General features: G+C 58.9%; 58 protein-coding genes (2 of these 58 running past the window's edge). 28 read left to right on the top strand and 30 right to left on the bottom strand.

All coding sequences use genetic code 11. The features are described from left to right. The 4 genes from mnmA to ACYZTX_RS20410 form a co-directional block, all read right to left on the bottom strand. Positions 1-735: the 5' portion of a tRNA 2-thiouridine(34) synthase MnmA gene (gene mnmA / locus ACYZTX_RS20425; protein ID WP_462035607.1), read on the bottom strand. It extends 411 nt beyond the left edge of the window; only the first 735 of its 1,146 coding nucleotides appear in the window; it begins with the start codon at positions 733-735; its stop codon lies beyond the left edge, outside the window. A 59-nt stretch (positions 736-794) separates the two neighbouring features. Further along, on the bottom strand, positions 795-1,241 hold the full coding sequence (locus ACYZTX_RS20420; protein WP_462035606.1) for an NUDIX hydrolase: 447 nt from the start codon (positions 1,239-1,241) through the stop codon (positions 795-797). Positions 1,242-1,316: 75 nt separating this feature from the next. After that, complete coding sequence (locus ACYZTX_RS20415; protein WP_462035605.1) at positions 1,317-3,542, bottom strand: NADP-dependent isocitrate dehydrogenase; 2,226 nt, start codon at positions 3,540-3,542, stop codon at positions 1,317-1,319. Between the two features lie 269 nt (positions 3,543-3,811). Beyond that, positions 3,812-4,039 (bottom strand): hypothetical protein, encoded by a 228-nt coding sequence (locus ACYZTX_RS20410; RefSeq protein ID WP_462035604.1) that lies wholly within the window; start codon positions 4,037-4,039, stop codon positions 3,812-3,814. Between ACYZTX_RS20410 and icd the strand changes: the two genes are divergently transcribed. After that, positions 4,038-5,294: an NADP-dependent isocitrate dehydrogenase gene (icd, locus tag ACYZTX_RS20405; protein WP_131062372.1), complete on the top strand. Its 1,257-nt coding sequence runs from the start codon at positions 4,038-4,040 to the stop codon at positions 5,292-5,294. The genes ACYZTX_RS20410 and icd overlap by 2 nt on opposite strands. 80 nt (positions 5,295-5,374) lie before the next feature. Here the strand turns inward: icd and cspD are convergent, their stop codons facing one another. Continuing rightward, positions 5,375-5,641, bottom strand: coding sequence for a cold shock domain-containing protein CspD (cspD, locus tag ACYZTX_RS20400; protein ID WP_462035603.1), 267 nt, complete (start codon positions 5,639-5,641; stop codon positions 5,375-5,377). Between the two features lie 225 nt (positions 5,642-5,866). Between cspD and clpS the strand changes: the two genes are divergently transcribed. Then, on the top strand, positions 5,867-6,250 hold the full coding sequence (gene clpS, locus ACYZTX_RS20395) for an ATP-dependent Clp protease adapter ClpS (RefSeq protein ID WP_034146919.1): 384 nt from the start codon (positions 5,867-5,869) through the stop codon (positions 6,248-6,250). Between the two features lie 30 nt (positions 6,251-6,280). Beyond that, positions 6,281-8,551: an ATP-dependent Clp protease ATP-binding subunit ClpA gene (gene clpA / locus ACYZTX_RS20390; protein ID WP_129436903.1), complete on the top strand. Its 2,271-nt coding sequence runs from the start codon at positions 6,281-6,283 to the stop codon at positions 8,549-8,551. 123 nt (positions 8,552-8,674) lie between these two features. Here the strand turns inward: clpA and ACYZTX_RS20385 are convergent, their stop codons facing one another. The 5 genes from ACYZTX_RS20385 to trxB form a co-directional block, all read right to left on the bottom strand. Then, positions 8,675-9,976, bottom strand: coding sequence for an IS4 family transposase (locus ACYZTX_RS20385; protein ID WP_462036995.1), 1,302 nt, complete (start codon positions 9,974-9,976; stop codon positions 8,675-8,677). Positions 9,977-10,213: 237 nt separating this feature from the next. Beyond that, positions 10,214-10,432 carry a translation initiation factor IF-1 gene (gene infA, locus ACYZTX_RS20380; protein WP_002553999.1) on the bottom strand — a complete coding sequence of 73 codons (219 nt, stop codon included), beginning with the start codon at positions 10,430-10,432 and terminating at the stop codon, positions 10,214-10,216. Positions 10,433-10,531: 99 nt separating this feature from the next. Then, positions 10,532-11,251 (bottom strand): arginyltransferase, encoded by a 720-nt coding sequence (locus ACYZTX_RS20375; RefSeq protein WP_462035602.1) that lies wholly within the window; start codon positions 11,249-11,251, stop codon positions 10,532-10,534. Positions 11,252-11,306: 55 nt separating this feature from the next. Beyond that, positions 11,307-11,987, bottom strand: a complete 681-nt coding sequence (gene aat, locus ACYZTX_RS20370) for a leucyl/phenylalanyl-tRNA--protein transferase (RefSeq protein ID WP_462035601.1) — start codon at positions 11,985-11,987, stop codon at positions 11,307-11,309. Positions 11,988-12,051: 64 nt separating this feature from the next. Continuing rightward, the gene (gene trxB, locus ACYZTX_RS20365) at positions 12,052-13,011 is read right to left on the bottom strand and encodes a thioredoxin-disulfide reductase (protein ID WP_462035600.1); all 960 of its coding nucleotides are present in this window, start codon (positions 13,009-13,011) and stop codon (positions 12,052-12,054) included. Positions 13,012-13,317: 306 nt separating this feature from the next. Between trxB and ACYZTX_RS20360 the strand changes: the two genes are divergently transcribed. The 6 genes from ACYZTX_RS20360 (at position 13,318) to cysG (ending at position 20,951) form a co-directional block, all read left to right on the top strand. Further along, complete coding sequence (locus ACYZTX_RS20360) at positions 13,318-15,720, top strand: DNA translocase FtsK (protein WP_462035599.1); 2,403 nt, start codon at positions 13,318-13,320, stop codon at positions 15,718-15,720. Between the two features lie 80 nt (positions 15,721-15,800). Continuing rightward, positions 15,801-16,424 (top strand): outer membrane lipoprotein chaperone LolA, encoded by a 624-nt coding sequence (gene lolA / locus ACYZTX_RS20355; protein ID WP_462035598.1) that lies wholly within the window; start codon positions 15,801-15,803, stop codon positions 16,422-16,424. Between the two features lie 139 nt (positions 16,425-16,563). Next, complete coding sequence (locus tag ACYZTX_RS20350) at positions 16,564-17,886, top strand: replication-associated recombination protein A (protein ID WP_462035597.1); 1,323 nt, start codon at positions 16,564-16,566, stop codon at positions 17,884-17,886. Beyond that, positions 17,886-18,260, top strand: a complete 375-nt coding sequence (gene crcB / locus ACYZTX_RS20345) for a fluoride efflux transporter CrcB (protein ID WP_462035596.1) — start codon at positions 17,886-17,888, stop codon at positions 18,258-18,260. Before ACYZTX_RS20350 ends, crcB begins: the two co-directional genes overlap by 1 nt. Before the next feature lie 15 nt (positions 18,261-18,275). Next, positions 18,276-19,556 carry a serine--tRNA ligase gene (gene serS / locus ACYZTX_RS20340; RefSeq protein ID WP_462035595.1) on the top strand — a complete coding sequence of 427 codons (1,281 nt, stop codon included), beginning with the start codon at positions 18,276-18,278 and terminating at the stop codon, positions 19,554-19,556. Further along, a complete protein-coding gene (gene cysG, locus ACYZTX_RS20335; RefSeq protein WP_462035594.1) occupies positions 19,557-20,951 on the top strand; it encodes a siroheme synthase CysG in 1,395 nt (464 codons plus the stop codon). Between the two features lie 105 nt (positions 20,952-21,056). On the opposite strand, the gene ACYZTX_RS20330 is transcribed toward cysG, so the two are convergent. From ACYZTX_RS20330 to ACYZTX_RS20290, 9 genes are all read right to left on the bottom strand, one after another. After that, on the bottom strand, positions 21,057-22,058 hold the full coding sequence (locus tag ACYZTX_RS20330; protein ID WP_462035593.1) for a glutathione S-transferase family protein: 1,002 nt from the start codon (positions 22,056-22,058) through the stop codon (positions 21,057-21,059). A gap of 90 nt (positions 22,059-22,148) precedes the next feature. Continuing rightward, positions 22,149-23,150 carry a glycosyl transferase family protein gene (locus ACYZTX_RS20325; protein WP_462035592.1) on the bottom strand — a complete coding sequence of 334 codons (1,002 nt, stop codon included), beginning with the start codon at positions 23,148-23,150 and terminating at the stop codon, positions 22,149-22,151. Further along, a complete protein-coding gene (locus ACYZTX_RS20320) occupies positions 23,147-23,482 on the bottom strand; it encodes a TusE/DsrC/DsvC family sulfur relay protein (RefSeq protein WP_461978753.1) in 336 nt (111 codons plus the stop codon). Before ACYZTX_RS20320 ends, ACYZTX_RS20325 begins: the two co-directional genes overlap by 4 nt. Then, the gene (tusB, locus tag ACYZTX_RS20315) at positions 23,479-23,772 is read right to left on the bottom strand and encodes a sulfurtransferase complex subunit TusB (RefSeq protein ID WP_462035591.1); all 294 of its coding nucleotides are present in this window, start codon (positions 23,770-23,772) and stop codon (positions 23,479-23,481) included. Before tusB ends, ACYZTX_RS20320 begins: the two co-directional genes overlap by 4 nt. After that, the gene (gene tusC / locus ACYZTX_RS20310) at positions 23,772-24,134 is read right to left on the bottom strand and encodes a sulfurtransferase complex subunit TusC (RefSeq protein ID WP_462035590.1); all 363 of its coding nucleotides are present in this window, start codon (positions 24,132-24,134) and stop codon (positions 23,772-23,774) included. Before tusC ends, tusB begins: the two co-directional genes overlap by 1 nt. 1 nt (position 24,135) lies before the next feature. Beyond that, positions 24,136-24,528, bottom strand: a complete 393-nt coding sequence (tusD, locus tag ACYZTX_RS20305; RefSeq protein WP_462035589.1) for a sulfurtransferase complex subunit TusD — start codon at positions 24,526-24,528, stop codon at positions 24,136-24,138. A gap of 212 nt (positions 24,529-24,740) precedes the next feature. Next, positions 24,741-25,445, bottom strand: coding sequence for a YoaK family protein (locus ACYZTX_RS20300; RefSeq protein WP_462035588.1), 705 nt, complete (start codon positions 25,443-25,445; stop codon positions 24,741-24,743). A gap of 35 nt (positions 25,446-25,480) precedes the next feature. Further along, positions 25,481-25,810, bottom strand: a complete 330-nt coding sequence (locus ACYZTX_RS20295; RefSeq protein WP_462035587.1) for a DUF6388 family protein — start codon at positions 25,808-25,810, stop codon at positions 25,481-25,483. 20 nt (positions 25,811-25,830) lie between these two features. Next, positions 25,831-26,079 carry a hypothetical protein gene (locus tag ACYZTX_RS20290; protein WP_008154823.1) on the bottom strand — a complete coding sequence of 83 codons (249 nt, stop codon included), beginning with the start codon at positions 26,077-26,079 and terminating at the stop codon, positions 25,831-25,833. 161 nt (positions 26,080-26,240) lie between these two features. Between ACYZTX_RS20290 and ACYZTX_RS20285 the strand changes: the two genes are divergently transcribed. Further along, on the top strand, positions 26,241-26,591 hold the full coding sequence (locus tag ACYZTX_RS20285; RefSeq protein ID WP_462035586.1) for a hypothetical protein: 351 nt from the start codon (positions 26,241-26,243) through the stop codon (positions 26,589-26,591). 120 nt (positions 26,592-26,711) lie between these two features. Here the strand turns inward: ACYZTX_RS20285 and ACYZTX_RS20280 are convergent, their stop codons facing one another. Further along, entirely contained in the window at positions 26,712-27,140 is a 429-nt protein-coding gene (locus ACYZTX_RS20280) for a GNAT family N-acetyltransferase (RefSeq protein WP_462035585.1), read from the bottom strand. A 151-nt stretch (positions 27,141-27,291) separates the two neighbouring features. Here ACYZTX_RS20280 and ACYZTX_RS20275 point away from each other — a divergent pair, with 151 nt between their 5' ends. Then, a complete protein-coding gene (locus tag ACYZTX_RS20275) occupies positions 27,292-27,729 on the top strand; it encodes a hemerythrin domain-containing protein (RefSeq protein WP_462035584.1) in 438 nt (145 codons plus the stop codon). A gap of 51 nt (positions 27,730-27,780) precedes the next feature. After that, complete coding sequence (locus ACYZTX_RS20270; RefSeq protein ID WP_462035583.1) at positions 27,781-28,374, top strand: NUDIX domain-containing protein; 594 nt, start codon at positions 27,781-27,783, stop codon at positions 28,372-28,374. A 168-nt stretch (positions 28,375-28,542) separates the two neighbouring features. Here the strand turns inward: ACYZTX_RS20270 and ACYZTX_RS20265 are convergent, their stop codons facing one another. Next, a complete protein-coding gene (locus tag ACYZTX_RS20265; protein ID WP_462035582.1) occupies positions 28,543-29,058 on the bottom strand; it encodes a methylated-DNA--[protein]-cysteine S-methyltransferase in 516 nt (171 codons plus the stop codon). Positions 29,059-29,208: 150 nt separating this feature from the next. On the opposite strand from ACYZTX_RS20265, the gene ggt reads away from it, so the two are divergent. Continuing rightward, positions 29,209-30,936: a gamma-glutamyltransferase gene (ggt, locus tag ACYZTX_RS20260; protein WP_462035581.1), complete on the top strand. Its 1,728-nt coding sequence runs from the start codon at positions 29,209-29,211 to the stop codon at positions 30,934-30,936. A gap of 69 nt (positions 30,937-31,005) precedes the next feature. Further along, complete coding sequence (locus ACYZTX_RS20255; RefSeq protein ID WP_462035580.1) at positions 31,006-31,536, top strand: cysteine hydrolase family protein; 531 nt, start codon at positions 31,006-31,008, stop codon at positions 31,534-31,536. Here ACYZTX_RS20255 and ACYZTX_RS20250 read toward each other — a convergent pair. Continuing rightward, a complete protein-coding gene (locus tag ACYZTX_RS20250) occupies positions 31,533-32,432 on the bottom strand; it encodes a LysR family transcriptional regulator (protein WP_462035579.1) in 900 nt (299 codons plus the stop codon). The genes ACYZTX_RS20255 and ACYZTX_RS20250 overlap by 4 nt on opposite strands. Positions 32,433-32,579: 147 nt before the next feature. On the opposite strand from ACYZTX_RS20250, the gene ACYZTX_RS20245 reads away from it, so the two are divergent. Both ACYZTX_RS20245 and ACYZTX_RS20240 read left to right on the top strand, forming a co-directional pair. Next, on the top strand, positions 32,580-34,079 hold the full coding sequence (locus ACYZTX_RS20245) for a purine-cytosine permease family protein (RefSeq protein WP_462035578.1): 1,500 nt from the start codon (positions 32,580-32,582) through the stop codon (positions 34,077-34,079). Next, entirely contained in the window at positions 34,076-34,921 is an 846-nt protein-coding gene (locus tag ACYZTX_RS20240; RefSeq protein WP_462035577.1) for a nitrilase family protein, read from the top strand. The genes ACYZTX_RS20245 and ACYZTX_RS20240 overlap by 4 nt, the downstream gene beginning before the upstream one ends. 55 nt (positions 34,922-34,976) lie before the next feature. Here the strand turns inward: ACYZTX_RS20240 and cls are convergent, their stop codons facing one another. Further along, positions 34,977-36,332 (bottom strand): cardiolipin synthase, encoded by a 1,356-nt coding sequence (gene cls / locus ACYZTX_RS20235; protein WP_462035576.1) that lies wholly within the window; start codon positions 36,330-36,332, stop codon positions 34,977-34,979. A gap of 276 nt (positions 36,333-36,608) precedes the next feature. Between cls and ACYZTX_RS20230 the strand changes: the two genes are divergently transcribed. From ACYZTX_RS20230 to ACYZTX_RS20205, 6 genes are all read left to right on the top strand, one after another. Beyond that, positions 36,609-37,631 (top strand): helix-turn-helix transcriptional regulator, encoded by a 1,023-nt coding sequence (locus tag ACYZTX_RS20230; RefSeq protein WP_462037086.1) that lies wholly within the window; start codon positions 36,609-36,611, stop codon positions 37,629-37,631. Positions 37,632-37,781: 150 nt separating this feature from the next. Next, on the top strand, positions 37,782-39,641 hold the full coding sequence (locus ACYZTX_RS20225) for an amidohydrolase (protein ID WP_462035575.1): 1,860 nt from the start codon (positions 37,782-37,784) through the stop codon (positions 39,639-39,641). Positions 39,642-39,826: 185 nt separating this feature from the next. After that, entirely contained in the window at positions 39,827-41,230 is a 1,404-nt protein-coding gene (locus ACYZTX_RS20220; protein ID WP_462035574.1) for a purine-cytosine permease family protein, read from the top strand. 153 nt (positions 41,231-41,383) lie between these two features. Continuing rightward, positions 41,384-41,842 (top strand): GNAT family N-acetyltransferase, encoded by a 459-nt coding sequence (locus ACYZTX_RS20215; protein ID WP_462035573.1) that lies wholly within the window; start codon positions 41,384-41,386, stop codon positions 41,840-41,842. After that, the gene (locus ACYZTX_RS20210) at positions 41,779-42,087 is read left to right on the top strand and encodes a zinc-binding dehydrogenase (protein ID WP_462037084.1); all 309 of its coding nucleotides are present in this window, start codon (positions 41,779-41,781) and stop codon (positions 42,085-42,087) included. The genes ACYZTX_RS20215 and ACYZTX_RS20210 overlap by 64 nt, the downstream gene beginning before the upstream one ends. A 134-nt stretch (positions 42,088-42,221) precedes the next feature. Further along, a complete protein-coding gene (locus ACYZTX_RS20205; protein WP_074878077.1) occupies positions 42,222-42,557 on the top strand; it encodes a hypothetical protein in 336 nt (111 codons plus the stop codon). A 194-nt stretch (positions 42,558-42,751) separates the two neighbouring features. Here the strand turns inward: ACYZTX_RS20205 and ACYZTX_RS20200 are convergent, their stop codons facing one another. Then, on the bottom strand, positions 42,752-43,114 hold the full coding sequence (locus ACYZTX_RS20200; RefSeq protein ID WP_462035572.1) for a DUF6124 family protein: 363 nt from the start codon (positions 43,112-43,114) through the stop codon (positions 42,752-42,754). Between the two features lie 507 nt (positions 43,115-43,621). Between ACYZTX_RS20200 and ACYZTX_RS20195 the strand changes: the two genes are divergently transcribed. Together ACYZTX_RS20195 and ACYZTX_RS20190 are read left to right on the top strand one after the other, a co-directional pair. Next, entirely contained in the window at positions 43,622-45,163 is a 1,542-nt protein-coding gene (locus ACYZTX_RS20195) for a T6SS phospholipase effector Tle1-like catalytic domain-containing protein (RefSeq protein WP_462035571.1), read from the top strand. Then, positions 45,163-45,819 (top strand): DUF2931 family protein, encoded by a 657-nt coding sequence (locus ACYZTX_RS20190; RefSeq protein WP_462035570.1) that lies wholly within the window; start codon positions 45,163-45,165, stop codon positions 45,817-45,819. The genes ACYZTX_RS20195 and ACYZTX_RS20190 overlap by 1 nt, the downstream gene beginning before the upstream one ends. An 89-nt stretch (positions 45,820-45,908) precedes the next feature. Here the strand turns inward: ACYZTX_RS20190 and ACYZTX_RS20185 are convergent, their stop codons facing one another. Continuing rightward, positions 45,909-46,811 carry a LysR family transcriptional regulator gene (locus tag ACYZTX_RS20185; RefSeq protein WP_462035569.1) on the bottom strand — a complete coding sequence of 301 codons (903 nt, stop codon included), beginning with the start codon at positions 46,809-46,811 and terminating at the stop codon, positions 45,909-45,911. Positions 46,812-46,916: 105 nt separating this feature from the next. Between ACYZTX_RS20185 and ACYZTX_RS20180 the strand changes: the two genes are divergently transcribed. After that, complete coding sequence (locus ACYZTX_RS20180; RefSeq protein ID WP_462035568.1) at positions 46,917-48,290, top strand: MFS transporter; 1,374 nt, start codon at positions 46,917-46,919, stop codon at positions 48,288-48,290. Between the two features lie 20 nt (positions 48,291-48,310). Continuing rightward, positions 48,311-49,585: a glucarate dehydratase family protein gene (locus ACYZTX_RS20175; protein ID WP_462035567.1), complete on the top strand. Its 1,275-nt coding sequence runs from the start codon at positions 48,311-48,313 to the stop codon at positions 49,583-49,585. Here ACYZTX_RS20175 and ACYZTX_RS20170 read toward each other — a convergent pair. After that, on the bottom strand, positions 49,569-49,877 hold the full coding sequence (locus ACYZTX_RS20170) for a DUF7693 family protein (protein WP_462037083.1): 309 nt from the start codon (positions 49,875-49,877) through the stop codon (positions 49,569-49,571). The two genes, ACYZTX_RS20175 and ACYZTX_RS20170, sit on opposite strands and share 17 nt — an antisense overlap. A 113-nt stretch (positions 49,878-49,990) precedes the next feature. Between ACYZTX_RS20170 and ACYZTX_RS20165 the strand changes: the two genes are divergently transcribed. After that, the gene (locus tag ACYZTX_RS20165; RefSeq protein ID WP_462035566.1) at positions 49,991-50,380 is read left to right on the top strand and encodes a c-type cytochrome; all 390 of its coding nucleotides are present in this window, start codon (positions 49,991-49,993) and stop codon (positions 50,378-50,380) included. A gap of 77 nt (positions 50,381-50,457) precedes the next feature. Beyond that, the gene (locus ACYZTX_RS20160) at positions 50,458-51,564 is read left to right on the top strand and encodes a sterol desaturase family protein (RefSeq protein ID WP_462035565.1); all 1,107 of its coding nucleotides are present in this window, start codon (positions 50,458-50,460) and stop codon (positions 51,562-51,564) included. A gap of 784 nt (positions 51,565-52,348) precedes the next feature. Here ACYZTX_RS20160 and phnE (ACYZTX_RS20155) read toward each other — a convergent pair. The 4 genes in view from phnE (ACYZTX_RS20155) to ACYZTX_RS20140 are tightly spaced (each overlapping or abutting the next) and all read right to left on the bottom strand, a layout consistent with a single transcriptional unit that may run on beyond the window. Further along, positions 52,349-53,116: a phosphonate ABC transporter, permease protein PhnE gene (gene phnE / locus ACYZTX_RS20155; protein ID WP_462035564.1), complete on the bottom strand. Its 768-nt coding sequence runs from the start codon at positions 53,114-53,116 to the stop codon at positions 52,349-52,351. Then, positions 53,113-53,940 (bottom strand): phosphonate ABC transporter, permease protein PhnE, encoded by an 828-nt coding sequence (gene phnE, locus ACYZTX_RS20150; protein ID WP_462035563.1) that lies wholly within the window; start codon positions 53,938-53,940, stop codon positions 53,113-53,115. The genes phnE (ACYZTX_RS20155) and phnE (ACYZTX_RS20150) overlap by 4 nt, the downstream gene beginning before the upstream one ends. After that, a complete protein-coding gene (locus tag ACYZTX_RS20145) occupies positions 53,934-54,731 on the bottom strand; it encodes a phosphonate ABC transporter ATP-binding protein (protein ID WP_462035562.1) in 798 nt (265 codons plus the stop codon). The genes phnE (ACYZTX_RS20150) and ACYZTX_RS20145 overlap by 7 nt, the downstream gene beginning before the upstream one ends. Next, positions 54,728-54,810, bottom strand: the 3' portion of a protein-coding gene (locus tag ACYZTX_RS20140) for a putative selenate ABC transporter substrate-binding protein (RefSeq protein ID WP_462035561.1). The gene runs 769 nt beyond the window's last position; only the last 83 of its 852 coding nucleotides appear in the window; its start codon lies beyond the right edge, outside the window; the stop codon is at positions 54,728-54,730. Before ACYZTX_RS20140 ends, ACYZTX_RS20145 begins: the two co-directional genes overlap by 4 nt.

The following is a 54,810-nucleotide window of genomic DNA, read 5'->3' as shown; positions in this document are numbered from 1 at the left end:
GATGGTGTGATACATCAAGCCGTGGTGACGGCCGATGACTTCACCTTCGGTGGTCTTGATCTCGCCTGGCTGGGCTGGCAGGTATTGCTTGAGGAAGTCGCTGAAGCGGCGCTCGCCGATAAAGCAGATCCCGGTGGAATCCTTTTTCTTCGCGGTGGCCAGGTGGTGTTTCTCGGCAATCGCGCGCACTTCGGGCTTTTCCAGTTCGCCGACCGGGAACAGGGTCTTGGCGATCTGTTCACCGCCGACGGCGTGCAGGAAGTAGCTCTGGTCCTTGTTCGGGTCCAGGCCCTTGAGCAGTTCGGTGCGACCCTCGATATCACGGCGGCGCACGTAATGACCGGTGGCGATCAGGTCGGCACCGAGCATCATGGCGTAGTCGAGGAACGCCTTGAACTTGATTTCGCGGTTGCAGAGGATGTCCGGGTTCGGCGTGCGACCGGCCTTGTATTCGGCCAGGAAGTGCTCGAACACGTTGTCCCAGTACTCGGCGGCGAAGTTGGCGGTGTGCAGCTTGATGCCAATCTTGTCGCACACAGCCTGAGCGTCCGCCAGGTCATCCATGGCGGTGCAGTATTGCGTTCCATCGTCTTCTTCCCAGTTCTTCATGAACAGGCCTTCCACCTCATAACCCTGCTCGATCAGCAGGAGAGCGGAAACGGAAGAGTCCACGCCGCCGGACATGCCGACAATGACGCGCTTCTTTTGTGTGTCAGAAGGGGCTGGATCACGCATAGGGATTCAATGAGTGTCTTGAAAAAGGACGCGATTCTAACAGGCCCAAGCCCGCAAGGCTAAAGAGAAGGGCGGATCAGTTCGAGACCGAAGTGCTGACCGACCAGATAATCATCGATACAGCGGATGATCAACTCACTGCGCCAGTTTGCGCGCTGTGCCAGCAGTTCGTCACGCGTCAGCCACTTTGCGCCGACGATGCCGTCGTCCAGTTGATAATCGGGGTGATGTTTAAGGGGTTTTGCGGTGAAGCAGACCCGCTGATACGTCACGCCGTTACTCGGGGCGGTGTAGAGGTAAATACCCACCACGCCCGTCGGCTCGACGTCCCAGCCGGTTTCTTCGAGGGTTTCGCGCACGGCGGCTTCGATCAGGGTTTCGTCCGGGTCGAGGTGGCCGGCGGGCTGGTTGAGCACCGTTCGTCCACCCTTGGATTCTTCGACCATCAGGAAGCGGCCGTTGTCTTCGACGATGGTGGCGACGGTGATGTGGGGTAGCCAATCCATAATTAAAACCTCCTGTTGAGGGGCAGAAACAGAAACCCCGGCACAGGGCCGGGGCTTCTTTGCATCCTTACAACCTTAAACCAGCGCAGCGATCGCGGTGTTGAAAGTGTTGCTTGGGCGCATGGCCTTGCTGATCAGCTCGGCACTGGCGTGGTAGTAACCGCCGATGTCCACTGGCTTGCCCTGAACGGCGTTGAGCTCGGCAACGATGGTTGCTTCGTTCTCGGCCAGGGTCTTGGCCAGCTGACCGAACTGCGCTTGCAGTGCAGCGTCTTCGGTCTGGGCAGCCAGGGCCTGAGCCCAGTACAGCGCCAGGTAGAAGTGGCTGCCGCGGTTGTCGATGTTGCCGACTTTACGCGATGGCGACTTGTTGTTGTCCAGGAACTGGCCGGTGGCCTGATCCAGGGTCTTGGCCAAAACCAGCGCCTTAGGGTTGTTGTACGTCACACCCAGGTGCTCAAGGGACGCGGCCAGGGCCAGGAACTCGCCCAGGGAATCCCAGCGCAGGAAGTTCTCTTCCAGCAGCTGCTGAACGTGCTTCGGTGCCGAACCGCCAGCGCCGGTTTCGAACAGGCCGCCGCCGTTCATCAGTGGAACGATCGACAGCATCTTGGCGCTGGTGCCCAGTTCCATGATCGGGAACAGGTCAGTCAGGTAGTCGCGCAGTACGTTGCCGGTCACCGAAATGGTGTCCTTGCCTTCGCGGGTACGGCCCAGAGTGAAGGCCATCGCGTCGACGGGCGACATGATGCGGATGTCCAGGCCTGCGGTGTCGTGATCCTTCAGGTAAGCCTGAACTTTCTCGATCACTACACCGTCGTGGGCGCGCATTGGGTCCAGCCAGAAAATCGCTGGCGTTGCGCTTGCGCGAGCACGGTTGACGGCCAGTTTGACCCAGTCCTGGATCGGTGCGTCTTTGGTCTGGCACATGCGGAAGATGTCGCCGGCTTCAACCGGTTGCTCCAGCAGCAGGCCGCCTTTGCTGTCGGTAACGCGGACAACGCCGTTGGCCTTGATCTGGAAAGTCTTGTCGTGCGAGCCGTACTCTTCGGCTTTCTTCGCCATCAGGCCAACGTTTGGCACGCTGCCCATGGTGGTTGGGTCGAAGGCGCCGTGCAGCTTGCAGTCTTCGATCACCGCCTGGTAGATGGTGGCGTAGCAGCGATCCGGGATCACAGCCTTGGTGTCGTGCAGTTGACCGTCAGTGCCCCACATTTTGCCGGAGTCACGGATCATCGCTGGCATCGAGGCGTCGACGATAACGTCGCTCGGCACGTGCAGGTTGGTGATGCCTTTGTCGGAGTTGACCATGGCCAACGACGGACGAGCGGCGTAGACCGCCTGGATGTCCGCTTCAATCGCAGCTTGCTGCTCAACTGGCAGGGCTTTGATGCGAGCGTACAGGTCGCCGATGCCGTTGTTCAGGTTAAAGCCGATTTGTGCCAGCACGTCAGCGTGCTTGGCCAGTGCATCTTTATAGAACTCGGCAACGATCTGGCCGAACATGATCGGGTCGGAGACCTTCATCATGGTGGCTTTGAGGTGAACCGACAGCAGCACGCCTTTTTGCTTGGCGTCTTCGATCTCGGCAGCGATGAAGCTGCGCAGAGCGTTTTTGCTCATGACTGCGCAATCGAGGATCTCACCGGCTTGCACGGTGGTTTTTTCTTTCAGGACGGTGGTGGTGCCGTCTTGAGCGATCAGTTCGATTTTGACGGCGTCAGCGGCGTCGATCAGGGCAGCTTTTTCGCTGCCGTAGAAATCGCCGGTGCTCATGTGCGCGACGTGGGACTTGGAGTCCGCAGCCCAGGCGCCCATTTTGTGCGGGTGCTTGCGCGCGTAGTTCTTGACCGACAGCGGTGCACGACGATCGGAGTTGCCTTCGCGCAGAACCGGGTTCACGGCGCTGCCCTTGATCTTGTCGTAACGCGATTTGGCGAGCTTGTCGGCGTCGCTGGTCACGGTTTCGGGGTAGTCAGGCAGTGCGAAGCCCTGGGCTTGCAGTTCCTTGATTGCGGCTTGCAGTTGCGGAACCGAGGCGCTGATGTTCGGCAACTTGATGATGTTGGCTTCAGGCGTAACGGCCAGGTCGCCCAGTTCGGCGAGGTGGTCGGCTACGGCTTTGTCACCCAATTGCTCGGGGAAGCTGGCCAGAATACGTCCTGCAAGAGAGATATCGCGAGTTTCCACGGCGATATCAGCGGAGGCGGTGAAGGCCTCTACGATAGGCAGCAGTGAATAGGTGGCGAGGGCGGGAGCTTCGTCGGTGAAGGTATAGATGATCTTCGAGCGGGTGGGCATATTCGGATTAACTCTCTCTTCTTTGCTAAGCGTGCGCAGAAAAACTCGAGGGGCGCCGGGTAAGCGCGTTCGTTCAAAGTCATCCATGAGCCGAATGTCGAGATTTGTGCGCGGTGATGTTGGGTGCATCAGTCGAGCGTCAAGCGGGTGGACTGCGGTAACAGTCCTGCTTTTTCGGGCCTGGAGTCTCGTAGTAGAGAGGTCGGCCGTCGTGACTCTGTGGTCAGCGGCCGGCATTATACATAGGTAGCTGGCAATCTGCCGATGGTTCATAAGCGACGAATATCGTCCATTGGTCTAAAGGTCGCAGGGGCGAGCGGGGCGTAGAGTCTTGCACCGTGCTTGAGTTTGGCGCTTTTCCCTTTGCTTTCAGGCTTGTAGGCCGCGAACTGTGCAGCTTTGCGGCAGATGAGAGGAACATAGGGTTTGCGTGCCGATTTAACTGGGGTACGCTCGAACGAAGCCAGATGTTCAATCCAAACAATGGAGTTCAGCATGGGATACAAGAAGATTCAGGTTCCAGCAGTCGGCGACAAAATCACCGTCAACGCGGACCATTCTCTCAATGTTCCTAACAACCCGATCATCCCCTTCATCGAAGGCGATGGTATTGGCGTTGATATCAGCCCGGTCATGATCAAGGTTGTCGATGCTGCTGTTAAGAAGGCTTACGGCGGCGAACGCAAAATTTCCTGGATGGAAGTCTATGCCGGGGAGAAAGCGACTCAGGTTTATGATCAGGATACCTGGCTACCTCAGGAAACCCTGGACGCGGTCAAAGATTACGTTGTTTCCATCAAGGGCCCACTGACCACGCCGGTCGGCGGCGGCATTCGTTCCCTGAACGTGGCCCTGCGTCAGCAACTCGACCTGTATGTCTGCCTGCGCCCTGTGCGCTGGTTCGAAGGTGTGCCTAGCCCGGTCAAGAAACCAGGCGACGTCGACATGACGATCTTCCGCGAAAACTCGGAAGACATTTATGCCGGTATCGAGTGGAAAGCCGGTTCGGCGGAAGCGACCAAGGTCATCAAGTTCCTTAAAGATGAAATGGGCGTCACCAAGATCCGTTTCGACGAAAACTGCGGTATCGGCATCAAGCCGGTTTCCCTGCAAGGCACCAAGCGTCTGGCGCGCAAGGCGTTGCAGTATGTGGTCGACAATGACCGCGACTCGCTGACCATCGTGCACAAAGGCAACATCATGAAGTTCACCGAAGGTGCCTTCAAGGAATGGGCCTACGAAGTGGCGGCTGAAGAATTCGGCGCGACCCTGCTCGATGGCGGTCCGTGGATGCAGTTCAAAAACCCGAAAACCGGCAAGAACGTCATCGTCAAAGATGCCATCGCAGACGCCATGCTCCAGCAGATCCTGCTGCGCCCGGCCGAATACGATGTGATCGCGACCCTGAACCTGAACGGCGACTACCTCTCCGACGCCCTGGCGGCGGAAGTGGGTGGTATCGGTATCGCACCGGGTGCCAACCTGTCTGACACCATTGCCATGTTCGAAGCGACCCACGGTACTGCACCGAAGTACGCTGGCAAGGACCAGGTCAATCCGGGTTCCCTGATCCTGTCCGCAGAGATGATGCTGCGTCACATGGGCTGGACCGAAGCGGCTGATCTGATCATCAAAGGCACCAACGGCGCTATTTCGGCCAAGACCGTGACCTATGACTTCCACCGTTTGATGGAAGGCGCCAAACTGCTGTCTTCTTCGGCGTTTGGTGATGCGCTGATTTCGCATATGTAAGCGAATAGGTAATAAAAAACCGCCCGACTCAAGCGATTGAGTCGGGCGGTTTTTTTATGACTGAGAGGGTGGGTGCGAATTCAAACCGTGACGGTATGTTGTTCGGTGGGAGCGACCACACTCTGAGTGTCCTGAGGCTCGCCGATATTGATGGCGTGCAGGCCTTTGGGCCCCTGAATGATCTCAAAGACGACAGGCTGTCCGGCCTTCAGGGTTTTATATCCGTCCATCTGGATGGCCGAGTAGTGGGCGAACAGATCTTCGCTCTTGCCTACCTCATTGATGAAGCCGTAACCCTTGGCATTGTTGAACCATTTGACCTTGCCGCTGACCTTGACGCCTGACATACCCATATCCCTCTGCAACAGACTCCATCACTGGAGTATCATCCAGTACATCCGCAGTCAGTTCTTAGAAATAAGATTGACTCCGCGGACCTTTTTTACCCACTGTGGGCTCTATTGGTTGTAACACCGTTTTGCCGATAGTCAAGGTGACCAGGCAGTCGGAGTTGAAATCGACGATGGTCGCCCCCACCACTGTATTTGCACAACTGACGAACCTTTCTTTCCATGCATGCAATCAGCCAGATTCGACTAACATTCAATCAGGATCGCCCGACTCTCCAAAAAGATCATCCGGAGGAACACGACGACGATTCCGCAGGCATTGCTGTTCAGGAGGCCAAGCCTGCTTTACAGGCGCCGCCGATGTACAAGGTGGTTTTGTTTAATGATGACTACACACCGATGGATTTCGTCGTCGAAGTGCTCGAGGTGTTTTTTAACCTGAATCGCGAGCTGGCGACCAAGGTCATGCTGGCCGTCCACACAGAAGGACGGGCAGTATGTGGAGTGTTTACCCGCGACATCGCCGAGACTAAGGCCATGCAGGTCAACCAGTACGCCAGGGAAAGCCAGCATCCGCTACTCTGTGAAATCGAGAAGGACGGTTAATCGCCGACCACTTGGGTATGAGGTGAAGCTATGTTAAACCGCGAGCTCGAAGTCACCCTCAATCTTGCCTTCAAGGAGGCCCGATCGAAGCGTCATGAATTCATGACCGTCGAACACCTCCTGCTGGCCCTATTGGACAATGAGGCTGCCGCCACCGTATTGCGTGCCTGCGGCGCAAACCTCGACAAACTCAAGCACGATCTGCAGGAGTTCATCGACTCCACCACGCCATTGATCCCCGTACATGACGAGGATCGTGAGACCCAGCCAACCCTGGGCTTTCAGCGTGTTCTGCAACGTGCTGTCTTTCACGTACAGAGCTCGGGCAAACGCGAAGTGACTGGCGCCAACGTACTGGTCGCGATCTTCAGTGAGCAAGAGAGTCAGGCAGTGTTCCTGCTGAAACAGCAGAGCGTTGCGCGGATCGATGTCGTCAACTACATCGCACACGGCATTTCCAAAGTGCCGGGGCATGGCGATCACTCTGAAGGTGAGCAAGATATGCAGGACGACGAGGGCGGTGAGTCTTCTTCTTCAGGCAATCCTCTGGATGCTTATGCCAGCAACCTCAACGAACTCGCGCGCCAGGGTCGTATCGATCCGTTGGTAGGCCGTGAGCTGGAAGTCGAGCGTGTCGCACAGATCCTGGCGCGTCGTCGCAAAAACAATCCGCTGTTGGTGGGCGAGGCAGGCGTGGGTAAAACCGCGATTGCCGAAGGCCTGGCCAAACGCATTGTCGACAACCAGGTGCCGGACTTGCTGGCCAATAGCGTGGTGTATTCCCTCGATCTGGGCGCCTTGCTGGCCGGGACGAAATACCGCGGCGATTTCGAGAAGCGCTTCAAGGCGCTGCTCAATGAGCTGAAAAAACGTCCGCAGGCGATCCTGTTCATCGACGAAATCCACACCATTATCGGTGCGGGTGCCGCGTCGGGTGGCGTCATGGATGCCTCGAACCTGCTCAAGCCGCTGTTGTCGTCAGGTGATATCCGTTGCATCGGTTCGACTACATTCCAGGAGTTTCGCGGGATCTTCGAGAAGGACCGTGCCTTGGCACGACGCTTCCAGAAGGTCGATGTATCGGAGCCTTCGGTAGAAGACACCATCAGCATCCTGCGCGGCCTGAAAGGGCGTTTCGAAACGCACCACGGCATTGAATACAGCGATGAAGCCCTGCGTGCGGCGGCTGAGCTGGCCTCACGCTACATCAATGACCGGCACATGCCGGACAAGGCCATCGACGTCATCGACGAGGCGGGCGCCTACCAGCGCCTGCAACCGATCGAGAAGCGCGTGAAACGCATCGAAGTGCCTCAGGTCGAGGACATCGTTGCAAAAATCGCGCGGATTCCGCCTAAGCACGTCAACAGCTCTGACAGAGAGCTGCTGCGTAACCTTGAGCGGGACCTGAAACTGACAGTGTTTGGCCAGGATGCCGCGATCGACTCGCTGTCGACCGCGATCAAACTGTCCCGTGCCGGCCTCAAGTCGCCTGACAAACCCGTCGGTTCGTTCCTGTTCGCAGGGCCTACCGGTGTCGGTAAAACCGAAGCGGCGCGTCAGCTGGCCAAGGCGCTGGGTATCGAACTGGTTCGCTTCGACATGTCCGAGTACATGGAGCGCCACACCGTATCGCGTCTGATCGGTGCGCCTCCGGGCTATGTCGGGTTCGATCAGGGCGGTCTGCTGACCGAAGCCATCACCAAGCAACCTCACTGTGTGCTGTTGCTCGATGAGATCGAGAAGGCGCATCCGGAAGTCTTTAACCTGCTGCTGCAGGTCATGGACCACGGTACGCTCACCGATAACAACGGGCGCAAAGCGGATTTCCGCAACGTGATCGTCATCATGACGACCAACGCCGGTGCCGAAACGGCAGCTCGCGCTTCGATCGGTTTCACCCATCAGGACCACTCGTCCGATGCGATGGAAGTGATCAAGAAGAGCTTCACGCCGGAATTCCGCAACCGTCTGGACACCATTATTCAGTTTGGTCGCCTCAGTCATGAGGTTATCAAAAGCGTGGTGGACAAGTTCCTTACCGAGCTTCAGGCGCAGTTGGAAGACAAGCGCGTGCAGCTGGAAGTGACGGACGCGGCGCGCAGCTGGTTGGCGGCGGGTGGCTACGACACGGCAATGGGCGCTCGACCAATGGCGCGTTTGATCCAGGACAAGATCAAGCGTCCGCTTGCGGAAGAGATTCTCTTTGGCGAATTGGCCGATCATGGTGGGGTGGTTCACATCGATCTCAAGGATGGCGAGCTGACCTTTGACTTCGAGACCACGGCTGAAATGGCCTGACGGTTGTTGATCTGTTGTAAAGCGAAAGGCGCCTGTTGGCGCCTTTTTGCTGCTTGGGATCTGGGTGTATATCCGTTGCTGCGGTAACGGCTACTTAGGGTTTCGCCCTTACGGCCAGCCCTTTCAAGGTGTTTTCCCTTTATGGGCTTTGAGCACTCGATCGGTCGACACATGAGCATTCGCAGCCTTTCCCTCCAACCACTCCTTGGGCTTGGCGATTTTGGGGCCGCGTATGCTTTTGGCAACCTGTTTGGGCTTGATATTCCTTGCCAGCGCCAACAAGCGCTGTGCCAGCGTTTCTGAGGTCGATTGAAGTGACAGATAATCCGACGGTAACGCGATCTGCATGCCCTCATAACCACTGCGCACTTGCACTGCCAAATGGAAAATCGATGCCTCCCATCCCTCTGGTTGCGTCTGGCGATGAGCCTGTTCAACGCTGCGCTTAAGTACTGACAAAACGTTGTAAGCCAACACGGCCGCGGCAAATCCCAGCAGAGCCGCCTTGGGGTTGCCCAGGCTTTCGATTTCACTGTCCAGCACCGATTCCAGGCGCTGGAACATCCCTTCGATACTCCAGCGACGACGATACAAATCGGCGATTTGCTCAGCGGTGATGGTGTCGGGCAAGTTGCTCCAGAACAACAGCATGGTGTCGCCTGATTCGGTAGCTTTTTGCAGGTTCAGTTCAACACGCCGCCACTGACGTCCGCCTTTCACTTCGATGGTTTGCTCGCGCACGCTTCCCGCCTCGACCGCGACAGGTTCTTGCCAGTCGCTTTCCTGAAGCAGGCGCGGATGCTTACTCGGCTCACGAATAATGAAAGAAGCGCCAGCGTCTTCGCAGGCCTCCATGACCGGGAGCGTGCAATAGAGCCGATCAGCCATCCACAACTGGCCCCTACTGGCGTTTTCCAGCAACGGCAGCACGCCGACGCGCTCACTGGCATAAGCATCTTCACAGGGCTGAAGATCGACGACCTGGTCGAGATCAGGGTCGTAAACCACGACCGAAAAACCAGGCCGGGCGGCGCCTCGTTCACGGCGCAAAGCGCTCAGACGTTTTTCGCTGGAAGGCAGGTGATTGCCGTCAACGACCCGCAGTTGCCAGCCAGGCAAAATGGCCGAACAGCCCAACTCTTCAATCGTCGGTGCCAAACGTTGTGCACTGCCGGCTACCAAGGCGCGCAGCAGCGCAGGCTCTGTGCGGCTGACCTTGTCATAGAGCGCCGCCAAGCTGACAGGAAGATCCATCTGCCGTGCGGCGGCATGTAGCGACGGCCGCAAACCCAGTGAAACAAGGGACATAAGCTCAACGATGGTCGAAAATAAAAGCTCACGCGGGTACTGTCGTTGACGATGCTCTTCGAACACCTGATCGACCCACTCAGCTGTAACAGCCTGCTCCAACACCAATTTGGCCATGACACTGGCCGGTGCTTTTTTCTCGAACCGCGCTAAAACCTCTTCCCACATCGTCTCGTCGCCCTGACTGGAGTTTTGGGAGATTCTAAACGAAGACCTTGAAAGGGCTGGCTGTAAGAGCGAAACCGCCAGAAGCCCTAACCGCAGCAACGGATATACACCAAAAACTAAAGAGCCCCCACCAAACCGCAGACACAAAAACGCCCGGCATAAACCGGGCGTTTTGTATTGACTTGATTAGCGAGCGCGGTAAGTGATGCGCCCTTTGCTCAAGTCATAGGGCGTCAGCTCGACGCGCACTTTGTCACCGGTAAGAATACGAATGTAGTTCTTGCGCATCTTGCCGGAAATATGCGCGGTTACGACGTGCCCATTTTCCAACTCCACACGAAACATGGTGTTGGGCAGGGTGTCGACGACAGTGCCTTCCATTTCGAAGCTGTCTTCTTTCGACATGCAGTAAAGCCCTCGGTGTCCAATGAATGGCCCGGTGCAACTGCGCCAGGCAAAAGCGGCGTGCATTGTGCCCGAAAAATGGGGTTTAAGCCAAGGGGTTTACGGCTTGCTCTGGTTCAGGATGACCCAGCGCTGATTAATCAGCAGTTCGATAGGACGATATTGAGTCTTGTAACTCATCTTTTTGCAGTTTTTGATCCAGTAGCCCAGATAGACAGCTTCCAGCCCCAGACGCTGAGCCTCGGTGATTTGCCAGAGAATCGCATAACGCCCCAGGCTGCGCCGTTCTTCAGCGGGCTCGTAGAAGGTATAGACCGCCGACAGACCGTTCGGCAGCAAGTCGGTGACGGCCACTGCCACCAGGCGTCCTTCGAGGCGAAATTCGTAGAACCGGGAAAACGGCAGGTCGCGTACCAGGAACGTCGCAAACTGATCGCGACTTGGCGGGTACATATCGCCATCGGCGTGTCGCTGTTCGATATAGCGTTGATAAAGGTCGAAATACTCTTCGCTGAACCCTGGCCTGGCGGGACGTATCTGCAAGTCGGCATTGCGCTTGAAGATGCGTTTCTGCTGACGGTTGGGCTCAAATTGCGCGACAGGGATGCGCGCCGGCACGCACGCATTGCAATTCTGGCAATGGGGCCGGTAGAGATGATCGCCGCTGCGACGGAAACCCATTTCAGACAGGTCTGCGTAGACATGCACATCCATGGGCTGACTAGGGTCGAGAAACAGGGTCGTGGCCTGTTCCTCGGGCAGATAACTGCAAGAGTGGGGCTGAGTGGCATAAAACTTCAAGCGCGCCAACTCGGTCATGATCAACCCTCGGGATAGCTTTTGATTAAGTGTAAGCCACGCGCGCAAAAGTCGCTCAGCAAACCCAGGTTGCGCGGCTGGGCTGATCCAGGTGCTGCGCAAGGTAGTCAGCAAACTCGGTACGTGGAATCGCTCGAGCGCCGAGGCTGTGCAGATGATCGGTAGGCATCTGGCAGTCGATCAGCACAAAGCCTGAGTCTTTAAGATGTCGGACCAGTGTGGCAAAGCCATATTTCGAGGCGTTGTCGGCGCGGCTGAACATGGACTCGCCAAAAAAAAGCTGACCCATCGCCAGGCCATAGAGTCCGCCGACCAGTTCATCCTGGTCCCAGACTTCCACCGAATGGGCGTACCCGCGCTTGTGCAGCTCGAGGTAGGCGTTCTGCATCGCTTCTGTGATCCAGGTCCCGTCGGCGTAATCCCGTGGCGCGGCGCAGGCGCGGATGACCGCGGAAAAATCCTGATCAAAGGTCACTTGATAGCGTTGCTGGCGCAACAGTTTGTTCAGACTGCGCGAGACATGCAGTTCGTCGGGAAACAGTACGGTGCGTGGATCCGGCGACCACCAGAGAATCGGCTGGCCTTCCGAGAACCATGGAAAACAGCCGTGGCGATAGGCCTGAATCAGACGATCGGCAGACAGATCGCCGCCCGCGGCCAACAGCCCGTTGGGATCGCGCATGGCTTTTTCCAGGGGCGGGAAGGTCAGGGTATTGCGTTGTAACCAAGTCAGCATGGCATCCGGGCTTGCAGAAGGGGAGGGCAGTGGCGGGCTGATGGGCCCGCCGTAAAGTGTGCCGTCAAATGGTGGGAATGTCGTCGAGATACTTCTCGGCGTCCAGCGCGGCCATGCAGCCGGCCCCGGCGGAGGTCACGGCCTGGCGATAAACATGGTCGGCAACGTCGCCGGCGGCAAACACGCCTTTGATTTCGGTGCTGGTAGCATCGCCTTCGCTGCCGCCCTTGACCAGCAGGTAGCCGTCACGCATTTTCAACTGGCCTTCGAACAGGTCGGTGTTGGGCTTGTGGCCGATGGCGATGAACACGCCGGCCAGCGGCAACTCTCTGGTTTCGCCAGTGTGGCTGTCCCGCAGGCGGGCGCCGGTCACGCCGCTGGCATCGCCCAGCACTTCATCCAGATTCTGATTCCAGTGCAGGCGGATATTGCCGTTGGCGGCTTTTTCGAAGAGCTTGTCCTGGAGGATCTTCTCCGAGCGTAACTTGTCGCGCCGGTGAATCAGGTGAACTTCCTTGGCGATGTTCGACAGGTACAGCGCTTCTTCAACCGCCGTGTTGCCGCCGCCAACGACCGCGACCACCTGATTGCGGTAGAAGAAACCGTCGCACGTCGCGCAGGCCGAAACCCCTCTGCCAGCGAACGACTCTTCCGAGGGCAGCCCCAGGTATTGCGCCGAAGCGCCGGTGGCGATGATCAGTGCATCACAGGTGTAAGTGCCGCCGTCGCCGATGAGTTCGAACGGGCGCTGTTGCAACTTGGCGGTGTGGATGTGGTCGTAAACGATCTCTGTATGAAAGCGCTCGGCGTGTTTTTGCATGCGTTCCATCAGCACCGGGCCCGTGAGGCCTTCGACATCGCCGGGCCAATTGTCGACTTCGACGGTGGTGGTGAGCTGGCCACCTGCCTGTATGCCGGTAATGACAACGGGTTTGAGGTTGGCGCGGGCGGCATAAACGGCTGCGCTGTAACCGGCAGGGCCGGAACCCAGAATGATCAGGCGGGAATGCTTCGCTTCGCTCATAAAAACACCTCATAAGCCTTTGTCACAAAAGAGAATGCATGCTCAAATTGAACCGCGAGTAATGGGTTGTTGGCTATGCTTCACCTTGGGTTTCAAGCATGGCATCGGACGAACAAACCCGTACAATGCCTGCCTGTTACAGTGCTTGTAATAAAATAAGTGCTGCGTGCCGTGTTTATAAAAACCGCAGCGTAGTGTTAAAAGTAGTCCCAGTTACGCCTGTTAACTTTTTTACCTGCCTGGATTGGGCAGTTTTTATAGTCATTCAACAGATGGACGCGCCATGGGCGCAGGAAAAGAAGCGTTTTGAAGAAATCCACCGCAGCACCAAAAACAGTCGTTCCGCTCTGGCGCCAGCAATTGCACTACCGGCTCAAGGAAGGTGCATTGATCGCCATCGGCGGCTTGTGCCTGTTCCTGATGATGGCCTTGTTGACCTACGGCAAAGACGATCCGGGCTGGAGCCATAACAGCAAGATCGACGATGTGCAGAACTTCGGCGGACCGGTCGGCTCCTACAGCGCCGATATCCTGTTCATGGTGTTGGGTTACTTCGCCTACATCTTCCCGCTGTTGCTGGCGATCAAGGCTTTTCAAATCTTCCGCCAACGCCACGAGCAGTGGGAGTGGAGCGGTTGGCTGTTCTCCTGGCGCCTGATCGGCCTGGTGTTCCTGGTGTTGTCGGGCGCCGCCTTGGCCCATATCCATTTCCACGCCGCGACCGGTCTGCCGGCCGGCGCTGGCGGCGCTTTAGGCGAAAGCCTTGGCGATCTGGCCAGGAACGCCCTGAATATTCAGGGCAGTACGCTGTTGCTCATCGCGTTGTTCCTGTTTGGCCTGACGGTGTTCACCGACCTGTCGTGGTTCAAGGTGATGGACCTCACCGGCAAGATCACCCTCGACCTGTTCGAATTGTTCCAGGGTGCGGCCAATCGCTGGTGGGCCGCTCGTACCGAACGCAAGCAACTGGTCGCTCAATTGCGTGAAGTCGACGACCGCGTCCATGACGTGGTGGCGCCGACCGTCACCGACAAGCGCGAGCAGGCCAAGGTCAAGGAGCGCCTGATCGAGCGTGAGCAAGCCCTGAGCAAGCACATGTCCGACCGCGAGAAGCAGGTGCCGCCGGTGATTGCGCCAGCGCCGCCCCAGCCAGCGGCTCCCAGCAAGCGCGTGGAAAAAGAGAAACAGGCGCCGCTGTTCGTCGACAGCGCCGTCGAAGGCACCTTGCCGCCGATCTCGATTCTCGACCCTGCAGAAAAGAAACAACTCAATTATTCGCCTGAATCCCTGGCTGCGGTCGGCCACTTGCTGGAAATCAAGCTCAAGGAATTCGGCGTCGAAGTCTCGGTGGATTCGATTCACCCAGGCCCGGTCATTACCCGTTACGAAATCCAGCCAGCGGCAGGCGTCAAGGTCAGTCGTATCTCCAATCTGGCGAAAGACCTGGCGCGTTCCCTGGCCGTGACCAGCGTACGTGTGGTCGAAGTGATTCCGGGCAAAACCACCGTTGGTATCGAAATTCCTAACGAGGATCGCCAGATCGTGCGCTTCTCCGAAGTGCTGTCGACCCCTGAGTACGATAACTTCAAGTCGCCGGTCACGTTGGCCCTGGGCCACGACATTGGCGGCAAGCCGGTCATCACCGATCTGGCGAAAATGCCCCATTTGCTGGTAGCCGGTACGACGGGCTCCGGTAAATCGGTCGGTGTCAACGCGATGATCCTGTCGATCCTGTTCAAGTCCGGCCCGGAAGACGCCAAGCTGATCATGATCGACCCGAAAATGCTTGAGCTGTCGATCTACGAAGGCATTCCGCACCTGCTGTGCCCGGTCGTGACCGACATGAAGGACGCGGCCAACGCCCTGCGCTGGAGCGTGGCGGAGATGGAGCGTCGCTACAAACTGATGGCGAAGATGGGCGTGCGTAACCTGTCGGGCTTCAATGCCAAGGTCAAGGAAGCCCAGGACGCCGGCACGCCATTGACCGATCCGCTGTACAAGCGCGAAAGCATTCACGACGAAGCGCCGCTGCTGACCAAGCTGCCGACCATCGTCGTGGTGGTGGACGAATTCGCCGACATGATGATGATCGTCGGCAAGAAGGTTGAAGAACTGATCGCCCGTATCGCCCAGAAGGCCCGTGCCGCCGGTATCCACTTGATCCTTGCGACCCAGCGTCCGTCGGTTGATGTGATCACCGGTCTGATCAAGGCCAACATTCCGACCCGTATGGCGTTCCAGGTATCGAGCAAGATCGATTCGCGAACCATCATCGACCAGGGCGGTGCCGAACAACTGTTGGGCCACGGTGACATGCTCTACATGCCGCCCGGCACCAGTCTGCCGATCCGTGTCCACGGTGCTTTTGTCTCCGATGACGAGGTTCACCGGGTGGTCGAAGCCTGGAAACTGCGTGGGGCGCCGGAGTACAACGACGAGATCCTTGCGGGTGTCGAAGAGCCCGGTAGCGGCTTTGAAGGAAGCAGCGGCGGCGATGACGACAGTGAATCCGATGCGCTCTACGACGAAGCGGTGCAGTTCGTACTGGAAAGCCGTCGTGCGTCCATCTCTGCGGTTCAGCGCAAGTTGAAAATCGGCTACAACCGCGCCGCGCGCATGATCGAAGCCATGGAAATGGCCGGGGTCGTGACGTCCATGAACACCAACGGTTCGCGTGAAGTCCTGGCCCCTGGCCCGGTACGCGACTGATTTGATTTGCTGACCTGAATTGAAAAGCGGCGGCGCAGTGATGCGCGACCGCACCCCCCACGAATGTTATGAGGACTCCCATGCGTCTTATCCGCATGCTGTTGCTGCCGGTACTGGCTTTGACCACGCTTTCGGCCCACGCCGATGACAAGGACGTCGCGCGTCTGACCCAATTGCTGGAAAAATCCCAGACCCTGACCGCGCGTTTCTCGCAGCTGACCCTCGACGGCAGTGGCACTCGGTTGCAGGAAACGGCCGGTCAAATGTCCCTGCAGCGTCCTGGCCTGTTCTACTGGCACACCGACGCACCGCAAGAGCAGCTGATGGTCTCTGACGGCAAGAAGGTTTCCCTGTGGGACCCGGACCTGGAGCAGGTCACTATCAAGAACCTCGACCAGCGCCTGACCCAGACCCCGGCGCTATTGCTGTCTGGTGACGTGTCCAAGATCAGCCAGAGCTTCGACATCAGCGCCAAGGAAGCCGGTGGCGTGATCGACTTCACGCTGAAGCCGAAAACCAAGGACACCCTGTTCGACAGCCTGCGTCTGTCGTTCCGCAATGGCCTGGTCAATGACATGCAAATGATCGACAGCGTCGGTCAGCGCACCAACATCCTGTTCACTGGAGTCAAGGCCAACGAGCCGATCCCTGCGTCCAAGTTCAAGTTCGACATCCCTAAAGGCGCGGACGTCATTCAAGAGTAAAACGCGGAAACTGTGGGAGCGGGCTTGCTCGCGAATGCGGTGTTTCAGTCGCCGTATATGTCATCTGGCACACCGCTTTCGCGAGCAAGCCCGCTCCCACATTTCCAGCGGTGTTCACAGTGAGGTTTCATAAGTAGTGATGGACCTGTTTCGCAGTGCCCCGATTGCTCAGCCCTTGGCCGCCCGTTTGCGGGCAGCCAATCTGGACGAGTACGTCGGTCAGGAACACCTGCTCGCTCGCGGCAAGCCTTTGCGCGAAGCCCTGGAGCAAGGTGCCCTGCACTCGATGATTTTCTGGGGCCCGCCGGGAGTGGGCAAGACCACCCTGGCGCGGCTACTGGCGGAAGTCTCGGATGCGCATTTCGAAACGGTTTCGGCGGTACTGGCCGGCGTGAAGGAAATCCGTCAGGCGGTGGAAATCGCCAAGCAGCAGGCCGGGCAGTACGGCAAGCGGACCATCCTGTTCGTCGATGAAGTGCACCGCTTCAACAAGTCCCAGCAGGACGCGTTCCTGCCGTACGTTGAAGACGGCACGCTGATTTTCATCGGTGCAACCACTGAAAACCCCTCGTTCGAACTCAATAACGCGTTGCTCTCCCGGGCTCGCGTCTACGTGCTCAAAAGCCTCGACGAAGCGGCCCTGCGCAAGCTGGTGCATCGCGCACTCAACGAAGAGCGTGGCTTGGGCAAGCGGCAGCTGACTCTCAGCGATGAAGGCTTTCAGATGCTGCTGTCGGCCGCCGATGGCGATGGCCGGCGTCTGCTGAACCTGCTGGAAAACGCGTCGGACCTGGCCGAAGACAACAGCGAGATCGGCGTCGACCTGCTGCAAAGCCTGCTCGGTGATACCCGTCGGCGTTTCGACAAGGGTGGCGAAGCGTTTTACGACCAGATTTCCGCGCTGCATAAATCGGTGCGCGGCTCCAATCCCGACGGCGCGCTGTACTGGTTCGCCCGAATGATCGACGGCGGTTGCGATCCACTGTACCTGGCCCGGCGTGTGGTGCGCATGGCCAGCGAAGACATCGGTAACGCCGATCCCCGCGCGCTGAGCCTGTGCCTGGCGGCGTGGGAAGTGCAGGAGCGCCTCGGCAGCCCTGAAGGCGAACTGGCGGTGGCTCAGGCCATCACCTATCTGGCCTGCGCGCCGAAAAGCAATGCGGTGTACATGGGGTTCAAAGCCGCCATGCGCAGCGCCACCGAACACGGTTCGCTGGAAGTGCCGTTGCACCTGCGCAACGCGCCGACCAAATTGATGAAGCAACTGGGTTATGGCGACGAATACCGTTACGCGCACGATGAGCCGGACGCTTACGCCGCTGGCGAAGACTATTTCCCGGAGGAGCTCGAACCACAACCGTTCTATCAGCCGGTGCCTCGCGGCCTGGAGCTGAAGATTGGCGAGAAACTCAATCACCTCGCGCAACTTGACCGTCTCAGCCCCCGGCAGCGGAGAAAATAGTGATCCCTTTGATCGTTGCCGTATCTGCGGGCGGTATTGCCGGAACGCTTTTGCGCTTTGCCACCGGCAACTGGATCAACGCTAATTGGCCGCGGCACTTCTATACCGCGACGCTGGCCGTTAATATCGTCGGCTGTTTGCTGATCGGCGTTCTATACGGTCTGTTTTTGATACGCCCGGAAGTGCCGATTGAGGTGCGCGCCGGGTTGATGGTCGGCTTCCTCGGGGGGCTGACGACTTTTTCATCCTTTTCACTGGATACGGTGCGCCTGCTGGAAAGCGGGCAGGTGCCGCTGGCCCTGGGCTATGCTGCCATCAGCGTATTCGGCGGCCTGCTCGCTACCTGGGCTGGCCTGTCCTTGACCAAACTTTGATAACGAGAGACCGACATGCTCGATTCCAAACTGTTACGTAGCAACCTTCAGGACGTAGCGGACCGCCTGGCATCCCGTGGCTATAAGCTGGATGTTGCGCGCATCGAAGCGCTGGAAGAACAGCGCAAGACCGTCCAGACCCGCACCGAAGCACTGCAGGCTGAACGTAATGCGCGCTCCAAATCTATCGGTCAGGCCAAGCAGCGCGGCGAAGACATCGCACCGTTGATGGCTGACGTCGAGCGCATGGCGAACGAATTGAGCGCCGGCAAAGTCGAGCTGGACGCGATCCAGTCCGAACTGGATTCGATCCTGCTTGGCATCCCGAACCTGCCGCACGAATCCGTACCCATCGGCGAAGACGAAGACGGCAACGTCGAAGTGCGCCGCTGGGGCACCCCGGCCGCGTTCGATTTCCCGGTTCAGGACCACGTGGCCCTGGGTGAGAAGTTCGGCTGGCTGGACTTCGAAACCGCTGCCAAGCTGTCCGGCGCGCGTTTCGCCCTGTTGCGTGGCCCGATCGCCCGTATGCACCGCGCCCTGGCGCAGTTCATGATCAACCTGCACACCAGCGAGCACGGTTACGAAGAAGCCTACACGCCTTATCTGGTTCAAGCGCCGGCCCTGCAGGGCACGGGTCAGCTGCCGAAATTCGAAGAAGACCTGTTCAAGATCAGCCGCGAAGGCGAAGCCGATCTGTACCTGATTCCGACCGCTGAAGTGTCGCTGACCAACATCGTCGCGGGCGAGATCGTCGATTCGAAACTGCTGCCGATCAAGTTCGTCGCCCATACGCCGTGCTTCCGCAGTGAAGCCGGTGCGTCGGGTCGCGATACGCGCGGCATGATCCGTCAGCACCAGTTCGACAAGGTCGAGATGGTCCAGATCGTTGAGCCGTCGACCTCGATGGAAGCGCTGGAAGGCCTGACCGCCAACGCCGAGAAAGTCCTGCAACTGCTCGAGCTGCCTTATCGCACGATTGCGCTGTGCACCGGCGACATGGGCTTCAGTGCGGTCAAGACCTACGACCTGGAAGTGTGGATTCCGAGCCAGGACAAATACCGCGAGATTTCGTCGTGCTCCAACTGCGGCGACTTCCAGGCCCGTCGTATGCAAGCGCGTTTCCGCAACCCGGAAACCGGCAAGCCTGAGCTGGTTCACACCTTGAACGGCTCCGGTCTGGCGGTCGGTCGTACGCTGGTGGCGGTGCTGGAAAACTACCAGCAGGCCGACGGTTCGATCCGTGTACCTGAAGTGCTGAAACCGTACATGGGTGGCCTTGAGGTCATCGGTTAAATGGACTATCTGCCGCTGTTTCATAACCTTCGCGGCAGTCGTGTGTTGGTCGTCGGCGGGGGGGAGATTGCCTTGCGCAAATCCCGTCTGCTGGCCGAAGCCGGTGCGCTGCTGCGGGTGGTCGCGCCTGAAATCGAACCGCAGCTGCGTGAGCTGGTTGCCGGCAGCGGTGGCGAGTGTTGGGCGCGTGGCTACGTCGAAGCGGACATGGACGGTTGCGGGCTGATCATTGCTGCCACCGACGACGAACCGCTGAACGCGCAAGTCTCCGCCGATGCCCATCGGCGTTGCGTTCCGGTCAACGTGGTGGATGCGCCGGCCTTGTGCAGCGTGATCTTCCCGGCAATCGTCGACCGTTCTCCTTTGATCATTGCAGTATCAAGCGGCGGCGATGCGCCGGTACTGGCGCGGTTGATCCGCGCCAAACTGGAAACCTGGATTCCTTCCACTTACGGTCAACTGGCCGGTCTGGCGGCGCGTTTCCGCAGTCAGGTCAAACGCCTGTGCCCGGATGTGCAGCAGCGTCGGGCGTTCTGGGAAGACGTGTTCCAGGGTCCGATTGCCGACCGGCAACTGGCCGGGCAGGGCGCCGAAGCCGAGCGCTTGATGCTGGCGAAAATTGCTGGAGAGGCACCGAGTGCAACGGGCGAAGTCTATTTGGTCGGTGCCGGCCCGGGTGATCCGGACCTGCTGACCTTCCGTGCCTTGCGTCTGATGCAGCAAGCCGATGTGGTGCTGTATGACCGCTTGGTGGCGCCCGCGATTCTGGATTTGTGCCGTCGCGATGCCGAACGGGTTTACGTCGGCAAGCGTCGCGCCGATCACGCCGTGCCCCAGGACCAGATCAACCAGCAATTGGTGGATTTGGCCAAGCAAGGCAAGCGGGTCGTGCGATTGAAGGGCGGTGATCCGTTCATCTTCGGACGCGGCGGTGAAGAGATCGAAGAGCTGGCAGCCCATGGCATCCCGTTCCAGGTCGTGCCGGGTATTACGGCCGCCAGCGGTTGCGCGGCGTATGCCGGGATTCCGCTGACGCACCGCGATTACGCGCAGTCGGTGCGTTTTGTCACCGGGCACCTCAAGGACGGCTCCACCGATTTGCCGTGGGCCGACCTCGTCGCGCCGGCGCAAACCCTGGTGTTCTACATGGGGCTGGTGGGCTTGCCGATCATCTGCGAGCAGTTGATCAAGCATGGTCGCGCAGCGAATACGCCGGCGGCGTTGATCCAGCAGGGCACCACCATTAATCAGCGGGTGTTTACCGGCACCTTGGCCGATTTGCCACGGCTGGTGGCGGAGCATGAAGTGCATGCGCCGACGCTGGTGATCGTTGGGGAAGTGGTGCAGTTGCGCGAGAAACTGGCGTGGTTTGAAGGGGCTCAGGCGCAAGTTTGATTTGAGACGTGTGTTGCCTGTTGGAAAAAGATCGCAGCCTTCGGCAGCTCCTACATGGGATCGCGTAATCCTGTAGGAGCTGCCGAAGGCTGCGATCTTTTGATTTTAATGCCTCTGCCAAACCCCTTTCCCGCTCAACCGTTCCCGATCATGCGGCGCTGTGAAGTCCAGCGCCGGCCCTTTAGGCACAACTCCCGTGGGGTTGATGGTCTTGTGGCTGCCGTAATAGTGATGCTTGATGTGCTCGAAATCCACCGTCTCGGCAATCCCTGGCCACTGATAAATCTCCCGCAGCCAGTTCGACAGATTCGGGTAATCGGCAATCCGTCGCAGGTTGCACTTGAAGTGACCGTAATACACCGCGTCAAAGCGAATCAGCGTGGTGAACAGCCGAATGTCCGCTTCCGTCAGGTACTCACCCACCAGGTAACGGTTCTCGCTTAACAGCAACTCCAGCCGATCCAGTTCCGCAAACAACCCGTCGAATGCTTCTTCATAAGCAGTCTGTGACGTGGCAAACCCGGCGCGATACACGCCGTTGTTCACCGCCGGATAAATCCGCTCGTTCAGCACGTCGATCTCGCCCCGCAGCGGTGCCGGGTAGAAATCCAGGTCATTTCCCGTCAAATCATCGAAGGCGCCATTGAACATGCGGATGATCTCCGCCGATTCATTGTTGACGATGCGATGCTGCTGTTTGTCCCAGAGCACTGGTACCGTGACGCGGCCGGTGTAATCGGCGGTATCGGCGGTGTAGCGCTGGTGCATGAAGTCGAAGTGATCGAGTTTGTCGCCGGTCGATCCGAGGTTCTGGTCGAAGGTCCAGCCGTTTTCCAGCATCAGCCAACTGACCACTGACACATCGATCAAGCTGTCGAGACCTTTGAGTTTGCGCAGGATCAGCGTGCGGTGAGCCCACGGACAGGCGAGGGACACATAAAGATGATAGCGTCCGGCTTCGGCTGCAAAGCCACCGACACCTGTCGGGCCGGGTTTGCCGTCGGTGGTCAGCCAGTTTCGACGTTGCGCTTGTTCACGCTGGAACGCGCCGTCCTTGCTGCTTTCGTACCACTGGTCATGCCAGCGACCTTCAACTAACAAACCCATGTTCAAGACTCCTCAACCAATAAGCGTTGGAGAGAAGTCTATTCACATAGGTTCGATAAAAAAGCTCAAAGGTTGGGCGCTTATGATCGGTTAAATCGATCTGTCCCGAGCATCCCAATACTGCTGGGCGGTTTCGAAAGCTTGATCGCGGGATTGGCCGAGGCCCCGCAAAGCCAGGGCCATGGTCGAAATCAGCGCCATTTGCGGGTAGCTGTCGACCACGTCGCCACGCCACACGGCTTTCAGGTGCTCGGGATCGAGCGCGGCCGGTTTGACGTGGCGCTGGCTCGACAGTTGCGGCCATTCCTCATCCCAGCTTTCGCCGCCCGTGGTGCCGTATAGATGACTGTCGGCGTCCGGGTTGATCTCGATTTCGCCGCCATCGCCTTTCACCACGATTGCGGTGTCGCCGAGCAAGCCGCTGGCATCGCGATGCACAGCCTGATAACCGGGGTGGAAAATGCTTTGCAGGCCACAACGAGCACCCAACGGATTGAGAATCCGCGCCAGGGAGTGGATCGGCGAACGCAGGCCCAGGGTGTTGCGCAGGTCGATCATGCGCTGAAGCTGGGGTGCCCAATCGACTAAAGGCATGAACGCCAGACCGCCATTATCCAGTGCGTCGCCGACCTGCTGCCAGTTGCGGCACAACGGAATCTTCAACTCATCCAGCAGCTGTTCGCTATACAACCGACCCGCCGTGTGCGCGCCGCCGCCGTGCATGAAGATGCGCACGCCGTTCTGTGCCAGGCACTTGGCCGACAGCAGGTACCACGGCAGATGACGCTTCTTGCCGGCATACGTCGGCCAGTCCAGATCCACCTTTAATGCCGGTGCCTGCAAACGTTCGCGCAAGGCTTCGGTGAACCCCGCCATTTCCTCGGCGCTTTCTTCCTTGTGCCGCAACAGCATCAGGAACGCGCCGAGCTGAGTGTCTTCGACCTTTTGGTCGACCACCATGCCCATGGCTTCGCGGGCTTCCTCGCGGGTCAAGTCGCGGGCGCCGCGCTTGCCTTTGCCGAGGATGCGCACGAACTGGGCGAACGGGTGTTCGGCGGGTGTTTCGAGGGTCAGCGCTGGGTAATCGGTCATAAGCAATTCGTCGGTTTGGGCAGGCCCGCCAGTTTCGCGGCGAGTTTGGCAGGGGTGCCTTTGAACAGTCGGTTCAGGTGCAGGCTGTTGCCCTTGTCCGGGCCCAGTTTCAATGCGGTGTACTTGATCAGCGGACGGGTGGCCGGCGACAACTGGAATTCGTCGTAAAAATTGCGCAGCAGTTCGAGGATTTCCCAGTGTTCGGGGCTCAACTCGATGTCTTCGGCGGCGGCCAGGGCGCTGGCCACCTCAGAGGACCAGTCGCTCAGTTCGACCAGGAAACCGTCCTTGTCCAACTCGATGGCGCGTGCGCCGACCGTCAGGGAATTCATAGCCAACTGTTGACCTTGTGGTAGTGAATCGACAGCTCGACGAAGGCCGGGTAATCGATGCTTTCAGCCCAATCTGGAACAACCAAAGCGCGGGCTTGGGCGTCTTCGGCCAGCACGAAGAGCTTCAAACTGCGGGTGCTCAGCGCGCGGAAAGGCGCGGTGCCTGGCTGCAAGGCATAGGCTGCGTCGCCTGACAGCAGCAGCGCATCATCAGCGCCGATCACGCGCAAGCAACTGGTCAGGCGATCGTCGCCGAACGGGGAATGAGACAACACATGCAAAGTCGACATCAGAGGGTGATCACCTGATCGTAACGGTCAATAAGTGCGGTGATTTCGTGGGCGGCCAGCACCTGGGCTTCTTCCAGCGCTAAACCGGCCGGGTCCAGACCGCGTTCTGCAGCACTGTCGCGACAGACGAAAAGGTCTTCGACACCGAACATCGGCAAGGCTTGCAGGTTGGCGCTCAGGTCCTTCTGCTGGAGGGCCTTGGCGTCCTGTTGCGCGGCGAGCTGGAACACCCCGTCATCGAGAAACAGCAGGCCGATCGGCAGATCGAACGCACCGCCGGCCAGCACGATGTCCAGCGCTTCCCGCGCACTCGGCCCGGACCATGGCGCCTGACGGCTGATAATCAGCAAGGATTTAGGCATCTCACGCGCCTCCGAAACAGATCAGGCGGTCAGCGTCCTGCACCGCGTCATGCAACTGGCCCAGGCCGGACAATTCCCACGGAGCGCCTACCGCAACGGCTTCACGCTGATAACGTCCGGCTTCTTCTTCGTTCAACACACCACGGCGCAGGGCGGCGGCGATGCACACGACACCGTCCAGTTGGTGCTCGGTGACGAAGTTGCGCCATTGCTTGGGCAAATCCAGCTCATCCTGCGGCGTGACCACGCTTGAGGAGGCGTTGTAGACGCCGTCCTGATAGAAAAACAGCCGGACAATCTCATGCCCGCCGGCCAGCGCGGCCTGAGCGAACAGCAAGGCGCGGCGCGAGGAGGGCGCATGGGCGGCGGAAAACAGCGCGATGGCGAACTTCATGACGGACTCGATCAGCAAAACTGCGGCCATGATAATGCTTTATCGCCGGGTCGGCGAAGGGCGTTTGCTCGTAGACCGAGTCGCCCCTTTCGCGAGCAAGCCCGCTCCCACACTAGATTTGTGTCAATCACAAAACTACGATCCGCCGCAGATTCAATGTGGGAGCGGGCTTGCTCGCGAAAGCGAACTACCGGGCAACGTAAATGTTGGATCTAACGAGGCATATACCCCAACTGCCACCGCCGCGGAATTTTCAGCGACAGCAGCCCGATGGCGCCGGCCAACAGACCGCTGACAAACAAGGCACTGAGCCCCAAGTGATGTTCCAGCACGGCGCCGATGACCGCGCCAGCAAACATCCCGGTCCAGGGGATCAGTTGCACCCGCCAACCGTTGCGACGTTCGCCGAGCATCCAGCGTCCCAGCCCACGGCCGAAGCGTGACAGGGCGCCGGTGACGTAGGTCAGGCCGACCGGCAGGCCGTTCACTTCTTCGACGGCGGCATTGAGCATGCCCATGGCAATGATGGCCGCCAGCAACGCTGGCAATTGTTCCTCATAAGGCCAGGCCGCAGCCCCACACAGCAGCATGGCGATGCACAGCAGCAAGGGCAGCGCCCGGCGGCCGCCGAGGCGGCTGACGACAATACCCAAGGCGTTGCCGACGATGAAGGTGCCGACAAGTATCATCAGGCGCAAGGTCAGGCCCAGGTCGCCGTCGCTGATCGCCACGGCGAGGCGGGTGGTGTTGCCGCTCATGAACGAGACGAAATCGCCGCTGGCCATGAAGCCGATGGCGTCGGTCATGCCGGCGAGCACCGAGAGGCTGGCGACCAGCGACATGCCGATGCGCCCCCGCCATTTGCGGGTATGCAGATGGCCCGGGCTGGCGCGGTCAGTTGAGAGGGATGGCAACATCAGCGAAGGTCGTCCTCAGGCAGCAACCGTCATGGTCACTTACTCAATCCATATAACTCGCAATACTCCAGCCAGTCCATGCCGGCCATCTCGGCCACTTCCTTGTGCACTTCCAGGCGCTGTACCTGATAGTCCTCGGGCGTCGCGGCGGTCAGTTGCAGCGTCAGCTCCCAGGCAAACAATCCCAGGCGCTCGGCCTCGGCTTCAAACGCTTCATGCAAGCGCTCCTCGCGGTACTGCGCCGCGGTCTCGCCCTTGGCCTGAGCCAGCAGAGGGTTGAGGTTGTCGAGTTCGACGCGCAGTTCAGGGCGCTCATCGAGAAACTTCTTCAGCGCTTGCTCGTGTTGCTGTTCGGTTGCCGCCATGGTCGCTCCTTGAGGCCGGGTTAGGAAGATTGCTTCTTGCTGGCCTTGGCCGCTGCTGCCAGGCACTCAAGGGCAAACTGCTCGGGATACGTCATTTGAATCGGCGTGGTTTCACCTTTGACGGTTCTTTCGCCGTCGAGGATGTAACGAATCCGCTTGTCGGTGACGCCAATTCGCTTGGCAATCCAGGACGGCGTCTGACCGATCTGGCTGATCAGCTTGTCGGCATATTCAGCGGTCGGTTTGTAATATTCGGCGTTGGGTGTCATGGCCTTTCCAAAAAATGAGCCCGGAAAAATGGGCGATGCGGCGTTAATGGCGCGACAGGGTGCGCGAATCGTCACTCGGTGTCGCGGTATAAATGAAGTAAAGCAGAACGATACGCCGTGCCGCGGTGATACAGTCCGCTTTTTCTTGATGAGCGAACGCAATGCGAATTCTGATGGTGGCGCTGGCCGTAACGTTGCTGGCGGGATGCGCCGGCTCGACGATGAACGATGCCCGCACGGGAACCCCTTACAAAACCCTGACGTCGGACAAGCCGGAAAAAGTCGTCGCCCAATGTGTGCAGTTTTCCTGGCAGGACGAGGCGGTGTTTGGCGTCGATGCAGGCGCGTATTTGGAGCCTGGCAAGAAGGGTGGTTCCACCGTTTACACGCGCTCGGCGGAGTCCTTTGTGGACGTGACAACTGACGCTTCGGCAACCGTGCTGAATTATTACACGCAGCATGACGACTTTGTGGCCAAGCGCCGACTGGCGGCGCTGGCGACCTGCTTGTAAAGCAAGATCAAAAGATCGCAGCCTCGTTTCACTCGACAGCTCCTACATGGACCGCATGCTTCTGTAGGAGCTGTCGAGTGAAACGAGGCTGCGATCTCTTGGCGGTACCGGTACCAGCGATCAAACGTTCGTCAGGCGCTTCTGGAAAAAGAAGCGCTTGTGCCCCGGCGGATAGTCAGCGATCTGCCCGAACTCGCTGTAGCCGAGTTTCTTGTAGAACTCTGGCGCCTGGAAGTCGAAGGTGTCGAGCCAGATTCCGATGCATTCCTTTTTCCGTGCCAGGTCTTCGGCCATTTGCATCAGTTTCGTGCCCATGCCTTGTCCCCGGGCCTGTTCCGGTACCGACAGCAATTCGACGTATAACCACTGGTAAAACATCCGACCATAGAGGCCGCCGAGGATCTCGTCGTTGTCGTCGCGTACGATCAAGGCAATCGGCTCCGGCACCGTGACGCCTGCCTTTGAGGCGTTATACGCACGCAACGGCAGCACGATTGCATGTTCCTCGGCATCCGTGGGGTTTTGCGACAGCTCGATTCGCAGGGTCATCAGCTATTTCCTTATGGCTTGAGTGGACAACAGCCCCAAGCCTATCGCGGTCAGCGGTCGTTGTTCCAGCCCCTCAGGTGGAACCGTCGTCATCGTGCAGATGTCTAGGCTAAACAGCGTCATTCCAGAACGCGGCCGATGAGGACAACCCGTGAATATTTTTGAAGCACTGCGCGAAAGCCACGACCGCCAACGCACCTACGCCGATGCGCTGATCCAGACCAGCGGCGACACCCCCGAGAGGGCCGAGGCTTACAAGCAACTCAAGTCCGAACTGCAGGCCCACGAAACCGCTGAAGAACGGCATTTCTACATTCCGCTGATGGAGTTCGATAACGGCGTCGACCTCAGCCGCCACGCGATTTCAGAACATCACGAGATGGATGAAATGATGGAGGAATTGGACGAGACCGAGATGTCCAGCCCGGCCTGGCTGGCAACCGCGAAGAAGCTTGCCGAGAAGGTCCATCACCACCTGAAAGAGGAAGAGCAGAAGTTCTTCCAGATGGCCGGCAAGCTGCTCGACGACAAACAGAAAGAGGCGCTGGCGGGTCAGTATGAGAAGGAATACAAGGCTCAGCTTTCGTGAGGGCATTTTCGTCTAAGCTATGACCCTCTGACGAAAAAAGGATGGATTGTCATGTCGAACACAGCCGAGCGGGTCAACCTCATCGAGTCTCAGGTGTTGTCCCACGACTGGTATCTGCTGAAGAAAATCACCTTCGATTACCTGCGCAACAACGGCGAATGGCAGCGCCAGACCCGCGAGGTCTACGACCGTGGCAATGGCGCCGCGATTCTGCTGTTCAACCGAGAAAAGAAAACCGTCGTGCTGACCCGGCAATTCAGATTGCCGGTGTTCGTCAACGGCCACGATGGGTTGCTGATCGAAGTGGCAGCGGGGCTGCTCGAAGGTGCTGCGCCTGAAGAGCGCATCCGCGAAGAAGCGGAGGAAGAAACCGGTTATCGCGTGCACCATGTGCACAAGGTGTTCGAGGCCTACATGAGCCCCGGTTCGGTAACTGAAAAACTGCACTTCTTCATCGCTGAGTACGACGCTACGTCGAAGGTCAGTGATGGCGGCGGACTGGAGGAGGAGACCGAGGAACTGGAAGTGCTGGAGTGGAAGTTCGACGACGCGCTTGAGGCGTTTTATCGCGGGGAGATCTGCGATGCGAAGACCATCATTTTGCTGCAGTACGCGGCGATGAAAAACATCTTCACCGCGGGTTAATCAATGTAGCAGCTGTCGAGCCTGCGAGGCTGCGTCCGACTGCGCAGCAGTCGTAAAACCATTCACTGCGCTGTTCCGGATAAACCGTGGAGCCTGAGTTTGCGACTGCTTCGCAGTCGGACGCAGCCTCGCGGGCTCGGCAGCTGCTACAGGTCGCGTTACGGCTGATCAGAACAAGTCGCCCGTCCTGCCGGCGCCTGCCCATTCGCATCCTTCCAGCGTCAGCAGCTGCTCCTTCGCCTCAAGTCCACCGGCAAACCCGGTGAGTTTCCCCGAAGCGCCAATCACCCGATGACACGGCGCAACAATCGAAATCGGGTTCTTGCCATTCGCGGCGCCCACTGCCCGAACCGCACTGGGATTGCCGATCTGCCGGGCAATCTCGCTATAGCTGCGTGTCTCACCAAATGGAATGGTCAGCAATGCCGCCCAGACCTTCTTCTGAAATTCCGTCCCGACAAACTCCAGTTCCAGGTCGAAACGATTGCGCGTGCCCGAAAAGTATTCACGCAACTGCTGAGCGGTGCGCATCAGGATCGGATTTTCCGGCGACTCGCGCATCGGCCCAAGCCGAACCCGCTCGGGTTTGTCGTTTTCCCAGAGGATAGCTGCCAGTCGTGATCCGTTCGCGACCAGCTTCAACTCGCCCACCGGGGAGGCGAGGGTGGTGAAGGTGTAAGTCATGCTGGCGGACTCCGCAAAAGTGCTGAACTGAGGGCAAGCATACTGCCTCGACGGGGAGGCGCAATACGCAATCCCAGCCATACTTGCTTCTGCTCTTGAAGCCTTCCCTCTGTTTTTATACAGAGCCTAAAAACAAAAAGAGACCGACTCATGAAGTTCGAACCTTTTGCCAAATCGCTGATTGCGACCTCGTTGGCGCTCAGCTGCCTCAGTGCTTACGCGGCCTCCGTGGCGCCGGTCGCGGCCGAAAACGGCATGGTCGTCACCGCGCAGCATCTGGCCAGTCATGTGGGCGTCGACGTGCTCAAGAACGGTGGCAACGCCGTCGATGCCGCGGTAGCGGTCGGTTACGCGCTGGCGGTGGTTTATCCCGCGGCGGGCAACCTGGGCGGCGGCGGTTTCATGACCATTCAGTTGGCGGACGGGCGCAAGACCTTCCTCGACTTCCGCGAAAAAGCACCGCTGGCCGCCACCGCCGACATGTACCTCGACAAGGAGGGCAACGTCGTCCCTGACCTGAGCACCCGTGGCCATCTGGCCGTTGGCGTGCCGGGCACCGTGTCCGGGATGGAACTGGCGCTGTCGAAATACGGCACCAAACCCCGCAATGAAGTCATCGCCCCGGCCATCAAGCTCGCCGAAGACGGTTTTGAGCTGGAGCAGGGCGATGTCGATTTGCTGGAATACGCCACCGACGTCTTCAAAAAGGACATGCGCGATTCCGGTTCGATCTTCCTGAGCAACGGCGAGCCGATGCAGGTTGGCCAGAAACTGGTGCAAAAAGACCTCGGCAAAACCCTGCGGGAAATCTCCGAAAAGGGCGCCGACGGCTTCTATAAAGGTTGGGTGGCCGACGCCATCGTCACCTCCAGTCAGGCCAACAAGGGCATCATCACCCAAGCCGACCTCGACAAATACAAGACCCGTGAACTGGCCCCGATCGAGTGCGATTACCGCGGCTACCACGTCGTCTCGGCCCCACCGCCAAGCTCCGGTGGCGTGGTGATCTGCGAGATCATGAACATTCTCGAAGGCTATCCGATGAAAGACCTGGGCTATCACTCGGCCCAGAGCATGCACTATCAGATCGAAGCGATGCGCCACGCCTACGTCGACCGCAACAGCTACCTGGGCGACCCGGACTTCGTGAAAAATCCGATCGCCCATTTGCTGGATAAAAACTACGCAACCAAAATCCGCGCGACCATCGACCCGCAGAAGGCCGGCGTGTCCCGCGAGATCAAACCTGGCGTAGCGCCACACGAAGGCAGCAACACCACCCATTACTCCATCGTCGACAAGTGGGGCAACGCGGTCTCGGTGACGTACACCCTGAACGACTGGTTCGGCGCCGGCGTCATGGCCAGCAAAACCGGGGTCATCCTCAACGATGAAATGGACGACTTCACCTCGAAAATCGGCGTACCGAACATGTACGGTCTGGTGCAAGGGGAGGCCAACGTCATCGCGCCCGGCAAGGCACCGCTGTCGTCAATGAGCCCGACCATCGTCACCAAGGACGGCAAAGTGGTGATGGTCGTCGGCACCCCCGGCGGCAGCCGCATCATCACCGCGACCTTGCTGACCATGCTCAACGTGATCGACTACGGCATGAACATCCAGGAAGCGGTCGATGCACCGCGTTTCCACCAGCAATGGTTGCCGGAAGAGACCAACCTGGAGACCTTCACCACCAGTCCGGATACGGTGAAGATGCTCGAAAGTTGGGGGCACAAGTTTGCCGGGCCGCAGGATGCCAACCATGTGGCGGCGATTCTGGTCGGCGCGCCTTCGCTGGAAGGCAAACCAGTGGGCAAAAACCGCTTCTATGGGGCGAACGACCCACGGCGTAATACCGGGTTGTCGCTCGGTTATTGAGGGTTGTTTTTAAAAGGGGACGGATCTGTTTTTCGTCCCCTGATCCACTGACTTTTCAAGGAAGGGACCATGGCTACCGCACTGCTGATCATCGATGTCCAGCGCGCCCTGTGCACTGGCGAGTACGAATGTTTTGAGATCAAGCGCGTCATCGAGAACATCAACGGCCTCAGTACCAAAGCCCGAGAGGCCGAGATACCGGTGATCCTCATCCAGCACGAAGAGGGTGACTTGCTGAAGCACGGCTGCGAAGGCTGGCAGCTGGCTGACGGGCTGGAAGCGTCACCCCAAGACTTGCGCGTTCGCAAAACCACACCGGATTCGTTCTACCAGACCAACCTGCGCCAACTGCTGCAAAAGCAAGGCATCGATCGTCTGATCATCTGCGGGCTGCAAACCGACTATTGCGTCAACGCCACTGTGCGTGAGGCGCTGAAACTGGGGTACGACGTCGTGCTTGCTGCTGACGCCCATTCCACCGTCGACAACGGTAACTTCACCGCCGAAGACATCATCGCCGAGCACAACAAGGATTTGGCACGCCTGACCGGTTCGGTGGCACGAATCGACGTTATCCCGACTAGCGAAGTCCGCATTTAGCTGCCGAAGATGTCGATCAATTCCGTTAGAAAAGCGCTCACCACATCACGCTGACGCGCCGAGTGCCGAACCGCCGCATGAAAGCCGACCTCATAGCGCAGCAGCTCAGGATTCAGCGGATGCAACTGCCCCAGCTGTTCATGCTTCGCCGCATAGTGCTGCGGCAGAAAGCCCAAATGCTGGCCCGACAGAATGAGCAGGGCGGCGCCGTCCATGCTGTCCGTCAGCACCGTCAATCGTTCAATCGAGGTAGGCGCCGACATTTCCGGCAAGGGGTGGCTGGGCCATACCCAGTCGTAATCGCTGACATCATCCCGGGTCAGCGCGCCCACCTGCTCAAACAGCGGGTGAGTGGGGGCGCAATAGGCGATCTGGGTTTCCTGAAATAACGCAAAGTAATCAATGTTGGACAGACGGTGCCAGAAATAGCCGATCGCCAGATCGATATGGCCGTTGATTATTTTCTCTTCCAGCAGCGATGAAGACAGTTCCGTGAAGTGAAAATACAGTCCCTCATGCCGGGACCGTAAACGCGCAATGGCCAGGGCGATTTTCTTGTTGGCCACCGGATCGATTTGACCGAGCAGGCCGATGTTGATGTTGCCCGACACCTTGCGATTGATGTGCTGGACTTCAACCCGGAACCCCTCGGCTGCGGCCAATAACCGGCGGGCCGCCTCGACAAACTGGCTGCCCTTGGGCGTCACCGAAAATCCGCCGCGCCCGCGCTCGCAAAGACGAAATCCCACCCGCGCTTCCAGGGTCGCCAATTGCGCACTGATGGTGGGTTGAGTGGTATTGAGTGCCGTTTGCGCGGCCGAGATCCCGCCTGCCTCAACGACGGTCAGAAATACCCGGATCAAACGCAGATCCAGCTCCGATACAGTTCCCAGCATGCGTGCTCCCGATACTCACTCACATAGACGTGGATCTATGTAAACAGTTTGCCTGCGATATTTTATAGCCCTGATCAACGCCCTACATTGCAATGAAATCGGCGCAATGCCCATAAAAACAACAATCACCAGCATAGGAACATTCGTATGTCAGGGTCCCCTCATTCTGCGCACGCCGTCGAGGCGAGTGGCGGGTTGGCCATCGAAGGCCACTCGATCGATTACATTCCGCAAAACGAACGTCACGCCAAGCTCAGTAGCCAGGGCCCTTTCTGGTTTTTGGGCAACTTCCACTTCTTTACCATCTCCATCGGTTTTGTCGGCCCAAGCCTCGGCTTGTCTGCGCTGTGGACCATGCTGGCCGGCGCGCTGGGCATTATGTTCGGCACCATTTTCATGGCGTTTCATGGTTCGCAAGGACCGGAGATGGGCCTGCCGCAAATGATCCAGTCGCGTGCGCAGTTTGGTTATCGCGGGGTGATCCTGGCCTTGATGGCGACGATGTTTGTGTTCGTCGGTTTCAACGTGGTGAACATCTCGCTGATCATGAACGGTCTCGAACATGTGTTTGGCATCGACCCGACCATCGTCGCCGTCGCCGTGGTGCTGATCGGCGCGCTGCTGTCGATTTACGGCCATGACCTGATGCACAAAGCGTTCAAGTGGGCATTGCTGGCTACATTGCCGCTGTACGCGCTCGTCACCATCGCCTTAATGTTCGGTGCAGGGCAGGAGGGCGTCACCCCGGCGACCGACCTGGGCTTCAGCTGGATTGCCTTTGCGACGCTGTTTGCCATCGGTGCGAGCTACAACATTTCCTATGCGCCTTATGTCTCCGACTATTCCCGTTACCTGCCGAAAAACACCAGCCGGCCGAAGCTGATCGCCGCGGTGTTCATCGGCGCCTCGTTGTCGGGTAGCTGGATGATCGGCCTCGGCGCCTGGCTCGCGCAGCAGTTGAAAGCGGCGGATGCGCTGGTGGCGCTGAACCAGGTCGGCTCATCGATGATTCCAGGCCTGGGCAATGTGTTGGTGATCGTCTCGGTGGCGGGATTTCTGCCGATCATCGCGCTCAACACCTACAGCGCCATGCTGACGTTGCTGACGGGTGTGGATTCGATCAAAAAAATCACACCAACACCACGCGCCCGAGTGATGTCGATCTCCGTGATCAGCATCGTTCTGTTGACCTGTGTGCTGTCGATCAAAGGCGATGGCATCGCCCTGTTGAACACCTTCCTGGTGCTGCTCCTGTACTTCCTCGTGCCCTGGACCGCGGTCAATCTGGTGGACTATTTCTTCGTGCGCAAAGGCCGCTACGCGATCCCGCATTTCTTCACCCCAAAGGGCATCTACGGCGCCTGGCAATTTCGCGGCATCGTCTCGTACCTGATCGGGTTCGCCGCCATGGTGCCGTTCTTCTACATCTTTGATGCGGCGGCCGGCAAAGAGGTGTTCGTCGGACCGCTGGCGCGGATGCTTGAGGGCGTGGATATCGCCTGGCTGGTTGGCCTGGTTGTCTCGGGCCTGACGTATTACCTCCTCAGCCGTTCGATTGACCTTGAGTACGAACGCCGGATCATCGACTCGATTACCGAGAGCGATATCGTCGCCATGGCTCATCAGTCTGTGGAGGAGGGGCGTTGAACAGCGCAAAAAACATCGTGGTCGCCTGCTGCCAAGTGGCGCCGAAAATAGGCGACCTCGCTTACAACAGGAAGCTGACCGAACGCGCGATTCGTTCGGCGGCCTACCAGGGTGCCCACGTGGTGGTGCTGCCCGAACTGGTCCAGAGCGGCTACGTGTTTGCCGACCGCAGCGAAGCCCTGTCCTTGGCGGAAACCGTCGAAGGGCCGACCTTGCGTCTGTGGACGGCGTTGGCCCGGGAACTGAACATCGTCGTGGTGGGTGGATTCTGCGAGCGGCTAGCCGGCGATGAACTGGCCAACAGCGCGGCGATGATCGATGCCCGGGGCCTGCGCGCCGTGTACCGCAAGGCGCACCTCTGGGATGGCGAGAACGAAATCTTCAGCGCCGGCAATGACGCGCCGCCCGTTGTAGAAACCATTCATGGGCGAATCGGCATGCTGATTTGCTACGACCTGGAATTCCCCGAGTGGGTACGGCTCCCGGCGCTGGCCGGCGCAGACTTGCTCTGCGCCCCGGTCAATTGGCCCGATGGGCCACGGCCGCAAACCGAGCGTCCGGCGGAAGTCGTGCGGGTCCAGGCTAATGCGTCGGTCAACCGGATGTTCATTGCCGCGTGTGATCGGTATGGTCATGAGCGTGGGGTCAGTTGGGTGCAGGGCTCGGTGATCGTCGATGCTGATGGCTACCCTGTGGCAGGACCGGCGGAGCAGGGAGGCGAGCAGATGTTGCTGGCGACGCTGAACCTTGCTGAGGCGCGGAATAAGAGGATCAGTGCACGTAATGATTTGCATCGGGATCGGCGGTCGGAGTTGTATGGGTTGATCAGTTTGGTTGAGTAGTGCGGGTGGTTTTTTGGAGCGCAGAACAGCGCATCCCAGCGACGCGCCACGTTACTTATAGCCAGTATTCCCAGAGTCGCGACATCTGCTCCTTGGCTCTCAAAACGAGCGAGCGGCTCTGCCACTTTTCCAGCTTGATTTCGTTCGACTTGGCCAAATCAGCCATGAATGCCGCCTGCATCTTTTTTCCAAACCCGGTGCCCAGCACAACGACGTTGACTTCATCGTTGTGCAGGAAGCTGCGCCAGTCGAGGTTGGTCGAGCCGACACTCGACCACACGCCATCGATGACTGCAGTCTTGACGTGGAGTAGCGCGTCACGGCGTTCGTAAAGCTTGACGTTGGCCTTCAGCAGCTCGCTGTAGTAGGCGCGTCCGGCATGGAACACCAGCCACGAATCGGTGCTGCTAGGCAGCACCAGCTTGACGTCGACTCCACGTGCTGCCGCTTCCTTGAGTGCCGCCAGCAACTGCGGATCGGGCACAAAGTAGGCGTTCGTCAGCCATATCTCGGTCTGCGCGCTCTGCAGCGCCGAAATCAGCGTGGCATAGATCAGGCTGAATGGCTCATCTGGCGAGCTGCCGATGGCCCGAACCACCTCGCTGCCTTTGCGCTCAGGTGGCGGAAAGTAGTGGCGAGCCGCGAGTGGTTCACCTTTCTGGGTCGTCCAGGTTGCGATGAACAGCTTCTGCAGTTCCGCAACCACGGGTCCCTCGACGCGCAAGTCGGTATCGCGCCAAGGCAAATCACCATTTGGGCGAGTTTTCGAGTGAGTGCTGAAAGAGCCCCCCGAATAGACGCTGCTGATGTTGATCCCGCCGAGAAAGGCAATACGGCCGTCCACTATCAGCAGCTTTCGGTGGTCGCGCTGGTTTACGTCCCAGCCCACCTTGGCCGTCACCGGATTGATTGGGTTGTACTCCAGCACCTTGATGCCCGCGTCGGTCAATCGAGAGAAAAACGCTGAGGGTGTTCCAAGGGTTCCGACGCTGTCACGGATCAGATTGACCTGTACGCCTTTTTGTTGCTGAGCGATCAATGCGGTGGCGAAGCGCTGGCCGACTTCATCATCGTCGAGGATGTAGGTCTCCATGTTGATGTGGTCGCGCGCAGCCTCTACGGCTTTGATCATCGACTGGTAGGTGGCGGGGCCGTCCTGCAGCAAGTCGACCTTGTTTCCTTCTGTTAGCGGGCTACCGGCGACGGATTCTTCGATAGCGAGGTGCACATCGAAGATGTCGGTTTCTGCGCCGGAGGACTTGAGTCTGTCGAGAATGGCTTTGCTGCGCTCGGCTGACAGCGGTCCGTGTATCCCGTCGAGTTGCACTGGCGCAGAGGGCGCGTGAGCCATGTCGGGCACTATTCTCGGCAAATTACTGCAGGAAATCACGAATGTCAGGAACACAGCCACGCACAGCACCAGAGGAATACATGCACCCTTACATCTTGTTAGAAGATTCATTAGGCCCGTCTCTTGGCGAGGACGCTCAATTTTGGACGTAAGCGCACAGTCCAGGCGTCTTGCTTGTTTTGACCACTGTGCAAAGGCCAGGTTCGTCGTCAGAGTCTGCTTTTGGCTGTGCCAGTCACCAGAATTGTCCCACAGCAGCGCCCCTGACTGGACGCCATAACCGCGCCTATGGCATCGTCGAAAAAAATACGCCATGTAGTAAACAGGATGAGCACAATGGAGGAGGGTGATGAGGTCGGCGTCAATACGTCGATGGCAACGCTGAAGGCGTTCAATCGTTGCGTGTTGCACCTCGGCCGGCTGGCTCGAGATCGCGGCGCCTCCCAATTCATCGCAGACGGCTTGCAGGCATTTAGCCAACTGGTGCCCTTCGCTTCGGCTTGGTGGGGTGAGATGTCTGCATCAGGCGCCAATGCTCCGCCCAAAAGCTGGATGCACGGGCGGATCAAGCTGCCCGAATCGTTTGCCGCCGAATGGCACAAGAGTGCGGTTAACGACAGATTCTCCCATGACACCTTGAGTCGACCCGGTGAGGTGATACGCGACAGCGGGTTCACCGACCCTAATGAAGAAGTGGACGCGTTCGCTCGGCGCCACGACCTCTATCACCTGATGTGCATCACCTTCGAATTGCCCGAAAGCGGTTTGATGTTCTTCGTCTGCCTCTACCGCGGCAGCGACGCTGCGGCATTCAATGACATCGAGGCCGTGCTGTTTTCGGCGTTCTGCGATCATCTGTTGCAGCTGTGGCGCTTTCAGGTGCAGGACATGATCCGCTTCGACACGGGCAATGGGGCGACAGATTTCGGGGTCGCACGAATGGACGGCAGCTTGCTGTACGTGGGCGCAAGTCTGTGCGCCGCCATTCAACGCGAGTTGCCGGGGTGGAGTGGTTCAATGCTGCCCGCGGAGGTCATCGCGCAACTGCAAAAAGCGCCGTGTGTGATGCGTCTCGGTCGCTGCGCACTGACACTGAGCCCTAACGCCGAGCATGTCATCCTGTCGCTCGAAACACAGTCGCGCGGAGCGGTGCTGGCGCCTCGCGAGCGCACGGCCGCGATGCTGTTCGCGGCGGGCCATTCCTATAAGGAAATTGCCAGGATCCTTGCCTTGAGCCCTGCGACAGTGCGCACTTATCTGCGCAATTGCTACTTGCAGCTCGGTGTGAAGAGCAAGGTGGAACTGGGTTCAGCCCTGCGTTCACCGACCTCACTGACGGATGCAACGCGTCGCGACTAACTTCCGTACTTCCCACTATTTGCCTTACCCCTCCTCATTTGTGGAGGTCCATCCGACTGCCGTGCTCTATAGGGTATGCCCTGCATATCAGGGGTTTGCACGGCAGTCTGTTCGGGCACTTCTAAAACTATAAAAACAGAGGTGAGGCATTTGAAATTTTCCGGGCTGTTTATCGCCGTTGCCGCGACAACGGCAGTTTCTTGCATGGCGCTGGTGGGGTGTCAGACGCAGGGTTCGGAACCCGCTGACATGGTGATGCGCAACGGTTATGTCTACACCGTCGATGGCCAGAATTCCGTGCAGCAGGCGATTGCCGTCAGGGGCGGAAAGATCGTTTATGTCGGCAGCGATGAAGGCGTTTCTTCGTACATCGGCAAGCAGACGCAGCTCATTGATCTGGCGGGCCGCATGGTGATGCCGGGCTTCATCGATGCACACATGCATCCGGGGGACGGCGGTCGCGCCATGACACTGTGCGACCTGAAATACCAGACGATGACCCGCAAGGTTTTCCAGGAAACCATTCAGGCGTGCCTGGATGCCGACAAGGGTAAAGGCCCTGATGTCTGGCTGGAAGTGGGCAGTTGGGATCGCATGGGCATGGACGGACTTGACGGCGACCCGGACAAATCGACGCTGGATGCGCTCAAGACCGATCGACCGATTCAGGTCCGATCCACTGATTTCCATACCGTGCTGACCAACTCGCGCGGCCTGGAAGTGGCCGGCATCAACAAGCACACGGCCAATCCCGGTGATGGCAAGTACGTGCGCGACAGTGCCGGCAACCCGACCGGCATTTGCGAAGACGGCGCTGCCGATGCCATGGCCGCTGTGGTGCCGCCAGCCACCGACGCAGAAAAACTCAACCAGACCCGCGCGGCGCTCGACGCCATGCGCCAGCAAGGCATCACCAGTTTCTTCGATGCCTTGTCGGGGCCTGAAAATGGCAAAGCGTTTACCACGTTGCAACAGTCGGGTGAGCTGACCGCCCGGGCCTTGCTGGCGATCAAAGTGGACCCTGCCGCCGCGGCTGCAGACCCGGCGAAAACCATCGCCGAGGCCAAGGCATTGGCCACGACTTACGACCAGGGCGAAGCCAAACCTGCGCCGGGTGTGAGCATGCGCCACGTCAAATTGTTCATGGATGGCATTATCAACGCGCCGGCGGACACGGGCGCAATGTTGACGCCGTACCTGCGCAATGCCGGCACCGATACAGCGCCGAAGTGGACACCCGGCAAAAACACAGGCGAGCTTTACTTCCCGCCGCAAGTGCTCAACCCGCTGCTGCTGAAGGCCGTCCAGGCCGGTCTCGAGCCGCACCTTCACGCCACCGGGGACCGAGCGGTGCGTGACTCACTGAACGGCATTGAATTCGTGCGCCAGCAACTGCCGGGCAATGGCTTCCGCCCGGCCATTACGCATAACGAGTCGGTGGACCCGGCCGACTATGCTCGCTTCAAGGCGCTTGATGTGACCGCCAACATGTCCTTTCAGTGGGCCCAGCAGGCACCCTCTACGGTCGACGGTACCAACGAGCATCTGGGGCCTGCGCGATTTGCCCGCATGGAGCCATCCGGCAGCATCGCTCGTGCCGGCGGACGTGTCGCGTATGGCAGCGACTGGCCTGTCGACCCGCTCGACGAATTCCTCGCACTGAAGGTCGGGGTCACCCGCTCAGGTGATCCGCTGAACCCGCACAGCTATGGTCCCAAGTATGCGGGCAGGCTGAATGCCGACCCGGCACTGTCGCGCACTGAAGTGCTGCGCACCATCACCATGAACGCGGCCGAGCAGCTGAAACTGGACGCTGTCGTGGGCTCGGTCGAGGTCGGCAAGTTCGCCGACGTGATCGTTCTGGACAAGAACTTCATGCAAGTGCCCGAGGATGAGCTGGCACGCAACGAGGTGCTGATGACCGTGGTCGGCGGCAAGGTCGTGTGGGCCAAGGCGCCATTCGTGGGTCTTGAACAGCCAATTCGAGTAGCCGCTACCGAACAACAATAAAAAGTCTGTCCCAGTGCCGGGCAGTTAAGCGCGATCTATTGTGGGAGCGAGCCTGCTCGCGAAGGCGGCGTATCAGGCAGCCTTAATGTCGACTGATACGCCCACTTCGCGAGCAGGCTCGCTCCCACATGGGTTGCGTTAACTGCCTGACATTGCCGCCTACCCATAAGAAGAGAACACCGTAAATGACCCAGGTCAGCGATAGTCAGCAGCGAAGTCCCCTGATCGAGACACGTTCGATCGATTACATTCCCGAGGCCGAGCGTCATGGCAGCCTCTACAGCCAGTTCACCCTGTGGCTCGGCGCCAACCTGCAGATCACGGCGATCGTCACCGGCGCACTGGCCGTGGTGCTGGGCGGTGATGTGTTCTGGTCACTCATTGGCTTGCTGATCGGCCAGGTGCTCGGCGGTGCGGTGGTTGCCCTGCACGCGGCGCAAGGACCGAAGCTCGGGCTGCCGCAGATGATCTCCAGTCGTGTGCAGTTCGGGGTCTATGGGGCGGCCATCCCGATTGTGCTGGTGTGCCTGATGTACCTCGGTTTCAGCGCCACCGGCGCGGTATTGTCGGGGCAGGCCATTGCCCAGTTGATCCATGTCAGCGACAGCACCGGCATCCTGATTTTTGCCTCCTGCATCGCGTTTCTGACGATCTTCGGTTACCGGGTCATCCACCTGGTCGGCAAGGTAGCCAGCGTGCTGGGCATCATCGCTTTCGTCTATCTGTTTACCCGGTTGATGACGCTCAACGATATCGGCCTGCTGCTGGAAAATCGTCACTTCGGCTGGAGTACTTTCCTGCTGGCGGTGTCCCTTTCCGCGTCCTGGCAGATCGCGTTCGGCCCTTATGTGGCTGACTACTCTCGTTACCTGCCGAGCAAGACCTCGTCCTGGAAGACGTTTGCTGCCGTCGGGCTTGGCACGGTGCTGGGCGCCCAGGCGTCCATGGTGCTGGGGGTGTTCGCCGCGGCGTTGGCCGGTGCGAACTTTCGCGGTCACGAGGTGGCGACCATCGTCGGGCTGGGCAGCACCGGTGTGATGGCGTCCCTGCTGTACTTGAGCGTGGTGTTCGGCAAGGTCACAGTGTCCACGCTCAACGCTTATGGCAGCTTCATGTGTGTGGCCACGATCATCAGTGGCTTTCGCAGTCGTCTCGAAATTTCCGCCAGGCAGCGCGTGGTGTTTGTGTTGGTGATTGTCGCGGCGTCCACCACGCTCGCGCTGCTGGGTCAGCACTCGTTTCTCAACTCCTTCAAGTACTTCATCCTGTTTTTGCTGACGTTCTTCACACCGTGGAGCGCGATCAATCTGGTGGATTACTACTTCATCAACAAGGAGCGTTATGACATTGCGGCACTGTCTGACCCGGCCGGTCGTTATGGCCGCTGGAACATGCGCGGGATCAGCGTGTATGTCATCGGTGTATTGATCCAGTTGCCCTTCGTCGATACTCACTTCTACTCCGGACCGATGGTCGCGCAACTTGGCGGTGTCGATATTTCCTGGATCGTGGGTCTGGTGGTGCCGGGCATCCTCTACTACCTGCTGGCAAGGACATCAATGCCGGCGATGGCCCCTGAGCGGAACTGAAAGGCCTTAAGGAGGAAATCGGAATTTGGGTGAACCTCAAAAGATCGCAGCCTGCGGCAGCTCCTACAAGGGACGCCGTACACTTGTTGCGATCTTTTGATCTACATTTCCCTTTTCCCGCTCATCACATCAATCCGCAAGGAGACGATCAACATGGCACTCCAGGCCCTGCGCGCCGACGCAACCCACCTCGATAAAATCGCCAGCCTCTTCGACGCCTATCGAGGCTTCTACGGCCAGCCGTCGAACCTGTCGCAGTCTCGCGAGTTCATCGCCGAGCGCATTGCCCGGGACGAATCCGCGATCTTCTTCGCCCAGGACACCCGCGGCGAAGCGCTGGGTTTCGTCCAGTTGTTCCCGACGTTCTCTTCCATCGACGCGCACCGCACCTGGCTGCTTGGCGACCTCTTCACAACCCCCGCTGCCCGAGGCCAAGGGGTAGGCACGTTGCTGATGAATACCGCGCGAGCCTTTGCGCTGTTGACCGGTGCCAAAGGCATGGTGCTGGAAACGGCCACGGATAATTTCAGCGCGCAACGGTTGTACGAATCCTTGGGCTATGTGCGCGATACGGGTTACTACACCTACTGCCTCGATTTGAAGCAAGGCTGAGCCAACCGCTGCCGGTTACCTGTTCGGGTTGGGCGATCAGCCGGTCATCAATACTGCAATGGTTATCGACAACCCCGGGTTTCCCTCTGGCAGACGTTCCGTTGCAGCCCATTGCTGAAGATGTGTTGGCAGGGCGGCTGGATGTCACGCCGTCACGCGTCCTCAAATTTGAAGAAATTCGAGATGCTCATCGCGTTATGGAGGCGAATGAGGCGGGTGGAAAGAGGGTTGTCGTGCACGATTGATTGAGCGGCGACTCTGCTTGGTCGAAAGCCGCCGCTGAATAGCGGCGGTAGCTGATACTAATTGGCCACCTCATCCGTTAAAGTGTGCACCGCCCGAGAGATGGATCCCGGGCAACATCTCATGGAGTTTTTCAGTGAAGTACCTCAGTAAAGTTGTCGCCGTTGCCCTGTTCGGTCTGGTTCTGGCGGGTTGCACCGGCACGCCGATGAACACCCAGCATTATGAAAGCAGCCAATACACCGTCCTGGGCCACAGCGAAGCGAGCGCCACTGGCCTGCTGTTGTTCGGCGTGATCCCGATCCAGCAGAACAACCGTTTTGTTCGCGCTCAGAACGCGGCGATCAAAGCCAAGGGCGGTGACGCGATGATCAACACCCAGGTGCAGGAAAACTGGTTCTGGGCCTGGGTCCTGACCGGTTACACCACCAAGATCTCCGGTGATGTGGTCAAGCTGAAGAACGTTCAGTAAGCGCAGAGCTCTGCCTGTTGATGCGAAAAAGCCCGGTTTAGCCGGGCTTTTTCGTTGCTGGAGTTTGGATAATCTCGACGCTCAAATCTGTAGCAGCTGGCGAAGCCTGCTGCTACAAGAATTGCGTAAGTCGCGCGGTCAGTGGCCTTGCGTCACGCTGGCGTTTTGCGCCACCCGGTTCCTTCCCGACCACTTCACTTGATGGGCAGATCAATCTTATCCAACACCCGGTTCGCAGTGATCTCCGCCACCATGATGCTGTTTGAAATGCCTAGCAGGGCATAGCGCGACTCTCCGTCCAGATGATCCACCAACTGATGAACCATCACATCGACCGACGCCAGCGTCTCGACCAGAAAAACAGCCAGGGTTTCAGCCGTAGCCTCCGGGTCCACGGAAAACAGTGTGCTGCGTGTTCGCGGGGTGGCTTTGATGTCGGCATTCGACGGGAAGTGAAAATCGAGGGCGCGTTCGGCGGCCTCGTTGAGCTTCTTTGAATCGTGTTCGTACGGGGAGGCCGGATCGGTGTCCGGCGGGTTTGGCGTTACTTTGAACATATGCTGAGTTTCCAAATTGGGTGCCACCCCTCTTGCGACTAAACGAAAGGGGAGGCAGCTGCACGCAGGTTAGTCGACCGGGAAACTCAGCAATCCGGCGCGCCCAAGGGCGCCCTACGTACAGCCACCATCAAGTACAGGAATGGAAGACCTGCATGACAGATGCACGCACAACTGAGTTAACGCGGGCGACTAAACCCGATCACTGATGGGCAGTGACGGGAATCAAGTTACCGAGGGGCCCCCAGGTGCACAAGCCGGCGGATTCTGGCGCAGCCGTAGGCAATGGCGCAAGGTTTTGTAGCTTTCAGGACGTAACCTTGAGGGCGTTTAAACAGGCACTCTCCGGCGGTGTTTAATAGGCGTGTGCACACGCCCTGAGGCGAACTAAGAACTATCCGTCCCGATGAGTATCGGGACCGAACAGGCCAAGTGCCATCCGTTGCTTCCCTTCACCCCGAGTGTCACTCTGCGCGTTAATCAAGGATCAAGCCCAAGGAATCAAGGATGAGCGGCTACGTACCCAACCCGCCTAAAAACTACCGCTACGAAGAAGCCAAGCCCATCGACATTCACGCCCAACGCTGGGCGGAATACGAAAAACACGGCAAAGAACCCGCACCCGCGCCACAAAAAACCGGCATCGCGTTACGCATCGGCGTGTTCTTTGATGGCACCGGCAACAACGCCAACAATGCCGCGGCAGGCTTGCTCTGTGGTGCCCATCACGCCATTGCGCCACAAGACATCAATGCCAGTTGCAAGCCGTTCATGAGTGATCCGGACAGCAGCTATGGCAACGACACCAGCAATGTGAAAAAGCTGAGTGATCTGTATACCGTAACTCAACAAGCAGAAGGCGACGGGCCGCAAAAAAGCGCCTCCCGCGTCGTCTATGTCGAGGGCATCGGCACCCAGTCGGGTGAAAAAGACAGCGTCTTGGGTGCAGGCGCCGGACGCGGCGAGACCGGTGTTGCCGGACGAGTCCAGTCCTCGTTCGTACTGATCAAGCAGAGTATCAACGACGTGTTGCTCGACAACCCCGGCAGTGAAATCACCTCACTGACGTTCGACACCTTTGGATTTAGCCGCGGCGCCGCAGCCGCCAGACATTTCGCCAACGAGATTGTACGTGCCAAGCAGGGCCCTCTAGGGGATGTCCTGCGCAGCAACCCCAACGCCTATAGCGCAAACTTCATCGACCAATACCAAAGCGGCATCAACATGGGCTTTATCGGCCTGTTCGATACGGTGCCATCGATTGCCGGCTGGTCTAATGTGGGAAATATCAAAAGTCCCGTCGCAACAGGCATCAAACTCTACCTTGATCGTCGTTTTTTCACTGACGTCGTCCAACTGGTAGCGCGTGACGAATGCCGAGCCAACTTTGCCCTGAGTCGAATCAAACCCGCCTTCCCGGAAATTACAGTACCCGGCGTCCACTCGGACGTCGGCGGCGGATACCTTGCCGAGGTTCAAGAGTGTGTATTGGTAAGTCCAATGCAAGCTTTGGAAGTGCCACTGAACACCGACGTCGCTACTACCTCGATTTACCGCAACGCCATGAATGTAAAAAACCAGTGGCTAGCCAAAGGATGGCCGCCTCAGTTCCTGGAGATCGTCACACCCACCGCGTTCGAAGTGCCGCAACAGCAGCAAGACCGGCTCAGCCCGGGCCTAAAACGCGTCTATGCCGCTTTGCAGCTTAAGCGTCCGGTGAGTGGCAAACTTTCACTTGTTTACCTACGTGTGATGCATCAATTGGCGAAGGAAAAAGGCGTTCGTTTTAACGATATCGTTGATGCTCCTGAATTGGCGGTTCCAAAAGAGCTTCAGGCAATGTGCGACAAGTTTGTCGCGGGCGACTACAGCACAACACCGCAAGAAGAACAGTTGTTGAAATTGAAGTACATCCACACTTCCGCGAACTGGAACCATCCACTGGGTAGAAACGACGGTAGCGGTCTAAAGGCGGTTTACATCAATGCCCCCACGCAGGACGCGATTCGCGTACAGCACCCCCATGTACCTGACTGGACGCTTTGGTAATGAAACGATTCATCATGCTCCTGGCTATTTTGCTCATCGCCGGCTGCCAGTCTGCCGACCCGCTTTCAGCAAAAAATGACCCCAGGTCCCAGTGGTGGGACCTTAATTTCGTCGAACCCCTTTATATGAAGATATGGGTTGAAGACAGCGCGGTTGAAGACATCAATGGCAAACTGTTTCACCATACCGGTGGCGGCTCGGCTTCGGGCGGGGAACCGGAAGACGGCACGGAGTCTGCCAAAGGTTGGCGAGGCGTCGGCGGCTCCGGGAAACCAGTAATAGGCGCTGATCTACCCAAACGTATTTTCGTGCGCTGGCAGTCCATGGTAGAGCCACAGACCTACAAAGTGTGGATAGACATCCCTGAGCAAGCCAGACAACTCATGGTCACCTCGGTGATGAAACGCTGCCCGGAAACTCCGGAGCAAGAAGGCCGTTATATGGCCTCTGTTTATCTGGGTCTGGCCCCCGGCGGCGTCGTGCAAGTATGGGTCAGAGACTCATGCCACCGTCCCGTTGAAGTGGCTCGAGCCCAAGCGGAGATTGAGCCGTTAGGACCCAGTCAAGGCAAAAATGAAGGGCGATATGGGTATCCCGTGAGTGAGAAGTCCAAGCGCTATATCGAGAAATTTGGAATTCCTTACGGGAGCTGGTGAGTACGAGATAGTCCAAGGCAGCAGCGATTATCGTCGCCGCTGCCTGAACTCAAGTTTTCGGTATTCTCCTGCTCCAGACGCAAAAAACTTCAAATCCCCCATCCTTCCCGCACAGCCCTGCGAATGCCTTCCAGCAGCATCGCAAACGCCGGGTTGTCATTGTTCTCGCGCCAAATCAAATGCAGCTCGCTCTGCACACCTTCGCCCAAATCGATATCGCGAAACATCACGTTCTTGAACACCACGCTGGTGGCGCAGCGAGGCACCAGGGCCAGGCCCATTCCGGCGTTGACCATGGCCAGGATGGTCAACGATGAGCCGAGCCATTGCACGTATTCCGGGGCGACGCGGGCAGAGCGGAGCATACCGGTCAGCAGTTCGTTGAACGGCGGGTAGGCGGCGTGGGAGTACATTAAGAACGGTTGCGCATCTAGGTCGTTGACGGACACGGTTTCTGCGCTCGCCAACCGATGACTGCTCGGCACCGCCAAGACAAACGGCTCGCGCACCAGACATTCGGTGGCGTAACCCGGCTCCAGCAAAGGCGCGCGAACAATGCCCAAATCGATACGGCGAGCGCGCAGGGCTTCGTGCTGCTGGTAGGTGTTCATCTCCGACAGATCGATTTTGACGTGGGGCTGTTTGAGCCGCGCTTCGGCGATGACCTTGGGCAGGAATTCATACACCGCGCTGCCGACGAAGCTGATGTTGACCGAGCCGATGTCGCCCTCGGCAAAGCGTCGGGCGGTGACGGCGGCTTGCTGGGCGCGCTCCAGCAGGTTCTGCGCTTCGATGAAAAACGCGCGGCCGGCGGCGGTCAGGGCGACGCTGCGGGTAGTGCGGGTGAACAACTCGACGCCCAGGTGATGCTCCAACAGTTGAATCTGTCGACTGAGGGGCGGTTGAGTCATGTTCAACCGTTCGGCGGCCCGACGGAAATTCAGTTCGGTCGCCACCGTGGTGAAACAGCGCAGTTGAGTCAGCTCGAACATTGATCTAATTCCGGTATCAATCGAATGCCAAGTTAGATTAGACGGGATCAATGCTGGCGTCCATGATCGGCCTGTCCCTAAAAAAACAATGATCGGGAGTCGCCCTTGAATACCCTCCAGAGTCCGCCGGACCCGAATGTGCTTGCCCGCGCCGCGGCCAAGGTGAAGCGCCATGTGCTGCCGCTGTTTGTGGTGATGTTCATCGTCAACTACATCGACCGGGTCAACATCGGCTTCGTGCGCAGCCACTTGGAAACCGACCTCGGCATTGGCGCAGCCGCCTACGGCCTGGGCGCCGGGTTGTTCTTCATCGGTTACGCGATATTCGAAGTCCCTTCCAACCTGCTGTTGCAACGCTACGGTGCGCGCGCCTGGCTGACGCGCATCATGTTCACCTGGGGCGCGGCGGCGATGGCCATGGCTTTCGTGCGCGGCGAAACCAGTTTCTATGTGCTGCGTTTTGTTCTCGGTGCAGCCGAAGCGGGCTTCTTTCCCGGCATCATTTACTACTTCACCCAATGGCTGCCGTCGACTGAACGGGGCAAGGCCATGGCGATTTTCCTAAGCGGTTCGGCCATTGCCTCGGTGATCTCCGGTCCGGTGTCCGGTGCGCTGTTGAACGTCAGTGGCTTCAGCCTGCATGGCTGGCAGTGGATGTTCTTGATTGAGGGCTTCGCCTCGATCGTGCTGTGTGGGTTCATGTGGTTCTGGCTGCAATCCCATCCGCGCGAGGCAAAATGGCTGAGTGCAGAAGAAAAGGACGCACTGGTCGGCGCCATCGCGCTGGAGCAGCAGGCTCGGGAAGCCACCCAGACGGTCAAGCCGTCGATGTTCAAGCTGTTGGCCGACAAGCAAATCGCGCTGTTCTGCTTCATCTACTTTTCCATCGCCCTGACCATCTACGGCGCCACGTTCTGGCTGCCAAGCATGATCAAAAAAATGGGCAACCTCGGCGACTTCCAGGTGGGCCTGTTCAACTCGATTCCGTGGATCATTTCGATCATCGCGATGTATGGCTTCGCCGCCATGGCCAGCAAATGGAAACACCAGCAAGCCTGGGTTGCCTTGACCCTGGTGATCGCCGCGTTCGGTATGTTCATGTCCACCACCGGCGGGCCGATCTTCGCCTTCGTCGCCATCTGTTTTGCCGCCGTTGGTTTCAAAGCCGCCTCGGCATTGTTCTGGCCAATTCCGCAGGGCTATCTCGATGCCCGCATCGCCGCCGCGGTGATCGCGTTGATCAACTCCATCGGCAACCTCGGCGGTTTCGTCGCCCCGACGGCGTTCGGTTTCCTGGAGCAAAAAACCGGCTCCATCGAAGGCGGCCTTTACGGGTTGGCGGCTACTTCACTGGTCGCCGCGGTGGTGATCTTCTTCGCCCGCACCGCACCGCGTGGCGACTCGCTTCGCGCGCTGACTGGCAAACCTGCCGACGTCGCAGCGCCCACTCAATCTGTCAGTCATCAAGCCTTGAGTTAAGGTTCAAAGGGAGCCGCTTCTTGAAAATCAAACGAGTCACCGTCACCCCAATCGCCTTCCGTGATCCGCCACTGCTCAACGCCAGTGGTATCCACGAACCTTTTGCGCTGCGCTCGATCATCGAGATTGAAAGTGACAACGGCTACATTGGTCTGGGTGAGAGCTACGGCGACGCCCCGGCGCTGTTGATCCAGCAGCAACTACAAGACCATCTGATCGGCCTCGATCCGTTCAACCTCAATCAGCTGCGCCGCATCGTGCAGGCCACGGTGGCGGCGAACAAACCGGCGAGCATTGCCGGTGCGGAATTGGCACCCGGCTCCCATGCCAGCAAAGCGGTGAGCAACGCGTATTCAGCGTTCGAAGTGGCTTTCCTGGACTTGCAGGCACACTCGCTGAATGTGCCATTGGTGGACTTGCTCGGCGGTGCGATCCGCGACGAGATCCCGTTCAGCGCCTACCTGTTTTTCAAGTACGCCCAGCATGTCGACTCGCCCTACAAACCCGACAGTTGGGGCGAAGCCCTGAACGAAGAGCAAATCGTCGCCCAGGCGCGGCGCATGATTGAGGCCAACGGTTTCAAGAGCATCAAGCTCAAGGCCGGCACGTTGCCGCCGGAGCACGAAGTGTCGTGCATCAAGGCGTTGAAAAAGGCTTTCCCCGGTTACCCGCTGCGGATCGACCCGAACGGCAACTGGTCGCTGGAAACCTCAATCCGCATGGCCGAACTGTTGGGTGACGACCTGCAATATTACGAAGACCCGACGCCAGGCCTGGACGGCATGTCCGAACTGCACAAACGCACCGGCCTGCCGCTGGCGACCAACATGGTGGTCACCGACTTTGATGAGTTCCGCCGCAGCGTGGCGTTGAACAGCGTGCAGATCGTCCTCGCCGATCACCACTACTGGGGCGGCCTGCGTGACACTCAGGCGCTGGCCAAAATGTGCGACACCTTTGGCCTTGGCGTGTCGATGCATTCCAACTCGCACTTGGGCATCAGCCTGATGGCGATGGCGCATGTGGCCGCCGCGGTGCCCAATCTGGATTACGCCTGCGACACGCATTACCCGTGGCAGGAGCCGGATGAAGAGGTGATCAAGGGCGGCAAAATACCCATCGTCGATGGCTGCGTGAAGATCACCCGTGCCCCAGGACTGGGTCTGGAACTGGATCGCGACCAACTGGGCAAGCTGCATGACCAATACCTGACCTGCGGCATTCGTCAGCGCGATGACGTGAAACAGATGCAGCGTTACAAGCCAGAATGGAAGGCGCTCAAACCGCGCTTTTGAGTTCAGTCAGCAGGCGCTCAATCTGCGCAAGCTCCCAGGTGCTGAGCAAACTGGCCGGGTCGGTGCCGTAACGTTGCCAGCTGTCGAACACGCCCTCGCGACCGTCCGGGCTCTGGCAACGTTGGCAATGGCGCAACTGAGTGCCGTCAACGTCGAGGGTCAGGCGCCAGCCGTCGATATCGACCAGTACCTGGCCGGGCTCGGATTGCTCATCGAGGCGCCGCAAAGGGCGAATGCCCAGCGCGGCGTCGCGCAGTGACTGGTAAACCTCGCGGGCGGTCAGAAGCGGCACGTGTGTCTCCGGTGAGTTCATGGCTTGCGTAGAAACGAGGTGCACAGGATAGACGATCATGGTGAAATCTCCGCGAGCTTCTGCTCTGGACACCCACTGATCTGGAACGCTACATGAAGAAAGCCGCCGTACTCACCTTCGCCTTGATACTCAGTACGGGACTGTTCAGCACGCAAGCACACGCGGCCGGCAATGCCGAAGCGGGTGCGACACTGTTCAAGCGGATATGCGGTGGCTGCCATCAGGTCGGGGAATCGGCACGGGGTTCTTTCGGTCCTGAGCTCAATGGCATTTTTGGACGCTTATCCGGAAGTACAACGGACTACCAATACTCCGACGCCATGAAATCAGCAGGCATCGTCTGGACCCGCGTAACACTGACTGCGTACCTCGACGATCCCAAAGCAGTGGTACCCGGCACTCGCATGATTTTCTGGGGGCTCAGCGACTCGGAAAAGATCGAAAATTTGTTGGCGTACCTGCAGACGTTTCAGCCGCAGTAGGGCTTTCGCCAGGCGCGGAACACGCGGTGGTTCCAATCTGATTTACAATGCCTCCCTTTGACGGAGGGCAGCTGTTCATGGATGTTCTCGCGCTTCTAAATGACTACCTGATCAAGTGGGTGATCGAGCCGGTCACGGACCAGTTTCTGGGTATTTTCGATCTGAACGGCCGTTTCAGCGTCGTGTTTCTCTGCTGTTCCTACAGCATCGCCTACAGCCTGTACCGATTCAGAAAAAATCGCGGGCTGACCGAGGCACGTTCTTTCGGGCAGTTCATCGGCGGAAGCCGAGTTCATTTTCATCGCTCGGCGTTGCTGGATTACCGGTACTACTTCGTGCGCGCCATCCTGAAAGTCGCGCTGGTGCTGCCCATTGTTGGCCTGGTTGACCCGTACGTGCTTCGATCCGGCGACTACATCAGGTTTTTCAACAATCTTTGGGGCGCGCGCGTGGAGGTGGGGGAGAACCTCTCACTTTCCTTGCTCTACGGGCTGGGCGTGTTTCTGGTGCAAGACTTCATCCATTACTGGGCCCACCGCGCCTTTCATTCCCGGTATCTTTGGGCGTTCCACAACGTCCATCATTCCGCGCCCGTCCTGGTGCCGGCGACGGCAAGCCGGATTCACTTTGTGGAAAAAATTGTCGAAAAACTGATAGACACTGTCTTTCTCGGCGCCTTTGCCGGGGTCTTTTGGTATGCCTGTGGCGGGGAGATTAGCCGGTATACCTTGTTCGGCGTGACCTATATGGTGTTCATCTTCAATGCATTGGCGGCCAACCTGCGTCACAGCCATGTCTGGCTTTCTTTCGGGTCGGTGGTCGAGCATGTGCTGAACAGCCCGGCACAACACCAGATTCACCACAGTGACGCGCCCCGACACTTCAACAAGAACTTCGGGATCAACCTGTCACTCTGGGACTGGATGTTCGGTACGCTCTACGTCACACGCTCGACGCCCGAGCCCATTCAGTTCGGCAGCGGCGAACGAGATCACGACCGTTACCTGACGCTCTATAGCCTGATCGTCACTCCCTTTGTGGACATCGCTGGCAAGATCCCCACCAGACGCGCCAGAGTATGGCCGTTGCGGCTCTCCGAAAAATTCCCTTTGAAGCTTTTCCGCCGACGTTGGCGTTCAACTCGCCTTGCGTCGCCAGTTCCCGGGGATGAGTTGGGTAGCTGATGCTGTTCACTTAAGGTTGGGGTGCATATCCGTTTCTGCGGTCACGGCGGCCATTGGTTCCGCCCTTACGGCGGGTCACTTTGGAAAAGAACCCCAAAGTAACCAAAGGGTTCTTGCACCTTTCGTTCGGTGCCTCGCTGTGGCTCGGCATGCCCTCGCTCCGGTCCTGCTCCGTGGGCCCGCCGCCATCGGCCATCCATGGCCGGGGGCGGCTAACCCGGCATCCATGCCGGGTTGCCCACTGCGCAGAACCTGCGCTCGGCCTCTCGAGGGTGCGGTGCCTCAAGATCAAAAGCTGCAGGCGAGCTAACGCTCGGCCTGTTGAGTGGTGGGAAGCAAAGGCGTACGCCGATCTGCTTTATGTGGGAGCGGGCTTGCTCGCGAAGCTGTTGATCTTGCTGTTGCTTTGCTTTGCTTTGCTTTGCTTTGCTTTGCTTTGCTTTGCTTTGCTTTGCTTTGCTTTGCTTTGCTTTGCTTTGCTTTGCTTTGCTTTGCTTTGCTTTGCTTTGGCTTCAGATCTGCCGCCCCTTTCCCAGAGGCCGAACGCAGGCGTTGCGCAGGGGGCACCGCGGCAAGGATGCCGCGGTAGCCGCCCCCGGCCATGGATGGCCGATGGCGGCGGGCCCCCGGAGCAATGCCGGAGTGAGGGCATGCCGAGCCTAAGCGAGGCACCGAATGGCGGGGCAAAAGCGCTTTGGTTACTTTCGCGCTTTTCGAAAGTGACCCGCCGTAAGGGCGGAACCCTAAGTCGCCGTTACCGCAGAAACGGATATGTACCCCAACCTTAGGCCTTGACCCAGCGTTGGCGGCTCCAGCTGCTCAGCGTATCGACGGCCAATACCAGTAACAGCATGGCCAGAATAATGGTGCTGGCTTGAGCTTCCTGGAACAAGCTGAGGCTGACATAGAGCATCTGCCCCAAACCACCCGCGCCGACGAAGCCGAGCACGCTGGCCATGCGGATGTTGTTCTCCCAGCGGTACAGAATATAGGCCAGTAGCTGCGGCAATAGATTGGGCAGTGTGCCGTAACAAAAAGCCCACACGGCATTGGCACCCTGCAGGCGGATAGCTTCGGCCGGTTCGGGTGGGGTGTTTTCCAGCGCTTCGGCGAACAGGCGGCCGAGCACTCCGGTGGTGTGCAGGGCTAATGCCAGGGTGCCGGCATTCGGGCCGAGCCCGGCGGCAAGGACCATCAACGCGGCCCACACCAGTTCCGGAATCGCGCGCAGGGCGTTGAGCACAAGGCGCGACGCGCTCTGCAGCGGCCAGCCGAATCGCCCGGCCGCGGGCAATGCCAATAGCAGACCGAGCACCGCCGCGAGCAGGGTGCCAAGGGCGGACATGGCGATGGTTTCCAGGGCGCCATGGCCGATGGCTTGCAGATGAGCCGAGCTCAGGTCCGGGCTGAGAAAACGCTGCGCATAGGCACCCATCTGGTTCAAATTGCCGGTGTCACCCAGTTCGGTGAGGTCGATGCCCAGATAGGTGAACGAGGCGACGACCGCTGCGCCGATGCTCAGGACCAGTACCAGGTTGAACAGGCGATTCATGCCAGCCTCCAGCGCAGCAGGCGGCTGAGTTGATCGGCGAGCAGCACCAGGACGAGGAAGGTCAATAACAAACTGGCCACTTCACCGCCGGCAAACATGCGCAACGACAAATCCATTTGCTGGCCGAGACCGCCGGCGCCGACGAAGCCCATCACCACCGATGCGCGGATGGCGCATTCCCAGCGGTACACCGTGTACGACAGCAGCTCCGCAGCGACATTGGGCAGGATCCCGTAGCAAAAGGCTGCGAGCCGACCACTGCCGGCCTGCAGCAACGCGTGGGCCGGGCGCTGATCGACCGACTCGAAAATTTCTGCGTAGACCTTGCCCAGCATGCCGCTGTAAGTAATGGCAATCGCCAGGACCCCGGCAGTCGGGCCGAGGCCGACGGCACGAACAAACAGTAAGGCCCAGACGATTTCCGGCACGCTGCGCAGGAAGATCAGTAAACCGCGCACCGGCCAACGCAGCAGATGGCCCCAATAGCTCGGGTGGCCGGCACGGGACGCAGCAGACAGCGACAGAGCCCGACTGGCCAGCAGGCTGGCGGGGACTGCCAAGAGCAACGCCAGGGCCATGCCGGCTGTGGCGATGGCCAGGGTCTGCAGGGTGGCTTGCAACAACAGCTCAATGAATTCCTCGCCATGAGCCGGTGGCCAGAAGGCTGATACAAATTTGCCGATCTCGCTCTGACTGTCACTGGCTACCAGTACGCTCAGGTCCAACTCGCTGTAGTGGATGCCAGGCCACAGCAGGGCAAGGGCCAGCAGAATGAGCAGCAGGCGGGGGCGGGTGGCGGGGTCTCGGGTATCGCGCGTCAGCATCGGGGAATCTGCACACTCATGGGTGCCGGCGGAATGGGCGAGGCTTGCAGCTGTTCGTTGGCGTAGAGCTTGTCGAGCAGTTCGCGGTCGACAGCGCCGGCCGGCAGGTCGAACAGGACCTGTCCATCCCGCAGGCCGATGATCCGCGAAAAATTCGCCAGGGCCAGTTCCACCGCATGCAGGCTGGCGACCAGGGTGACGTTGTGCTCCCGGGCATGGTGGCAGAGCACCGAAAGCGTGTGCTCGGCGAGCACCGGGTCCATGGCCGACACCGGCTCATCGGCCAGCAACACCTCGGGCGCTTGATACAACACGCGGGCAATGCCCACGCGCTGTAGCTGTCCACCGGACAGCTGCTGGCATTGCGCGAACAACTTGTCACTCAGGTCCAGCCTCGCCAATGCCGCACGTGCGCCCGGAATATCCAATGGGTGCAGCAGGTTCAGCAGGCTCTTGCCCAACCCCCACTGGCCAAGCTTTCCGGCCAGAACCGCGGTGACTACGCGCAAGCGCGCTGGCAAGGGGGGCGATTGATGGATCAGACCGATGCGAGCGCGCAGACGCTGACGCAGACGGGCAGAAAGCTGCCAAGGTCGCTCGCCGAGCACCTGCAGCTCGCCGTCGTCCGGTCGCAGGGCGGTGCCCAGCAGGTTGAGCAAGCTCGACTTACCCGCGCCGGAGGGGCCGATGATGGCGACCTGTTCGCGTGCACCGATGTGCAGGTCCACGCCACGCAGCGCCTGGACGCCGTTGGCGTGGGTAAGGTTGACCTGGGTCAGACGCAACGTCATTTGAGCAGGTCGGCGGCGCGTGCGGCTTCCTCGATACCCTTGTAGTTTTCAGGCTTGGTTTCGATGAAGCGGCTGGCGG

The sequence above is a fragment of the Pseudomonas sp. MDT1-17 genome, from assembly GCF_054898105.1.
This window is presented reverse-complemented; position numbering and strand designations above follow the sequence as displayed.

Bases quoted from the DNA above. Each gene is read 5' to 3' on its own strand.
- tusB (WP_462035591.1), bottom strand. From the start codon at position 23,772: ATGTCGACTTTGCATGTGTTGTCTCATTCCCCGTTCGGCGACGATCGC.
- phnE (WP_462035563.1), bottom strand. From the start codon at position 53,940: ATGCTGACGCGCGATACCCGAGACCCCGCCACCCGCCCCCGCCTGCTG.
- ACYZTX_RS20160 (WP_462035565.1), top strand. From the start codon at position 50,458: ATGGATGTTCTCGCGCTTCTAAATGACTACCTGATCAAGTGGGTGATC.
- ACYZTX_RS20145 (WP_462035562.1), bottom strand. From the start codon at position 54,731: ATGACGTTGCGTCTGACCCAGGTCAACCTTACCCACGCCAACGGCGTC.
- ACYZTX_RS20385 (WP_462036995.1), bottom strand. From the start codon at position 9,976: ATGGCCAAATTGGTGTTGGAGCAGGCTGTTACAGCTGAGTGGGTCGAT.
- icd (WP_131062372.1), top strand. From the start codon at position 4,038: ATGGGATACAAGAAGATTCAGGTTCCAGCAGTCGGCGACAAAATCACC.
- ACYZTX_RS20220 (WP_462035574.1), top strand. From the start codon at position 39,827: ATGACCCAGGTCAGCGATAGTCAGCAGCGAAGTCCCCTGATCGAGACA.
- ACYZTX_RS20300 (WP_462035588.1), bottom strand. From the start codon at position 25,445: ATGTTGCCATCCCTCTCAACTGACCGCGCCAGCCCGGGCCATCTGCAT.
- ACYZTX_RS20255 (WP_462035580.1), top strand. From the start codon at position 31,006: ATGGCTACCGCACTGCTGATCATCGATGTCCAGCGCGCCCTGTGCACT.
- ACYZTX_RS20350 (WP_462035597.1), top strand. From the start codon at position 16,564: ATGGACCTGTTTCGCAGTGCCCCGATTGCTCAGCCCTTGGCCGCCCGT.
- ACYZTX_RS20200 (WP_462035572.1), bottom strand. From the start codon at position 43,114: ATGTTCAAAGTAACGCCAAACCCGCCGGACACCGATCCGGCCTCCCCG.
- ACYZTX_RS20250 (WP_462035579.1), bottom strand. From the start codon at position 32,432: ATGCTGGGAACTGTATCGGAGCTGGATCTGCGTTTGATCCGGGTATTT.
- ACYZTX_RS20270 (WP_462035583.1), top strand. From the start codon at position 27,781: ATGTCGAACACAGCCGAGCGGGTCAACCTCATCGAGTCTCAGGTGTTG.
- ACYZTX_RS20410 (WP_462035604.1), bottom strand. From the start codon at position 4,039: ATGCTGAACTCCATTGTTTGGATTGAACATCTGGCTTCGTTCGAGCGT.
- ACYZTX_RS20415 (WP_462035605.1), bottom strand. From the start codon at position 3,542: ATGCCCACCCGCTCGAAGATCATCTATACCTTCACCGACGAAGCTCCC.
- tusC (WP_462035590.1), bottom strand. From the start codon at position 24,134: ATGCCTAAATCCTTGCTGATTATCAGCCGTCAGGCGCCATGGTCCGGG.
- tusD (WP_462035589.1), bottom strand. From the start codon at position 24,528: ATGAAGTTCGCCATCGCGCTGTTTTCCGCCGCCCATGCGCCCTCCTCG.
- ACYZTX_RS20375 (WP_462035602.1), bottom strand. From the start codon at position 11,251: ATGACCGAGTTGGCGCGCTTGAAGTTTTATGCCACTCAGCCCCACTCT.
- ACYZTX_RS20165 (WP_462035566.1), top strand. From the start codon at position 49,991: ATGAAGAAAGCCGCCGTACTCACCTTCGCCTTGATACTCAGTACGGGA.
- ACYZTX_RS20290 (WP_008154823.1), bottom strand. From the start codon at position 26,079: ATGACACCCAACGCCGAATATTACAAACCGACCGCTGAATATGCCGAC.
- ACYZTX_RS20325 (WP_462035592.1), bottom strand. From the start codon at position 23,150: ATGACCGATTACCCAGCGCTGACCCTCGAAACACCCGCCGAACACCCG.
- ACYZTX_RS20320 (WP_461978753.1), bottom strand. From the start codon at position 23,482: ATGAATTCCCTGACGGTCGGCGCACGCGCCATCGAGTTGGACAAGGAC.
- serS (WP_462035595.1), top strand. From the start codon at position 18,276: ATGCTCGATTCCAAACTGTTACGTAGCAACCTTCAGGACGTAGCGGAC.
- ACYZTX_RS20295 (WP_462035587.1), bottom strand. From the start codon at position 25,810: ATGGCGGCAACCGAACAGCAACACGAGCAAGCGCTGAAGAAGTTTCTC.
- trxB (WP_462035600.1), bottom strand. From the start codon at position 13,011: ATGAGCGAAGCGAAGCATTCCCGCCTGATCATTCTGGGTTCCGGCCCT.
- ACYZTX_RS20195 (WP_462035571.1), top strand. From the start codon at position 43,622: ATGAGCGGCTACGTACCCAACCCGCCTAAAAACTACCGCTACGAAGAA.
- ACYZTX_RS20185 (WP_462035569.1), bottom strand. From the start codon at position 46,811: ATGTTCGAGCTGACTCAACTGCGCTGTTTCACCACGGTGGCGACCGAA.
- clpS (WP_034146919.1), top strand. From the start codon at position 5,867: ATGCATGCAATCAGCCAGATTCGACTAACATTCAATCAGGATCGCCCG.
- ACYZTX_RS20420 (WP_462035606.1), bottom strand. From the start codon at position 1,241: ATGGATTGGCTACCCCACATCACCGTCGCCACCATCGTCGAAGACAAC.
- ACYZTX_RS20190 (WP_462035570.1), top strand. From the start codon at position 45,163: ATGAAACGATTCATCATGCTCCTGGCTATTTTGCTCATCGCCGGCTGC.
- ACYZTX_RS20265 (WP_462035582.1), bottom strand. From the start codon at position 29,058: ATGACTTACACCTTCACCACCCTCGCCTCCCCGGTGGGCGAGTTGAAG.
- ACYZTX_RS20285 (WP_462035586.1), top strand. From the start codon at position 26,241: ATGCGAATTCTGATGGTGGCGCTGGCCGTAACGTTGCTGGCGGGATGC.
- infA (WP_002553999.1), bottom strand. From the start codon at position 10,432: ATGTCGAAAGAAGACAGCTTCGAAATGGAAGGCACTGTCGTCGACACC.
- cysG (WP_462035594.1), top strand. From the start codon at position 19,557: ATGGACTATCTGCCGCTGTTTCATAACCTTCGCGGCAGTCGTGTGTTG.
- ggt (WP_462035581.1), top strand. From the start codon at position 29,209: ATGAAGTTCGAACCTTTTGCCAAATCGCTGATTGCGACCTCGTTGGCG.
- ACYZTX_RS20245 (WP_462035578.1), top strand. From the start codon at position 32,580: ATGTCAGGGTCCCCTCATTCTGCGCACGCCGTCGAGGCGAGTGGCGGG.
- ACYZTX_RS20330 (WP_462035593.1), bottom strand. From the start codon at position 22,058: ATGGGTTTGTTAGTTGAAGGTCGCTGGCATGACCAGTGGTACGAAAGC.
- clpA (WP_129436903.1), top strand. From the start codon at position 6,281: ATGTTAAACCGCGAGCTCGAAGTCACCCTCAATCTTGCCTTCAAGGAG.
- ACYZTX_RS20215 (WP_462035573.1), top strand. From the start codon at position 41,384: ATGGCACTCCAGGCCCTGCGCGCCGACGCAACCCACCTCGATAAAATC.
- lolA (WP_462035598.1), top strand. From the start codon at position 15,801: ATGCGTCTTATCCGCATGCTGTTGCTGCCGGTACTGGCTTTGACCACG.
- aat (WP_462035601.1), bottom strand. From the start codon at position 11,987: ATGCTGACTTGGTTACAACGCAATACCCTGACCTTCCCGCCCCTGGAA.
- phnE (WP_462035564.1), bottom strand. From the start codon at position 53,116: ATGAATCGCCTGTTCAACCTGGTACTGGTCCTGAGCATCGGCGCAGCG.
- ACYZTX_RS20280 (WP_462035585.1), bottom strand. From the start codon at position 27,140: ATGACCCTGCGAATCGAGCTGTCGCAAAACCCCACGGATGCCGAGGAA.
- cspD (WP_462035603.1), bottom strand. From the start codon at position 5,641: ATGTCAGGCGTCAAGGTCAGCGGCAAGGTCAAATGGTTCAACAATGCC.
- ACYZTX_RS20230 (WP_462037086.1), top strand. From the start codon at position 36,609: ATGGAGGAGGGTGATGAGGTCGGCGTCAATACGTCGATGGCAACGCTG.